Origin of the sequence: Sphingomonas leidyi (genome assembly GCF_011761945.1) — a bacterium.
Lineage (GTDB): Bacteria > Pseudomonadota > Alphaproteobacteria > Sphingomonadales > Sphingomonadaceae > Sphingomonas > Sphingomonas leidyi.
Genome location: NZ_JAASQV010000002.1, coordinates 167,792 through 224,268, shown reverse-complemented (window position 1 = coordinate 224,268; position 56,477 = coordinate 167,792). Strand labels below are relative to the sequence as shown.

The following is a 56,477-nucleotide window of genomic DNA, read 5'->3' as shown; positions in this document are numbered from 1 at the left end:
CCACCTGCAGGCCGAGGCGGAAGTGATAGAAAGTGGTGAGGACCAGCAGGATCAGCGGCACGGCGACCTGGGTCTGGGCGATCCAGTGGCGTGCGGTCTCGAAATCATAGGCCGGCAGCAATGCGATGCTGAGCACGAACCACAGGGTCAGGATCAGGTTGGCGCCGGCGGTGAGCCGTTGATGCCACCAGTGATGCGCGCCTTCATGCGCCGAGCCGAGGCCGCGGACCTTGCCGATGCTGGTGCCGTTACCCATTGGTCTTCCCCCAGATGATATAGGCCCAGAAGGCCGCGGTGAGGAGAACCGCAGCGACATAGGTCAGCGTCGCGGTGGTCTTGTTGGCCTTGAGCTCGAAATTGGCGCCCTGGTCGAGGAACAGGTGGCGGATGCCCGAGCTCATGTGCTGGAAGAAGGACAGGGTCAGGCCGATGCCGAAGACATAGCCGGCGATGTTGAGCGCGCCGGACTTGACCGTGAACAGGTCGAGGAACGCCGCATAGGCCGCCGGGCCCGAGGCGAGGGCGACCAGCCACCAGACGAACAGGATCGTCCCGACGGTCGCCATGCCGCTGCCGGTGACGCGGTGGGTGATGGAGACCGCCATGGAGGGCCCCCACTTCCAGATCGACAGATGCGGCGACAGTGGTCGCGCTTCGTTGCGCACATTGGCCAAGATTATGTCCTTCCTCGGTCGGTGCCGTCTCCTTAATCCCGATGCCGCCGGATGCAAGCTGGCATGCACGGCATCCGGCTTGGCTAACCCCGCCTTAACCACTTCGCCGGCATATCCCGGAGCAAGTGGCCGATCGTCCCGCGGCCGCAAAGGGGACAAGTTTCGTGACCAACGCCGTTTCGCTTGAGGATCTGCCGGCACCGGGCTCCACGGCCGCCCGCATCGACGTGCGCGCCCGGCTTCGCATCTTCGATTTCGAAGGCTCGCTCGCCGCTTCGGGCCGCGCCGCCTGGGAAGCGCTGGAGCCGGAGATTCGCGCGGTCTCGGAGGCCTATTGGCAGCAATGGCTGCGCTGCTTCGCCGACGAGCGCAGCTGGGCGCCCGACGATACCCAGAAGATGATCGATCTCGGCGTCGTCTTCCTCAGGAACCGCTTCCTCGACGCCGAGGGCCGCGCCTGGATCGAGTCGATCGAGCGCTCGGTCGCGGCGGCCTATGCCGCGAACGTGCCGCCGATGGCGCTGCTCTCGATGATCAGCGCGAGCGACCGGGTGGCGCTCGAGATACTGATCCGCCGCGTCGGCACCGAGGACCAGCGACTCGCCGGTCTGATCGATACGCTGATGCGGCTCTCCGCGCTCGAAGGCGACATCACGGTCGAGATCTACAACATGTACCGCGAGCACAGCGCCCAGGCCGCGCGCGACCGGCTTGCCGAGGATTTCCGCGATTCGATCGGCGGCACCGTCCAGCGCGCCTCGCGCGAGGGCGAGCAGCTGCGCGTCCAGGCCAGCCATACTTCGGCTTCCGCGCGCGGGATGCTGGGGAAGGCATCGGAAGTTGCGGCGGCGGCGGAACAGTCCGCGGTTGCGATGCGCGAGGCGGCGCAGACGGCGGCGGGGCTGATCCGGGCGATCGAGGATGCGCGGATGGAAGTGGAAGCTGCGGCGGGGATCGCGACGCGTGCGTCGTCGCAGGCGACCGACGCGGTGGGGATGAGCGAGGCGCTGAGCGATCATGCCAAGTCGATCGAATCGATCCTGGGGCTGATCCGCGACATTGCCGGGCAGACGAACCTGCTGGCGCTGAACGCGACGATCGAGGCGGCGCGGGCGGGCGATGCCGGGCGCGGCTTCGCAGTGGTGGCGCAGGAAGTGAAGAGCCTGGCGAACCAGACGGCGCGGGCGACGGACGACATCGCGGCGAAGATCGCGGCGATCCAGTCGGCGACGCGGAGCACGGTGGAGACCAATGCCTCGATCCGCTCGACGGTGAGCGAGGTGCAGGAAAGCGCCAACCGCATCCGCGTCGCGATGGAAGTCCAGGCGCAGACCGTCACTGCGATTACTGCCGCGGTCGACGAGACGGCGCTTGCCGCAGACTCCATGTCCGCCACCATCGGCGCCATCCGCGAGGATACCAAGTCGGTCACCCATGAGATCGACACGCTCCAGAAGGACGTGGCCGAAGTCGACGATCGTCTCCACAAGCTGCGCGCTGCCGCGGACAGTTTCTCCAGCAGCGTCGCCGCCTGAAGCGCTTCGTCATTCCCGCGAAGGCAGGGCTCCAGGGGCAAGCGGGACAGCACTTGCTGCTCTGGTCCTCCGCCTTCGCGGGGATGGCGGGGACAGGGCGAAGCGGCTAGGCAGGCGCATGGCCACCCACATTCTCCTCACCGGCGCGAGCCGCGGCATCGGCGCCGCGATCGCCGATAGCTTCCGGAACGACGCGGTTCGCCTGATCGGGCAGGGCACCAGGAGCGGCATCCCTGCCGATTTCGCCGATCCGGCGGCGCCCAGGGCCCTGTGGGACCAGGCGCTCGATGCGCTGGACGGGCGGATCGACGTGCTCATCAACAATGCCGGGGTGTTCGAGAGCAATCCGCTCGACATCGAGCATGACGACTGGGTGGCGAACTGGGAGCGGACGATGCGCGTCAACCTCACCGCTTCGGCCGAACTCTGCCGCCTCGCCATCTGCCACTGGCAGGCCGGGGGGCGTCCCGGGCGCATCGTCAACATGGCGAGCCGCGCCGCCTATCGCGGCGACAGCCCGGCGCACTGGCACTATGCCGCGTCCAAGGCGGGCATGGTCGGCATGACCAAGAGCATCGCCCGGGGCTATGCGCGCAGCGGCATCCTCGCCTTCGCGATCTGCCCGGGCTTCACCATGACCGGCATGGCCGACGACTATCTCGCCAGCCGCGGCGGCGAGAAGCTGCTCGCGGACATCCCGCTCGGCCGGGTGGCGGACGCCGACGAAGTGGCCGTGCTCGCCCGTTTCTGCGCACTTGCCGCGCCGCCCTCGATGACCGGGGCAGTGCTCGACATCAACGGGGCGAGCTATGTCCGATAGCCCCGGGCCCCGGCTCCCCCTGGCCGCGCGCCCGCCCTTCGTCGGCGGGCTCCTCGTCGGCGCGCTGGCCGTGGTCGGGGCGGGCATCGTGATCCTGGCGGTGGTCCTGGTCGGCGGCGTGATGCTCACGCGCGGGCGGGGCAATGCCGATGCTCCGGCGCAGGTAGAGGCCAAGGCCGCCAAGGAAGTCTTCGCCGTCGCGGCGGTCAATCCGCTGCACGGCACCAACGCGCAGGAGATCGTGATCGCCACCGATTCCTCGATCCGGCGCGGCGATGCCGGCTCCTATTCGGGCGGGGGCGCCCCGGACGAGCGCAACGTGATCCTGCTCGACAAGGCGAGCGGCGCCAGCCGCAAGCTGCTGCCGGACAATGGCCGCCGGATCGTCTCCCGCGAGTATCTGCCGGCGATGGCCGGTGCGGGGGAGGAAGGCGTGGACACGCAAAAGGCCCCGCTCGCTTATTATGTGTTCCGCGTCCGCGCCGCCGATGGCACGGGTCAGGATGTGCTGGTCGGCAATCTCGCCACCGGGCGCCAGGCCTATCTGCTCGCCGGGGTAGACGGGATCGACAAGGCCTGGATGCAGAGCCCGACCCGCCTCGCGCTGCTGATGCGCCAGGGCCGCAAGCTGCAATATCGCGCGATCGAGATCCCCGATCTCAAGGTGGTCGTCGCGCGTCCCGTGGAGATCGATTGATGTCGAGCTGGAAGCTCATCCTGCCCTGCACCCGCGCCGAAGCGGAGGCGATCGATGCCGATGACGAGGCACTGTTCGGCATCGAGCCGATGCCCGTGCTGCTGACCAGCGAGCGGATCGAGGACGATCCCGACCATTGGCAGCTCGAGGCTTTCTTCGAATCGAAGCCCAACAGCGCCGCGCTCGACGCGGTGCGCGCCCTGGTGCCGAGCGCGAAGGGCGTGAAGGCGGTCGCCGAGAAGATCCGCGACGCCGATTGGGTGACGCTCAGCCAGGCCGGGATCGAGCCGGTCCATGCCGGCCGCTTCTACGTCCATACCGCTACCAACAAGGGCAAGGTGCCCGAAGGTGCCACGGCCTTCCGCATCGATGCCGGCCTCGCCTTCGGCACCGGCACGCACGCGACCACTTCGGGCTGCCTGCTCGCGCTCGACCGGCTGAAGCAGGAGGGCAAGCGCTTCGAGAACGTCCTCGATCTCGGCACCGGCACCGGCCTGCTCGCCTTCGCGGCGCTCCATCTCTGGCCGCGCGCCTATGCCACGGCGTCGGATATCGATGCGCGCGCAGTCGCGGTCACTGCCGAGAATGCCGAGCGCAACGGCATCAGGCTGGGCGGCGGGCAGGGCGCGCTGGCGCTGGCCGCCGCGGCGGGCGTCGAGCATCCGCTGCTGATCGGCCGCGCGCCCTATGACCTGGTCATCGCCAACATCCTTGCCGGCCCGCTGGTCGAGCTGGCGCCGAGCATCGGCGCGGTGCTGGCCGAGGGGGGCACGCTGATCCTGGCGGGGCTGCTGGCGGGGCAGGCCGAGACGGTGGCCCAGGCCTATCGCCGTCAGGGCCTGCGCCTGGTCCACCGCGCCGATCGCGGCGACTGGCCGACGCTGACGCTGACGAAGCGGGTGCGCTATGGGACGGAACGGGTGACCCGGCTGAGCCGCGGCAAGGGCGAGGCGCCGGGGTTCGGGAGCTGGTGACGATCCTTTCCCCGCCCTGCGGAGGGGAGCCGGGATCAAATCTCGATCAAGACCTTGATTTCGTTCGCCATCCCTGCCCGAGCGGGGGTGACGGGGTTCGCCGAACGAGCCTCGACCCTAGGAGGCCTTCGACCGCGCATATTCCTGGGTGCCGCGGGTGACTACGTCGTCCCCCGGCAGGATCTCGGCGATCGGGATGTCCGGCTGGCGGAGAATCTCGTCGTAGAGCGGCGCGAAATCGGTCTCCACCGTGGCGCGCAGCAGTTCGGCATAGCTCGGGATGACGAAATAATTCTGCTGGAAGTCGTCGATCCGATAATCGGTGCGCATCACGCGCTTCAGGTCGAAGCCGATGCGGTTGGGGCTGTCGCTTTCCAGCGCGAACACGCTTTCGGCGAAGGACGAGACGATGCCGGCGCCATAGATGCGCAGGTCGCCGTCCTCGCGGACCAGCCCGAACTCCACCGTGTACCAATAGAGCCGGCCGAGCTGCTTCAGCGCGCCCAGCTCGAGCGCCCGGTTGCCGCCGCGGCCATAGGCCTCGAGATAGTCGGCGAACACGGGATCGGCGAGCATCGGCACATGGCCGAACACGTCGTGGAAGACGTCCGGCTCCTGGATATAGTCGAGCTGGTCGGGCCGGCGGATGAAGTTGCCGGCGACGAAGCGGCGATTGGCCATGTGATCGAAGAACACGTCGTCGGGCACCAGCCCGGGCACCGCGACCACTTGCCAGCCGGTGAGCTTCATCAGCCGCTCGCTCAGCTCCTCGAAGTTCGGAATGCCCGATTCGGAAAGGCGCAGCGCGTCGAGGCCCTTCAGATAGGCATTGCTCGCCCGGCCCGGCAGCAGCTTGGCCTGGCGCGCATAGAGCCTGTCCCAGGTCGCATGCTCTTCGGCCGTATAGGCCTGCCAGTTCTGCGGGATCGTCCAGTCGGCCGATGCACCCTCGGGCGGGCGATCGAGCACATGCGTGTCTTGAGCCATGAAAATAGCATAGCATGCCATGGTGCAGGTGCGAAATGGGGGATGGCCGGTTGCGGGTTCTCGTACGACTGATCGGATCGCTGGTGCTGCCGGTGGTCCTCTATCTCGCCGCCGCGGCGCTGGGCGCCGGGCTCGCCACCAATAGCGGGCGCGCGCCGCCTGCGACGGGCGTGCGCATCTATGTGGCAGACAATGGCGCGCACACCGACCTGATCCTGCCCGCCGCCGCCTTCCGCGACATCGCCCGGCCCGAGCATCTGGCCGACCCCCGCTACGGTGCCGAGCCCTACCTCGCCATCGGCTGGGGCAATCGCGATTTCTACCTCCACACCGCCCGATGGCGCGACATCAACCTGTGGCGCACCGCCAAGGCAATGGCCGGCGCCGGATCGACCGTGCTCCACGTCGAGCATGTGCCCGAGCCGCGCGCGGACGGATCGGTGCGCGCGGTGCTGCTCCGGCCCGAGGAATATCGCCGGCTGGTCGCCTATGTCCGCGGCACCTTTGCCGCCGGGCCGGTGGTGCGCGGCTATGGCACGCGCGACGTCTTCTATTCGGCCAAGGGCGGCTATAGCGCGCTCCGTACCTGCAACGAATGGACGGGCGGGGGCTTGCGCGAGGCGGGCGTGCGGATGGGTATCTGGACGCCGCTGCCCTGGGGCGTGATGCTGTGGCTATGATCCCGCGCACGGCCGCCGAGCCGCCGCCCCGCCTTGCCCTTGCGCTCGAACCGGCCCGTGCCGCGATGACTCTGGCCGAACTCGCCCGTTTCCGCCTCGCCGGGCTCGCCCGGGGCGACGGCCGGCCGGTGCTGGTGTCGCCGGGCCTGTGCAACACCGATCGCTCCAACTTCGTGCTGCGCGCCATGCTGGGCCGGCTCGGCTATCGTCCCTATCCCTGGCGGCTGGGCCGCAATTTCGGCGTGCGCACCGTCGGGCCGGAGTGCGAGAAGCTGATCGCCCGAGTCGAGGAGATCCAGCGCGAGACCGGCGGGAAGGTCACGCTGATCGGCGTCTCGCTCGGCGGCGTGATGAGCCGCATCGTCGCGCATCGCCGCCCCGATCTGGTGCGCGCGGTGCTCACCATCAGCTCGCCCTTTGCCGGACCGCCCAGCGCCACCAATGTCTGGCGCCCTTTCCAACTGCTCACCGGCGAGAAGATCGCCGATCCGGCAGTGGTGGAGCGGCTGGCCGAGGCCGCGCGCCCGCTGCCCATGCCGAGCGCCGCGATCTGGAGCCGCAGCGACGGCTTCGTGAACGGGCTGATCTGCCGCGAAGGCAACGACGCGGCGTGCCGTGCGCTCGAGGTGCGCAGCAGCCATCTGTTCGTCCAGATGAAGCCGCAGGTGCTTCGCGCCGTGGCGGAGATATTGGGAGGCTGGGCCTAGATCGGCCGGCCGGCACCTGCCTCGAACAGCGTCAGGTCGCGCGCGCCGATGCCTAGCCCCGGCCAGGTCGCGCGCCATTCCCGGATGTGCGGGCTCGCTCCATGTGCCGCCAGCGAGGCCTGGTCCGCCCAATGCTCGGTCACATGGATCAGCCCGGGATCGAGCACGTCTTCGCCATAGCTGTAGCGCAGGCAGCCGGGCTCCGCACGGCTCGCCGCGACCATCGCCGCCATCACCGGCCGCGCCTTGTCGAGATTGGCGGGCGGCAGGCGGAAGGTGCCGGTGATGATCAGCATGGAAATCGCTCCGTCGCGGTGCGCGGCCAGGTGAGGATCAGGAGCACCGCCGCGACGAGATGGCTGGCGAGGATCACGGCCGGCACGCCGTTCCACACCGGGTCGGCGGGCAGCAGCGCGCCCATCGCCATGCGCTTGAAGAGCAGGTCCCACAGCAGCGGCAGCACCAGGAGCGCCGCGAAGCCCGCCAGTCGGTGCCGCCGGGGCAAGCGGCCCCAGGCGAGGATCAGCGGCGGCAGCGCGAGCGCCATCGTGATCGCCACCATCGCGGGAAAGGCGAGGGCTTCGCCGAACAGCGCCTTGCCGATGATCCGCTCGTCGCCGCCGCCCGTCGCCACGGTGACGATGCGCGCGAGCGGCAGGTTGGCGAAGATCAGGAACAGGCCCAGCTGCCCGCGCAGCGCGACGCCGGCGTAGATCAGCAGCCAGCTCAGCGCCGGTCCGGCCAGCGCCGCGATCCAGGCGGCCGAATCCGGGCATGTCTCGGGCAAGGTGAAGGTGGCCAGCGTCATGCCGCCCCAGGCGCCGCAGACGATGCGGCCGGTCAGGTGATGCGCCAGCTCGTGCGCGCCCAGACAGAGCCAGGAAAGCGCGGCGATGAACGGCAGCGCGCGCGCGCCGGGCCAGCGGGCCATCGTCCGGTTCAGACGGTTTCGCGGTCGAACAATTCCCGGGCGTCGAGGCCGAGGAGCGCGATATGCTCCTTCACCCGCGGCCAATAGCCGGTGAGGAAGCGCTCGCGCTCGGCGATGCGCAGCTTCTCCACCGCGCCCGGCAGCACGAACATGCCGACGCCGCGCCGGACCTCGACATAGCCGTCGTCCTGGAAGCTCTGATAGGCCTTGGCCACCGTGAGCGGATTGGCGCCGTGCTCGGCCGCCAGCGCGCGCACCGACGGAAGCTGATCCCCTGCCCGGTATTGCCCGCGCAGGATCGCCGCGGCGATGCTGGCGCGCAGCTTGAGGTAGACCGGGCTGTCCTCGTGCTCTAGCGCTGTCATGCTGCCATAATACACCAATCAGGCAGCGGGTCCATACCCCGGATTCCACTTATGTGCGATTTCGGACAGTGACGGCCGGGGGCGCTCCTCCAGCGGCGCGGCAGGGGTGCCGATGAAGACGAATCCCGCGACCTTCTGCGGCGCTTCGCCGAACAGGTCGCGCACGGCATCCGAATAGGCGGCCCAGCCGGTCAGCCAGCCGCCGGCGAAGCCCAGGGCATGCGCGGCATGGAGCAGGTTCATGCAGGCCGCGCCGGCGGAGAGCTCCTGTTCCCATGCCGGAATCTTGTGCGGCACCACGGGCGCGGAGAGCACCACCACCAGCGCCGGCGCCTGAGCGGCGAACTGGATCGCCGCCTCCTCGTCGCGTGCGGTGCAGTCCGCCTTCTCGCTGCGCAATATCGCGACGAGCTTCTCGCCCAGCGCGGCCCGCGCCGTCTCGGGCACGATCACGAAGCGCCAGGGGAAGAGCTTGCCGTGATCGGGCGTGCGGGCGGCGATCTCGATCATCGTGTCGAGCTGCTCCGGGCTGGGCCCGGGCCCGGCCATGTCGCGGGGCTTGCCCGAGCGGCGGGTGCGGAGATGGGCGAGCAGGCTGGAGCTATCGTTCAGGACCATGGCCGGGCATCTAGGGAGTGGAAGGCGCGCGCGCAAACGCCACCGTCGCGGACCAGAAAGGATTCGACTGCGCAACGATGAAGGTGCTCAGATCGCCGCCGGTACGAACCTGTCCGGGAGTCTCGCGGTCATGTCTCAACAAGAAACCTCGAAGGATATGCATGGCGACGGCCATGGGCATCCGGAGGGAGCGCAGGCCCATGCGCTGGGCGCCGTCATGAACATGGTGCGCAGCGTCAGCTGGGGCCAGGGGACGAGCGGGACGCTCAGCATCGCCACCGCGCTGCCCCGTCCCTGTTCGAGCTTCATCGCCTCGGGCATCCTGTTCCAGATACAGACGACGGTCGGCGCCACGTCGTTTCCCTTCACCTATCACGGCCCGAAGACGCGCACCGTGCTTCAGCAGATCCTCCGGCCCGGCACGAACATCTTGCTCCAATGAGCGCGGACCCGAGATCCGCAGGATAGGCGCGGCGGGCGCCGGTGCGGCGATGTCGCGCCCGCCCATGCTTTACAGCGGCTTCATTCCGTCTAGTTTGGCCGCCCATGCGCCGGGCCCCGAGCCCGGAACCGATATCAAAGGGCAATAAACCGCATGGTCGACACTCCAACCGCCGATAGTCCGGCAGAGCCGGACATCACCCACGTCAATCCCGCCGCGGAGAAGACGTGGTTCGGGCATCCCCGCCAGCTGGCGCGCATGTTCACCACCGAGATGTGGGAGCGCTTCGGCTATTACGGCATGCGCGCGCTGCTGACGCTCTATCTCACGCAGCATTTCATGTTCGGCGATCGCGAGGCGACCGGCCTCTATGGCGGCTATACCGCCCTCGTCTATCTCACGCCGCTGATCGGCGGCTATCTGGCCGATCAGTATCTGGGTTCGAAGCGCGCGGTGAAATTCGGCGCGATCGTCATGTCGCTGGGCTATCTGATCCTCTGCTTCGGCGGCCCCACTGCCAAGCCCCATGCGACGATCGACGGCCAGCGCTACGAAGTCTCGATCGGCAAGTCGGCCGAGGGCAAGGAAGTCCGCTACGTCGTCGACGGCGCGAAGAAGCTCGAGATCAAGGGCAATGACGACGGCAGCGTCGACCTGCTCGACGCCGGTGCGGTCGCGCGCAAGGTCGAGAAGGGCAAGTTCGAGTCCGGCGCGGATCGCAATGCCTTCTACGTGATGGTGATGCTGATCGCGCTGTCGATGGTCTCGGTCGGCAACGGCTTCTTCAAGCCGAACATCTCCACCATGGTCGGCGAGCTCTACGAGCAGGGTGACCGACGACGCGACAGCGGCTTCACCATCTTCTACATGGGCATCAACACCGGCTCGCTCTTCTCGCAGATCCTCTGCCCCTGGCTCGCGGTGGCCTATGGCTGGAGCTGGGGCTTCGGCCTCGCCGCGATCGGCATGATGATCTCGTGGTCGCTGATCCAGTTCAACGGCGGCAAGCTCGACGGCTATGGCGAACCGCCGGCCAAGCCCGGCGTGAATTCGCAGCAATGGATCATCTATGCGGTCGCCCTCTGCGTCGTGCCGCTCTTCTATCTGCTCTACGTCAACCTGATGCATTCCACCGCGCCCGCCGCGGGCTCGGGCTTTATCGGCTATGTCGTTTCGCTGCCGCTGATGGGCAAGCTGCTGTTCGGCTCGTTCCTGATCGGCGTGCCGGCGATCCTGATCTGGTCGTTCTTCGCGGGCAGCAGGACCGAGTTCCAGATGATGCTGGCGGCGATGGTGCTGATCGTCTTCAACGTCGTGTTCTGGACGCTGTTCGAGCAGGCGGGCTCGTCGCTTACCCTGTTCGCGGACCGCAACACCGATCTCTCCGTGTTCGGGCTGTTCACCATCACCGCGGGCCAGACCCAGTTCTTCAACGCTGCCTTCATCGTGCTGCTCGCGCCGTTCATGTCGCTGCTGTGGACCGCGCTGGCCAAGCGCGGGCTGGAGCCGTCGATCCCGGTGAAGTTCGGCATCGCGCTGATCGGCGTTGCGGCGGGCTTCCTGCTGCTCGTCTGGGGCGCGCAATATGCCGATGCCAATTTCCAGGTGGGCATCTGGTGGCTCGCCGGCCTCTATTTCATCCACTCCTTCGCCGAGCTGTGCATCTCGCCGGTGGGCCTGTCGATGATCACCAAGCTGTCGATCGCGCGCGTGGTCGGGTTGATGATGGGCGTGTGGTTCCTGTCGATCTCGGTGGCGCAATATGTCGCCGGCGTCGTCGCGCAGTTCGCCAGCGTCGAAACGGTGGGTGGCCAGGTGACCAACCTCAAGACCAGCCTGCTCGTCTATGTCGACGTGTTCACCACCATTTCGATCGCGGCGATCATCCTCGGCGTGCTGCTCCTGCTGCTGAGCTGGCCGCTGAAATACTGGATGCACGGCGTGAAATAGGCGCCGCGCCTTCCGCGCAAACGGAAAGGGGGAGCGGCGACGCTCCCCCTTTTTGCGTCTGCGGTGCCGCCCGTTCAGGCGGCGAGGCGCAGCTCGGCCTGCTCGTCGGCGGCGACGCGCGGCGCCTGAACGGCGACCGGCAGCGTGACTTCGCGACGCGCGGCAAGGAAGAGCGAGATAAGCGAGAACATCGTGAAACCCTCATGCGAGCATTGCTTTGCTGCAATGCAGCATGCTCAGATGGTTCAGGGTTGCGCTTTCCGCAACTGCAATGGGTTGGGGATTGGATTGCGGGATTTGCAATCGTGACGCGGGCGTAGCGAAGCCGCGTGCCTATCGCTTCCGCCCGAACCAGATCACGTGCCGCGGGCCCTTGCCGTTGCTGCGTGCGCGCACCGCGACTTCCTCCACCTGGAAGCCGGTATCCTTCAGCCGCCGGGCAAAGGCGTTGTCGGGCGCGGCGGACCAGACGGCGAGCACGCCGCCCGGCTTGAGCGCCTCCCATTGCTTCTGCAGCCCGCGCGGCGAATAGAGCCGGTCGTTGGCGTCGCGGGTGAGCCCGTCGGGGCCGTTGTCGACATCGAGCAGGATCGCGTCATAGGTCGCGCGCGCCCGGCCGATCACCGCGGCGACATCGTCGAGCACCACGTCGACGCGGGGATCGTCGAGGCAGCCGGCGGCCAGCTCGGCCATCGGCCCCTTCGCCCATGCGATGATCTCCGGTACCAGCTCGGCGACGGTCAGCCTGGCGTCCGGGCCCAGCGCCGCCTGCGCCGCGCGCAGGGTGAAGCCCATGCCATAGCCACCGATCAGCAGATGCGGCGCCGGGTTGTCGAGCCGCTCGCAGCTCATCACCGCCAGCGCTTCCTCCGAACCGCTCATCCGGCTCGACATCAGCTCGTTGCGATCGAGCACGATCATGAAGTCGCGCCCGCGGCGGAACAGCCGCAGCGCCTCGCCCCCGCCGGGGACGATCGCGGTATCGATGAGTTCGCGTGGAGTCATGCGCCCCTTTGCCGCGCCCGGGCATGCGGTTGCAATGCAGGATTTGGCCCGATCGCCGCCGGGCCGGGAAGGCGCGTGCAGGAACGCAAACGGCCCGGCATCGCTGCCGGGCCGCTGCATTGGGCGAAGCCTTGGGGGCTTACCAGATATGCACGCGCTGCTCGGGCGCGAGGTAGAGTTTGTCGCCCGGCTGGATGTTGAACGCCTTGTACCAGGCGTCGACGTTGCGGACGATGCCGTTGACGCGGAACACGGCCGGCGAATGCGGGTCGGTCAGTGCCAGCTGGCGGGCGGTGTCCTCGCGCAGCTTGGTCTGCCAGGCCTGGGCATAGGCCAGGAAGAAGCGCTGGTCGCCGGTCAACCCGCCGATCACCGGCGCCTTGCCATGCTCGGCCTGGTATTTCTGGAAGGCGCCATATGCCGCCTCGACGCCGCCCAGGTCGCCGATATTCTCGCCGAGCGTCAGCTTGCCCTGCACCTTGGTGCCGGGAATGGCCTCATAGCCGTCATACTGAGCCACGAGTGCTGCGGTGCGCTCGCCGAACGCCTTTTTGGCGCCGTCGGTCCACCAGTTCTCGAACTTGCCGGTCGGGCCGAACTGGCTGCCCTGGTCGTCGAAGCCATGGCCCATCTCATGGCCGATGATCGCGCCGATCGCGCCATAATTCACCGCCGGATCGGCATTGGGATCGAAGAAGGGCGGCTGCAGGATCGCGGCCGGGAACGTGATCTGGTTGGAGAGCGGGTTGTAATAGGCGTTCACCGTCTGCGGGGTCATGTCCCACAGGGTGCGGTCGACCGGCTTGCCGAAGCGCGACAGTTCGAGCTCGTGCTGGAACTCGCCCGAACGCATCGCATTGCCGAGCAGGTCGCCGCGGACGACCTTGAACGACGAATAGTCGATATATTTGTCGGGGTGGCCGATGCGCGGTTCGAAGGCGGCAAGCTTGGCGAGCGCCTTCTGCTTGGTGGCCTCGTCCATCCAGGTCGAGGCGGCGATGCGCTCCTTGTAGGAGCCGCGCAGATTCTCGATCAGCTCGGCCATCTGCTTCTCGGCCGCGGGCGGATAATATTTCGAGACGTAGATCGCGCCGACCGCCTCGCCGAGCGCGCCGTTGACCAGCTGCACGCCGCGCTTCCAGCGCTCGCGCTGCACCTTCACGCCCGACAGCGTCTGCGAATAAAAGGCGAAGCGGGTGTCGTCGAAGGCCTTGGGCAGGAACTGCGCATGGTCGCTGACGAAGCGATAGGCGAGATAGTCCTTCCAGGCCTGGAGCGGCGTGGCGACCATCAGCTTGCCGAGCGCGGTGACGGCGGTGTTCTGCGTCATCAGCACCTTGGGCGAGCTCTCGAGACCGGCGGTCTTGAGCATCAGCGCCCAGTTGAAGTCCGGCGCCTTGGCCTTCAGGCCGGCCAGCGTCTGCGGGTCGTTGAGCTTGGCGATGTCGCGGCTTTCGGCCGGCGACCACTGGACCTTGGCCATCGCGGTCTCGAGCGCGACGATCGCATCGGCCTTGGCGGCGGCGCCGGGGATGCCCGCCAGCTCCTGGATCTTCTGGACATAGGCGCGATAGGCCGTGCGGAACGCGTCGTACTTGGCGCCTTCGAGCAGGTAATAGTCGCGCGGCATGCCCAGGCCGCCCTGGCCGGTAACCGCGGTATAATGGGTGGGATCGGCGAGGTCGGGGATGATCCCCAGCTCGACCGGCGAGGCATAGCCGACGGTGGCGAACAGCACCTGCAGCGCGTCGAGATTGTTCACGCCGTTGATCTTGGCGAGATAGGGCTTGAGCGGCGCGGTGCCGAGCTTCTCGATGCCGGCCTCATCCATCCAGCTGGCATAGAAGTCGCCGACCCGCTTGCCCGAGGCGCCATAGGCGGTGGGATTCTTCGCCATGTCGTCGAGGATCGCGCGGACGTTCGCCTCGGCCTCGATCGAGAGCAGCGTGCCGAAGCCGGCCGAGGCGCGGTCGGCGGCGATCTCGACGCGGTCGTTCCAGCCGCCGTTCGCGAAGGCCCAGAAATCGTCGCCCGGCTTCACGCCCGGCTTCTGCGCGGAGAGGTCGACGCCGAAGCTGCCATATTTCGGCTTGGCGGTCTGCGCCATTGCCGGCGAGACGGCGAGCAGTGCCACGCCGGCGGCGAGACGCACCATGTTGCTGATCTTCATTTTGAGGATTCCCCCGAAAGACTGTGTTAGCCGGATGTAACGCCGGGTAGTTACACTCGCAACGGGTTTCAGGCTATAATTCGCGGCGATAGGCGGCAGTGACCTCGGCCCCGAAGGTCGCGAAGATCAGCTGGAGCTCGGGATCCCCGGCCAGCGCCCTGCGCGCCTCGGCCACCGCGATCCCCGTCGCCGCCGCGATCGGATAGCCATAGACGCCGCAGCTGATCGCCGGGAAGGCGAGCGTGCGGAAGCCATGGGCGCGGGCGATCTCGAAGCAGCGGCGATAGCAGCTGGCAAGCAGTTCGGGCTCGCCATGCCCGCCGCCATGCCAGACCGGGCCGACGGTGTGGATCACATGCCCGGCGGGCAGGCGATAGCCTCTGGTGAGCTTGGCATCGCCGGTCGCGCAGCCCCCCAGCGTGCGGCACTCGGCGAGCAGTTCCGGGCCGGCGGCGCGGTGGATCGCGCCGTCCACGCCGCCGCCGCCGAGCAGCGAGTTCTTCGCCGCGTTGACGATCGCATCCACGTCGAGGCGGGTGATGTCCCCCTCGACGATCCGGATGCGGTCCTCGCTCATCCCACCCGGTTCTTCACCAGGTCGTCGACCACCGACGGGTCGGCGAGCGTCGAAGTGTCGCCCAGCGACGAGACGTCGCCCTCGGCGATCTTGCGCAGGATGCGGCGCATGATCTTGCCGGAGCGCGTCTTGGGCAGGCCGGGGGCGAACTGGAGCGCGTCGGGCGTGGCGATCGGGCCGATCTCGGTACGCACCCATCTGGTCAGCTCGGCGCGCAGTGCCTCGTCGGCGGTGCAGTTCGCGTTGAGCGTGACATAGGCATAGATGCCCTGGCCCTTGATGTCGTGCGGCATGCCGACCACCGCGGCCTCCGCCACCTTGGGGTGGAGCACCAGCGCGCTCTCCACTTCGGCGGTGCCCATGCGGTGGCCCGAGACGTTGATCACATCGTCGACGCGGCCGGTGATCCAGTAATAGCCGTCCTCGTCGCGCCGGCAGCCGTCGCCGGTGAAATACTTGCCGCGATAGGTAGTGAAATAGGTCTGGAAGAAGCGGGCATGATCGCCCCAGACGGTGCGCATCTGCCCCGGCCAGCTGCGCGCGATGACGAGGTTCCCCTCGGTCGCGCCGTGGAGAACCTTGCCCTCGCCGTCGACGATCTGCGGGTCGACGCCGGGGAAGGGCCGGGTGGCGGAGCCGGGCTTGAGCGGCGTAGCGCCGGGCAGCGGGGTGATCATGTGGCCGCCGGTCTCGGTCTGCCACCAGGTGTCGACGATCGGGCAGCGGCCCTCGCCGACCACGTCGTAATACCAGCGCCACGCCTCGGGATTGATCGGCTCGCCCACCGTGCCGAGCAGCTTGAGCGACTGGCGCGAGGTGCTGGCGACATATTGGTCGCCTTCGCGCATCAGCGCGCGCAAGGCGGTAGGGGCGGTATAGAGGATCTCGACCTTGTGGCGGTCGACCACCTGCCAGATGCGGCTGGCATCGGGCCAGTTGGGCACGCCTTCGAACATCAGCGTGGTGCCGCCGTTCGCCAGCGGACCATAGACGATATAGCTGTGCCCGGTGACCCAGCCGATGTCCGCCGCGCACCAATAGACCTGGCCGGGGCGATAGTCGAAGACCAGCTCGTGGGTCAGGCTGGCCCAGAGCAGATAGCCGCCCGAGGAGTGGAGCACGCCCTTGGGCTTGCCGGTCGAGCCCGAGGTGTAGAGGATGAACAGCGGGTCCTCGGCGCCCATCGGTTCGGCCGGGCAGTCGGCGGGAACGTCCGCGGCGGCCGCGTGATACCAGATGTCGCGGCCTTCCTGCATCGGCACGTCGCCGCCGGTGGCCTTCACCACGATCACCTTCTCGAGGCAGCGGACGTGCTGGGCGGCCGCGTCGACATTGGTCTTGAGCGGCACCTTCTTGCCGCCGCGCCGGCCCTCGTCGGCGGTGATCACCACCGCGGAATCGCAATCGGTGATGCGGCCCGCCAGCGATTCCGGGGAAAAACCGCCGAACACCACCGAGTGGATCGCGCCGATCCGCGCGCAGGCCAGCAGCGCGAAGGCCGCTTCGGGAATCATCGGCATGTAGATGGTGACGCGGTCGCCCTTGCGGACGCCCTGCGCCTTCAGCACGTTGGCGAAGCGGCAAACCTCGGCATGGAGCTGGCGATAGGTGTAGCGCCGGGGCGCCTCGTCCGGCGCGTCCGGCTCCCAGAGGATCGCGACCGCGTCGCCCCGCTTCGCGAGATGCCGGTCGACGCAGTTGGTCGAAACGTTCAGCTTGCCGTCCGCGAACCAGTTGATCCGAAAGTCCGCCTCTTCGAACGACCAGTCCCCCGCGATCTCCGGGCGCTTCACCCAATCCAGCCGGCGCGACTGCTCGAGCCAGAAGCTGCCCGGATCGGCCAGGCTCATGCCGTAGAGCTTCTCATAGCCTTCAGCATCCACCCGGGCGCTGCGCGCCCAGCTTTCCGGTACGGGGTGGACGCTGATGGTATCGCTCATCGCTACGGGCTCCTCGCTTCGTTGGGGCCTCTCTGCCCAAGCCCGCGCGCCACGCCAAGCGCAGAATATGTTTCCGCGCATGATCCGGCATGGCCGGCGACAGACTGCGACAATATTCTTCTGGAACCGAAACGGCTTTGGAAACATCTAGAGTGCCATGGCCAATCGTCCGCTGACCCCGAGCATCCTGCTCGCCTTGTCGCTATCCGCCTGCGCGGTGGGCCCGGACTATCATCCGCGCCCCGCATCCGAGCTGGGCGTGCCGGACGGCTGGTCCGTCTCCGCCGGGCAGAAGGCCCGGGAAGACCTGAGCCAATGGTGGACCCGGTTCGACGATCCGATGCTGGCCAGCCTGGTACAGCGTGCCCAGGCGGCGAATCTCGACGTGGCCCAGGCCGTGGCCCGGCTCCGCCAGGCGCGGGAGTCGCTGGTGCAGCAGCGCGCGAACCTGGTTCCGAGCCTCAGCGTCTCCGGCGGCGTGTCGCGCAGCGAGCCGCTGCGCGGCGGCTCCAGCACCACGACCCTGCCCGACGGTACGGTGACGAGCTTCTCGCAGGGCGGCGCGACCAGCTTCTCGCTCGGCGCCGATGCGAACTATCAGGTCGATCTGTTCGGCGGGGTGCGCCGCGGCGTGGAAGGCGCGCGGGCATCCTATGCGGCGAGCGGCTATGATCTTGCGACGGTGCTGATCTCCGCTGAGGCCGAAACGGCGCGCAACTATGTGCTTGCGCGGGTGGTGCAGGCGCAGATCGCCAATGCGCGCGACAGCCTGGGGATCGCGGACGAAAATCTCCAGATCGCCGGCTGGCGGTTGCAGGCGGGCCTCGTCTCCTCGCTCGACCAGGAGCAGGCGCGGGCGAGCCGGGCGCAGCTGGCCGCATCGATCCCGACGCTCGAGGCCAGCTATAACGGCTATGTCGCGCGCCTGGGCGTGCTGACCGGCCAGGCGCCGGGTGCGCTCAAGGCCGAGATGGAAGCGGTGAAGCCGATCCCCGCCGGCCCCGCGAGCGTTGCCGCCGGCATTCCCGCCGACACGCTGCGCCAGCGGCCGGACGTGCGGGCCGCCGAGCGCAACCTCGCCGCCGCCACCGCGAACATCGGCGTCGCCGCCGCGCAGCTCTATCCCCAGCTGTCGATCGGCGGCAGCATCGATGCGGGCAGCACCGCGCTCGCCTCGATCTTCGACGTGATCACCGGCCGCCTCTTCGCCAACATCGCGCAGACGCTCTTCGACGGCGGCCGCCGCGCCAGCCAGGTCCGTTCGGCCGAAGCCGCCGCGGACGGTGCGTTCCTCGCCTACAAGTCGACCGTGCTGACCGGCCTCGAGGATGTCGAGAACGCGATCGTCGCGCTGCAGACGGCGCAGCGCCGCCAGCAGGAATTCGCGGTCGCGCTGGAAGCGTCGAGCAACCAGGCGCTGCTGGCGCGCATGCAATATCGCTCGGGCCTCACCGATTTCACTACGCTCAACCAGGCCGAGTCCGCGCTGATCTCGGCGCGCAACGGCGTCGTCTCGGCGCGCTCGGACGCGGCGACGGCGCTGATCCAGCTCTACCAGGCGCTGGGCGGCGGCTGGGATCCGAGCGTCACCCCCACCGTTCCCACCACAGGCGGCACTGCGAATGGCAACTGATCCCAACCAGAATCTCGACGCCTTTCTGGGCACGCCCCCGCGCCCCTGGTGGCGGCGCTGGCTCAAATGGGGCGTGATCGGCATCGGCGTCCTGCTGGCGGCGCTGCTGCTTTGGCACTTCTTCGGCAGCAGCAACGAAGTCAAATACGCCACCGACGATGTCGCGCGGGGCAACCTGACCGTCACCGTCTCCGCCACCGGCAAGCTGGCGCCGACCAACCAGGTGACCGTGGGCTCGCAACTGTCGGGGCAGGTCGTGAAGGTGCTGGCCGACGTCAACGACCGGGTCACCGCCGGCCAGCCGCTGGCGCTGATCGATCCGTCGCAGTTCGACGATCAGGTCAGGCAGGCCGAGGCGACGCTCGCGGCGAACGTCGCCGCAGTAGGCCAGGCGCGGGCGACGCTGGAGCAGAACAACGCCACGCTGGCGCGCTTCCAGGAAGTCAGCCGGCTCTCGGGCGGCAAGGTGCCGGCGAAGACGGAGATGGACGGCGCGCTCGGCGATCGCAATCGCGCGCTGGCCAATCTCAATGCGGCCAACGCCAATGTGACGTCGGCGCGCGCCCAGCTGTCCTCGGCCCAGACGCAGCGCACGCGGGCGATCATCCGCTCGCCGGTGACCGGCGTCATCCTGGCGCGCCAGGTCGACCCCGGCCAGACCGTCGCCGCCTCGTTCAACACGCCGACGCTGTTCGTGATCGCGCAGGACCTGTCGCAGATGAAGCTGGAAGTGGCGATCGACGAGGCCGATGTAGGCCAGGTGCGCGAGGGGCAGGACGCGACCTTCACCGTCGACGCCTTCCCGGGCAAGACCTTCCCGGCGAAGATCACCCGCGTCGAGGTCGGTTCCAACCTGTCGGTGCAGGATGCGAGCTCCTCGACCTCGTCCACGAGCACGACCGCCAACCAGGTCGTGTCCTATGCCGCCGATCTCTCGGTCTCGAATGCGAACGAGCAGCTGCGCCCAGGCATGACCGCGACGGCCGACATCGTGACGATGTCGCGCCAGAACGTGCTGCTCGTGCCCAATGCGGCGCTGCGCTTCACGCCGGCCGCCACTGCCCAGGGCGCGAGTGGCGGCAGCGCGAAGGGCGGCATCGCCGGCGCGCTGGTCCCCAGCCGCCCGCGGCGCGGCGGCGGCGGGCAGCAGCAGAAGACGGCGACCGGCGACCGTGCCGGCGAGCGGAACGTCTATATCCTCGGCGCCGACGGCAAGCCGCAGGAGGTGCCGGTCACGACCGGCAGCACCGACGGCACCGTGACCGAGATCACCGGCGGCAATCTGAAACCGGGCGACAAGGTCATCACCGGCCAGCTCGCCGATGGCAGCTCGGGCCAGCGCCGCTCCGGCGGGCAGCGGCGCCAGGGCGGCGGCGGTGCCGGAGGCCAGCGTGGCGGACAGTGAGGCACCGCTGATCCGCCTGCGCGGCGTCACCAAGAGCTATGGCGAGGGGGCGACGCAGTTCCAGGCGCTGAAAGGCATCGACCTCGACATCCAGGCCGGCGACTTCGTCGCGGTGATGGGGCCATCGGGCTCGGGCAAGTCGACGACGATGAACATCCTGGGCTGCCTCGACGTGCCTTCCAGCGGCGAGTTCCTGTTCAAGGGCGTGCATGTCGAGAAGCTGGAACGGGACCAGCGCGCGTTGCTGCGGCGCAAATATCTCGGCTTCGTCTTCCAGGGCTTCAACCTGCTCGCCCGCACCAGCGCGCTCGAGAATGTCGAGCTGCCGCTGCTCTATCGCGGCGATTCAAAGCAGCTGCGTCGCGAAACGGCGATGGCGGCGCTCGACAAGGTCGGGCTCAAGCAGTGGTGGGATCATACCCCCGCCGAGCTATCGGGCGGCCAGCAGCAGCGCGTCGCCATCGCCAGGGCGATCGTCACCAGTCCCGACGTGCTGCTCGCCGACGAGCCTACCGGCAACCTCGATTCGGAGCGTTCGGTGGAGATCATGGAACTGCTCACCGATCTCAACAAGACGAGCGGCATCACCGTGCTGATGGTCACGCACGAGCCCGACATGGCAGCGTTCGCGCATACCATCGTGCATTTCAAGGACGGGCTGGTCGAGCGGATCGAGGACAAGCATCGCCAGGGCGAGGCGGTGGGGCACTGATGTTCGGCACCACCTTCATCCTCGCGATCCGGTCGATCCTGCGCCACAAGCTGCGCTCGTTCCTGACCACGCTCGGCATCATCATCGGCGTCGCCGCGGTCGTCACCATGGTGACGCTCGGCAAGGCGACCACGGCGGCGGTGCAGCAGCAGATCTCGGCGCTCGGCACCAACATCCTCCAGATCCGTCCGGGCCAGGGCTTCGGCCGCGGCGGCGGCGGCCCGCGCCCGCCCGATTTCAAGGCGGACGACGTCACCGCGATCCGCGACCAGGTCGCCGGCGTCACCGCGGTCGCGCCCCAGGCACAGACCACCGCGACGGTGATCTACAACGGCGCCAACTGGTCGACGACGGTCAACGGCACCACCAACGCCTATTTCCAGGTCCAGCCCTGGCCGCTGGTCGAGGGCCGCTACTGGACATGGCCGGAGGAGCAGGCGGGCAAGGCGGTGTGCATCATCGGCACGACGATCCGGACCAACCTGTTCCGCGGCGGCAGCGCGGTGGGCGGCCGGATCCGGGTCAACGGCATCTCGTGCGACGTGATCGGCGTGCTCCAGACCCGCGGCCAGGCCGGGTTCGGCGGCGACCAGGACGATGTGATCATCATGCCGATCAAGCAGGTGCAGCGCCGCTTCACCGGCAATCCCGACGTGCGCCTGATGCTGGTCGGCACCGATCCCGATTACGACAGCGCCCAGGTCCAGTCGTCGATCACCGACCTGCTGCGCGAACGTCGCAACATCACCGGCGGCAAGGATGTCGACTTCAACATCTTCGACACCGCCCAGATCAGCCAGGCATTGACCGGCACCACCACGCTGCTCACCCAGATCGTCGCCGCGGTGGCGATGATCAGCCTCATCGTCGGCGGCATCGGCATCATGAACATCATGCTGGTGTCGGTGACCGAGCGGACGCGCGAGATCGGCATCCGCCTGGCCATCGGCGCAGTGGCGAGCGAAGTGCTGCTGCAGTTCCTGGTCGAGGCGGTGGTGCTGTCGATGCTGGGCGGCGTCATCGGCCTGCTGATCGCGCAGTTCGCCGTCGCGCTGATGTCGTGGCTGGGCTCGCTGCCCTTCCTGTTCGACGTGCAGATCAACGTGATCGCCTTCGCGATCTCGGCGATCATCGGCGTGGTGTTCGGCTATTTCCCGGCGCGCCGCGCGGCCAGCCTCAATCCGATCGACGCGCTTCGTCACGAGTGACGCGCGCGGGCGGCTGCTCAGGCTGGCCGTCGGTACGCAGGCCGTAGCGCTCGCGCAGGGCGCGCAGGTCTTCCTGCGTGTCGATATCGACCAGCTCGGCAGGCGGGGCGATGACGTGGTGACCCCGCCGGATCAGGTCGCGCGCGCCGTGATCGCCCTCCAGCTGCATCAGCATGGGGAACATGTCCTTGCCGAACAGGGCCGGCGGCATGGGCTGCACGCCGTCCGAAGAGGCGACGATGGTCGCCGGGCCGTCGGCGGCATCCATCAGCCGGTGGACATGCGCGGCGGTGACCCGCGGCATGTCGGCCAGCGCGACGAGCACCGCCTCGCAGCCCAGTTCCCGCGCGCGGGCCACGCCGAAGCCGAGCGAGCGCGCCTGGCCGAGCGCGGGATCCGGGTTCTCGACCACGTCATAGCCCAGGGCGGCGAAATCGAGCGTGGTGGCGGACACGACGGCGATCCGCGCCTGGAAGGGAATGCGCTCCAGCGCCGTCACCACATGATAGGCGAGCGGCTTGTCGAGGAACGGCTCGGCAAGCTTGTCGCCGTCGTTGAAGCGGCGGGAGCGGCCGGCGGCCAGCAGGATCAGGGCGGTCTGGTCAGGGGTGATCATGGAAGGTCTTCACCATGGCTGCGGCGATGGAAAGGGCGATCTCGGCGGGGCCGATCGCGCCGATGGCAAGGCCGGCCGGCCCCTGGATGCGATCGAGATCGGCGGGCGCGATCCCGGCGGCGGCCAGCCGTTCCCGGCGCGCGGCATGGCTGCTGCGCGAACCCAGCGCCGCGACATAGCCGGTCGGGAAGCCCAGGGCCGCGACCAGCGCCGCGTCGTCGATCTTGGGATCGTGGCTGAGCGTCACCACCGCTGTGGCCGGATCGGGGCGGAGCGCCGTCACGGCTTCGTCTGGCCAGCGGTCGTCGAGCATCACCCCGGGAAAACGCTCGGGCGTCAAAAATCTCCCGCGCGGATCGATGACATGGGTGCGGATGCCGATCTCGCGCGCCAGGCCGGCCAGCGACTGGGCGATCTGGACGGCGCCCACGATCAGCAGCCGGCGCGGCGGATCGTAGCGGTTGCGGAACCCGCCTGGGCCGGGCGCCGAGCGACCGGTGGCGAGGTCGGTGCCGACATCGAAGGGCTCGCCCCGGCCGCGCGCGGCGTCGATCGCGTCGAACAGGGCCGGGGGGAAGCCCATTTCGGAGGCGGGCTGGACGAGCACCGAAATCTTGCCGCCGCAGGGCAGGCCCACTTCCCAGGCGGCCGGATCGGCCACGCCATAATGTTTCACCATGGCGGGCGTGCCGGCGATCACTTCGGCGGCGGCCTGGAGGATGTCGGCCTCCACGCAGCCGCCCGAGACCGAGCCTTCGAACCGGCCGTCCTCGTGGACCAGCATATGGCTCCCGGCCGGCCGGGGCGCCGATCCCCAGGTCGAGACGACGGTGGCCAGCGCCAGCCGCGCGCCCTGCCAGGCGCGGGCCGCCGCAAGCACGCTGTCGTTATCCGCCATATCGCCTCGCAACCGTCACATCCGGAGCCTAGGCCCGATTTCGTAGCGAAGGGAGAGTTTCGTGACGAGATCACTGATTGCGGCGCTGATGCTGATGGTGCCGGGCGCCGCGTTGGGGCAGGATCATGCCATGCATGGGAAAGCCGACAAGGTCATCGTCATCGCGCATCGCGGCGCCTCGGGCGAGCGCCCCGAGCACACGCTGCTTTCCTATCAGCGCGCGATCGAGCAGGGCGCCGATTTCATCGAGCCCGATCTGGTGCCGACCAAGGACGGCGTGCTCGTCGCCCGGCACGAGAACAATATCGCCGATACGACCGACGTGGCGGACCATCCCGAGTTCGCCGCACGCAGGACGACCAAGACGATCGACGGCGAGAAGCTCACCGGCTGGTTCACCGAGGATTTCACGCTCGCCGAGCTGAAGACGCTGCGGGCCAAGGAGCGACTGCCCAAGCTCCGCCCGGGCAACACCAAATATGACGGCCAGGCCGGGATCCCGACGCTCGACGACGTGATCGCCCTTGCGAAGCGGGCGTCGAAGGAGACGGGGCGGACGATCGGCATCTATCCCGAGACGAAGCACCCGACCTATTTCGCCGCGATCGGCCTGCCGCTCGAGCAGCGGCTGGTCGACAAGCTCAAGGCGGCGGGCTGGGACCGCGCCGACGCGCCGGTCTTTATCCAGTCGTTCGAAGTCGACAATCTCAAGAAGCTAAAGACGATGACACGGGTGCGGCTGATCCAGCTGATGGCGGGGAGCGGCGGCCCGGCGGACGGCGCGCAGCCCAGCTACAAGGCGATGGCCACGCCCGAGGGGCTGAAGGCGGTGGCCGCCTATGCCTATGGCATCGGCCCGGAGCTGACGATGATCCAGCCAGCCTCCGGCCCGGCCACCACGCTGGTCGCCGATGCGCATGCGGCGGGGCTCAGGCTCCATCCCTGGACGTTCCGGGCGGAGAACTTCTTCCTCCTGCCCGACTACCGTTCCGGCGCAAATCCGGTCGACCATGGTCGACTGAAGGACGAGATCCTGTACTTCATCGGGCTGGGCGTGGACGGTTTCTTCACCGATTTCCCGCATGTCGGTGTCGAGGCGCGGGATGCGCCGCGGGCGGGGGGATGAGGATTTCTATGCGCAAGCTTCTGGTTCCGATCTGCGCGATGCTGCCGCTGCTCGGCGGCGGCTGCATCGCCAAGACCGTGGTCGATGTGGCCACCCTGCCGGTGAAGGCGGGCGCGAAGGCGGCCGATTGGGCGACGACCAGCCAGGACGAGGCCGATCGCAACTATGGCCGCAAGATGCGCGAGCAGGAAGCGCGCGAGGGCAAGGAACTGCGCAAGCTCTGCAAGAAGCATCCCGAGGACGCGCGTTGCGCGGGCGGCGACAACGGCTTCCGCGCCGATCCGGGCGGCAGTCGCTATAACTGACCGGTGCGGTCGTGCATGCCATAGCCGCGCACGACCGCTGCGACTCTGATCCGATAGTCGCGGAAGATTGCCGCACGCCCTTCGGCCTGCGCCGCGCGATGCGGGCCGAAGCCGCGCCAGGCGGCGATCGCGGCTTCGTCGCGCCACCAGGAAAGCGACAGGAGCTTGCCCGGTTCGGAAAGGCTCTCGAACCGCTCGATCCCCAGGAAGCCGTCGATCGCCGCCAGTTCCGAACCGAGCGCGGCGGCGATGGCGAGATAGCGATCGCCCTGGCCTTCCGCCGGCCAGGCTTCGAACAGCACTGCGATCATGGCCGCACCAGCGGCGCGTGCGGTGCGGAGACGCGGCGGAGGAAAATCCTGTCCTCGCGCCGGATGAACCTTTCGCGCGCGGCGAAATCATAATTGGCGCGGCCGACCGGATCGTCGCGGAGGCGCGCGCGATAGGTCTCGTAGGCAGCCAGCGAATCGATGTCGTAGACGCCATAGGCCGTCGTCGCGGAGCCTTCGGCGGGGCCGAAATACCCGATCAGGTCGGCGCCGCAGCGCGGGATCGCCTGGCCCCAGGCACGGGCATATTCGGCAAAGGCCTGTGCCCCGAAGGGCTCGATCTCGTAGCGGATGAAGCAGGTCAGCATCGGATTTCTCCTCCACCGCTCCTCTGCCGCCCGAGGGGCGCATGATGCTTCGGCCGGCGCCGTAGCATTGCCCGGCCCGCACGGGCATGATGCAGGCATGCAGCGCATTTCCGCCTTTGCCGAGACCGCGGCGCTGATGGGCGATCCCGCGCGCGCCAACATGCTGTTCGCGCTGATGGATGGTCGCGCGCTTACCGCGGGCGAGCTGGCGCGCTTCGCCGGCGTGACGCCGCAGACCGCGAGCGGCCACCTCGCCCGGCTCGCCGAAGCGGGAATGATCGCGCCCGCCGCGCAGGGCCGCCATCGCTATTTCCGCCTCGCCTCGTCCGGAGTCGCGCAGATGGTCGAGAGCGTGATGAGCGTCGCCGAGGAACTGTCGCGCCGCCCGCTCCCCGTCACCGGGCCGCGCGACGCGGGCCTTCGCCGCGCGCGGACCTGCTACGACCATCTCGCCGGCGAACTCGCCGTCGCGATCGCCGGGCGCATGGCGGAGCGCGGCCAGCTGGTGCTCGGCCATGATGGCGCGGCGCTCACCGGCGCGGGCGTGGCGTTGCTCGGCGAGCTCGGCGTCGCGGAGGCGGCACTCGATGCGCCGTGCCGCGCCTGTCTCGACTGGAGCGAGCGCCGCCCGCATCTCGCCGGCGCGCCCGCCACTGCGCTCTACCGCCATTTCGTCGCGCGCAGCTGGGTGCGGCCCCGCCAGGGCACGCGCGCACTCGAAGTGACGCGCGCCGGCGAGGCGGCATTGGCGCGCTGGTTCGGGATTGCATTGTAAATCCAGCCAATTCGGCGCCAAAATCCGGCGAGTTGTCCGCGGGCTTCCGCTATGCTCCCAGGCTCTAAAGGGGGAAGCTCTACGCGGCGAAGCCCTCGGCATCGATCGCGTAGAGCATTTCCGCCCTGGCCATGGCGGCCGGCTTGAGCCCCATCGCCTCCGGCACGATCTGAGCGACATAGAAGCGTGTCGCGGCCTGCTTCATCTTCAGGAACGCGGGATCGCCCTCGCTGCGCGCGGCGGCGCGGCCGCTCGCTTCCATCAGCCAGCCGCACACTGCCGTCGAGAGCATCGTCAGGAACGGATAGCTGGCAGCCAACCGGTCATCCATCTCGCTGCCCAGCAGGTTGCGGGCGACTTCCTCGCACGCGTCGATCAGGTTGAGCAGGCCGGTATCCTCGGCATCCTCGCGCATCTCGCCAAGCAAGCCGAGCAGCGTCCCGCCATTGTCCATGCCGAGCTTGCGCCCGACCAGGTCGGCGGCCTGGATGCCGTTGGTGCCTTCATAGATCGGCGTGATGCGGGCGTCGCGGAAATGCTGGGCGGCGCCCGTCTCCTCGATATAGCCCATGCCGCCATGGACCTGGACTCCCAGGCTGGCGACTTCGTTGCCGAGATCGGTGCCATGCGCCTTGGCGAGCGGCGTGAGCAGCTCGACGCGCTGGGCCGCCGCCGCATCCCCGCCCCGGGCCCGGTCGAGCTGGCCGAAGGCGTAATAGACCAGCGCCCGCGCCGCCTGGGTCTGCGCCTTCATCCGCAGCAGCATGCGGCGGACATCGGGATGCTCGACGATCGCGACCTGCTCGCCGCCGCGATAGCCCTGCACGCGCTCGCGGGCATAGGCCACGGCGCGCTGGGTGGCGCGCTCGGCCACCTGCACGCCCTGCAGGCCGACGTTGAGCCGGGCATTGTTCATCATCGTGAACATCGCCCGGATGCCGCCCAGCTCGGGGCCGACCAGCTCGCCGATGCAATCGTCATGGTCGCCGAAGCTCAGCACGCAGGTGGGCGAGGCGTGCAGTCCCATCTTGTGCTCGATCGAGACGGTGCGGACATCGTTGAATTCGCCGGGCGCGCCGTCTTCGCGCAGCCGGTATTTCGGCACCAGGAACAGCGAGATGCCCCTGGTGCCGGCCGGCGCGCCCGGCGTGCGGGCGAGGACGAGGTGGACGATGTTCTCGGCCATGTCGTGATCGCCGAACGAGATGAAGATCTTGGTGCCCGTGATCTTCCACTTGCCGTTCCCGGCCGGCTCGGCGCGAGTCTTGAGCGCGCCGACGTCCGAGCCGGCCTGCGGCTCGGTGAGGTTCATCGTGCCGGTCCAGGCGCCGGTCGAGAGGTGGGGCAGGTAGAGTGCCTGTTGCTCGGGCGTGCCATGGTGCATCAGCGCCTCGACCGCGCCGACCGTCAGGATCGGCGCCAGCGCGAAGCCCATGTTCGCGGTGCCCAACGTCTCCAGCACCGCGATCGACAGGCTCACCGGCAGGCCCTGGCCGCCATGCTCGACAGGCGAGCCGATCGTGCCCCAGCCACCCTCGACATAGGCCTTGTACGCATCCGCGAACCCGGCGGGCATCTTCACGCCCTCCGGCGTCCATTTCGGACCGATGGTGTCGCCCTCCCGCTCGAGCGGGGCCCATTCGCCTGCCGCGAACGCACCGGCGCCCTCCAGCACCGCATCGGTCATCTCCCCTGCCTCCTCGCTGATCTCGCCCAGGCGGACGATGGTCTCGAGCACGAAGCGCTGGTCGGCGGTGGCGGGAGTGAACATGGGGCCTCTCTTGTGGTCTGGTTTCGCGCCGTATAGCTCGCGGGGCGTGAGCCCGACAAATCCGCGCACCTTACCCTACGGCATGGCCGCGATCGCCGAGGCGGCGGCGCTGATTCGCGCCGGCGAATGCGTCGCCATACCCACCGAGACCGTCTATGGGCTTGCCGCCGACGCCACCGATTCGCGTGCCGTGGCGGGCATCTATGCCGCCAAGGGGCGGCCCAGCTTCAACCCGCTGATCGTCCATGTGCCGAGCCTTGCCGCCGCCGAGCGGATCGCGGTCTTCGACGATCGCGCGCGCGATCTCGCCATGCGCTTCTGGCCGGGGCCGCTGACCCTGGTGCTGCCCGTGCGCCCGGATGCCGGCATCGCGTCGCTGGTTACCGCCGGGCTCGACACGATTGCGATCCGGGTGCCGCGCCACCGCGCGATGCAGGCCTTGCTGGCGGCAACCGGCAAGCCGCTGGCCGCGCCTTCGGCCAATGCCAGCGGCGGGATCAGCCCGACCCGGGCCGAGCATGTCGTCCGGAGCCTTGCGGGGCGGATCCCGTTGGTGATCGACGACGGCGCGACCCCGGCAGGGGTGGAGTCGACGATCGTGATGGGCGAGCGCATCCTGCGCCCGGGCCCGCTCGGCGCCGAGGATCTCGGGCTCGCGATCGCCGTGCCGGACGGCAGGATCACCGCGCCGGGCCAGCTCGACAGCCATTATGCCCCCTCCAAGCCGGTGCGGCTGAACGCGGCCGAGGCGAAGGACGGCGAGTATCTGATCGGCTTCGGCGCGATCGCCGGCGCCGAAACCCTGTCCGCCGGCGGCGACCTCACCGAAGCCGCCGCCAACCTGTTCGACGCGCTGCACCGTGCCGATGCGAGCGGCGCGCGGGCCATCGCCGTGGCGCCGATCCCCGAATCCGGCATCGGCGTGGCGATCAACGACCGGTTGCGCCGCGCCGCGCACTAGGTCCGGCATCCAGCCGACGGCTCCGAAGGGAGATGGCGGGGAAGCCGGTTTGCATCCACCAGCCTCAGCCAGCCCCGCGCGTCGGTCTGGATGTCGAGGCCCCGATAGTCGGCCCGCATCGGATGCGGGGTGTCGAGCGCGCCGCGATGCGCCTCGGTGATCGCGATCGCCGCGGCACCGGCCGCGTCGGCGGCGGCGAGGCCGGCGAGGCTGTCTTCCCACACCAGGCAATCGCCGATGGCGACGCCGAGCCGCTCGGCGGCGGCGAGGAAGCAATCGGGGGCGGGCTTGCCGTGCACCACGTCCTCGGCGGTGATCACCACTTCCGGCAGCGCCATGCCAGCTGCCGCCAGCCGGCGCAGCGCCAGCGCGCGCGGCGCCGAGGTGACCAATGCCCAGCGATCCGCGGGCAGGAGAGACAGGAATGCCGCGGCCCCGGCGATCTCCGCCAGGCCGTCGACATCGTCGATCTCGGCCTGGGTGAGCGCCTCCGTCTCCGCTTCGGCATCCACCCCGGCAGGGGCGAAGCGGCGGATCGTCTCGATCGCGCGGACACCGTGCAGGGCCGCCATCAGCGGATCGGCCGCGATGCCGTGCCGGGCCGCCCAGGCGCGCCACACCCGGTCGACCACGGCCAGGCTGTTCACGAGCGTTCCGTCCATGTCGAACAGGAAGGCGGCGAAGCTGCGATCGGGAAGCGTCATCGCCCTTCCCTCACCACAGCCGCCGCCGTGCCGCAACTGCGATCCGCCGCGCTTTGCATTCCGGGCGCCGAAGACTTACAAATCTGCGCAGGTCTGGGGGTTTGGGAGAGAGACCGGAAACAGCAGGAGGGCAATATCATGAGCAATGTGCAACGCGGGCTCGCCGAACTGATCGGCACGTTCTGGCTCGTCTTCGGCGGATGCGGCAGTGCCGTGCTTGCCGCTGCGTTCCCCGATGTCGGTATCGGGCTGGCGGGCGTCAGCCTCGCCTTCGGCCTCACCGTGCTCACCATGGCCTATTCGATCGGCCATATCTCGGGCTGCCACCTCAATCCGGCCGTTACCTTCGGCCTGTGGGCCGGCGGCCGCTTCCCGGCCAGGGACATCCCGCTCTACGTGATCGCGCAAGTGATCGGCGCGGTGATCGGCGCGGGGCTGCTCTGGTATATCGCCAGCGGCGGGCCGGGCTTTGCCGGCGGCCTGGCTTCCAACGGCTTCGGTGCGCATTCGCCCGGCCATTTCTCGTTCGAATCGGCCATGGCGATCGAAGTCGTGCTGACCTTCATGTTCCTGATGGTGATCATGGGATCGACCGACAGCCGCGCCCCGGCCGGCTTCGCGCCGATCGCGATCGGGCTGGCGCTGACGCTGATCCACCTGATCTCGATTCCCGTCACCAACACGTCGGTCAATCCGGCGCGCTCGACCGGGCCGGCACTGCTCGAGGGCGGCATCGCGCTGCAGCAGCTCGCCTGGTTCTGGATCGCGCCGATCGTCGGCGGCCTGCTCGGCGGCTTCGTCTACAAGGCGCTCGGCGCCGATGCGGGCAAGCGCCCGCCGATCGAAGGCGAAGCGCTGCCCGCGGAATGAGGCGAGGGGAGGCGCGGCGTCAGGCCGTCGCGCCTTCCTTGCTCCGCGCGGCGAAGCTCTTGCGGAGCTTGCGCAGCTTGGGCGGGATCACGGCCAGGCAATAGGGGTTCCGCTGGCCGTCGCCCTGCCAATATTCCTGGTGATAGTCCTCGGCCGGCCACCATTGGCCGAGCGGCTCGATCGCGGTGACGATCGGTTCCGGCCAGTCGGGGCGGGCCCGGTCGATAGCGTCCAGCGCCTCGCGCTCCTGTTCGGCCGAATGCGGGAAGATCGCCGAGCGATACTGGGTGCCGATATCGTTGCCCTGGCGGTTGAGCTGGGTCGGGTCGTGCGTCGCCAGGAAGATGTCGAGGATCTCGCCATAGCTGATCTGGTCGGTGTCGAAGCCTATCCGGATCGCCTCGGCATGGCCGGTCGTGCCCGAGCAGACTTCCTTGTAGGTCGGGTTCTCCCTGGTTCCCCCGATATAGCCGCTTTCGACCGACTGCACGCCGATCACGTCGTTGAACACGGCCTCGGTGCACCAGAAACAGCCTCCGGCCAGCGTTGCGGTCTCGATGGTCATCGTGAACTCCTTGCTATCGGCGCAAAGATAGGATTGAGCGAGGCCCGAGCAAAGGGACGAGGTCGAAGATGCGCGAAGGCACGGTGCTGGTGACGGGTGGGGCAGGCTATATCGGCAGCCATGCCGTGCTGGCGCTGCTCGATGCCGGCTGGAAGGTCGTGGTGGTCGACAACCTCGTCACCGGCTTCGACTGGGCGGTCGACCCGCGTGCCGCGCTGGTGGTCGCCGACATTGCCGATGACGAGAAGGTGCGTGCCGCGATCCGCGCGCATGGCGTGATCGCGATCATGCATTTCGCCGGTTCCGTGGTGGTGCCGGAGAGCGTGACGGATCCGCTCAAATATTATCGCAACAACACTGCGGCCAGCCGCGCGCTGATCGAGAGCGCGGTGGCCGAGGGGGTGAAGCATTTCATCTTCTCCTCCACCGCCGCGACCTATGGCATTCCCGAGGTCGTGCCGGTGCGCGAGGACAGCCCCAAGCGGCCGATCAACCCCTATGGCATGTCCAAGCTGATGACCGAGATCATGCTGGGCGACGTCGCCGCGGCGCATCCGGTCAACTATGCGGCGCTGCGCTATTTCAACGTCGCGGGCGCCGATCCGCAGGGCCGCTCCGGCCAGTCGACCGCGGGGGCGACGCACCTGATCAAGGTCGCGGTCGAGGCGGCTACGGGCAAGCGCGGCCATGTCTCGGTCTTCGGCACCGATTTCGATACGCCCGACGGCACCGGCGTACGCGACTATATCCATGTCAGCGACCTGGCCGCCGCGCATGTCGATGCGCTCGACCTGCTGATCGCGCGACCGGGCGAGAGCCACATCCTCAACGCCGGCTATGGCCGCGGCTTCTCGGTGCTCCAGGTGCTCGATGCGGTCGACCGGGTCACCAATGTAACGATCGAGCGCAGGCTGGAGGGGCGCCGCGCAGGCGATCCCGATGCGCTGATCGCAGACAATGGCGCGATCCTGGCGGCGCTGCCCTGGCGGCCGAAGCACGACGACCTGGAGGGCATCGTCAAGGACGCACTCGCCTGGGAGCGCAAGCTGGCCGAGCGTCAGGGCTGAGGGCCGCGGCGGTCCAGCAGCGCCAGCTCGATCCGCCACCATAGCATCGCCCAGACGCCGCCGAACGCCCAGCCGGCGGCGACGTCGCTCGGCCAGTGCACGCCCAGATAGACGCGGCTGATTCCCACCGACAGGGTGAGGACCAGCGCGACGGCGAGCACGAAGGCGCGGATGCGGCGATCGGGCAGTACCGGGAAGAGCAGGGTGGCGAGCGTGAGGTAGACGATCGCGCTCAGCGCGGCATGGCCGCTGGGGAAGCTCTTGGAGGTCTCCTCCATCAGCCGCCCGACCAGGTCGGGCCGCGAACGGCTGACGAGTGCCTTGATCGTCTCCACGGTGAGCGAGCCGAGCGCAGTGGCGCCGACGAGGAGGAGCGCGGTGCGCAGCCGGCCGGCGAGCCAGAGGAAGATCGCGCCGACCAGCACGAGGAAGCTCAGCACCGTGGTGCTGCCCAGCGCGGTCACGTCGCGCACCGCCGAGGGCAGCCAGGCGGGGCCGATCGGATGCCCGTCCGCCCGCATTGCCAGCATGATCGCACGGTCCACTGCCGCGCCGTCGCCCTCGACCAGTTCGTGCCCGCACCAGAGCAGCGCGAGGAGGAACAGCGCGAAGCCCGAAGCGGCAAGGACCGGCCAGGGCAGGCGGCGGGAAGTGGGCGGGGCTTCGGGGTCGGGGTGCATCGGGTCCGCCATAGCCAATCCTCCCCCGGAGAGGGAGAGGGAGGATTGGGCGCCGTCAGATCTGGATGCGCGCGGTCACGCGGATGTCGCGGCCCGGCAGGGGCGCATAGTCCTTCAGCACGCTCGCGGCCCGGCGGGCCTCGACGTCGAAGATGTTGTTCGCGGAGAGCTGCAGACTGGTGTTCGAGCCAGCGCCCCAGGGCTTCCACGAGATCGAGGCGTTGACGAAGGTGAAGCCGTTGGTGGGCGTCTCGAAGGCGGAGATGCGCGTCTGGTCGAACACATGCTCCACTTCGCCGCGAAGCGTGAAGCGGTCCGAGGTCGCCTCGATCCCGCCATTGATGCGCAGCGGCGGAATGCGCGGTGCCGGGCCGGTGCCGACGATCTCGGCATGGACATAATCGGCCAGCGCGGTGGCGTTGATCGTGAAGTCCTTCACCGTCGCGATGCGGAACGAGCCCTCGGCCTCGAAGCCGTAATAGCGGGCATTTGCCTGATTGTACTGGAACACCGGCAGGTCGTCCCGCGTCGCGCCGGTCGGCGTGTCGTAGATATAGCCGGTGAACCAGTTGTAATAGGCCGCGGTCGAGAAGGCGAAGCCGTCGCCCGAGCCCTTGAAGGTCGCCTCGACGCCCCAGCTCTTCTCGGTGCCGAAATTCGGGTTGCCGATCTCGAACGCCTGCGTCCCGGCGTGCGGGCCGTCGGCGAACAGCTCCTCCGGGGTCGGCGCCCGCTCGGCGCGCGAGACGTTGATGCCGAAGCGCATGCCCTGGGCCACGGCATAGCTGGCGCCGAGCGAGGCGGAGAAGCTGTTGAAAGTGCGGTTATAGGCGGGGTTGCCGATATCGGCATCGGCCTGGGCATCGACGATGTTATGCTCGAAGCGCGCCGCCGCCTCGGCCTTGAACGGGCCCATGTCGAGCGACTGGAGCGTGAACAGGCCGAATTGCTGCGCCGAATTCTTGGGCAGGAACTTCTCGTCGCCGACCACATGCATGTCGCGCAGGCTGAACTGGCCGCCGATCATGCCTTCCCAGCCGCCGCGCGCGGTCTGGACCAGCTCGAGCCGGCCTTCATAGCCCTGATTGTAGAAGGTGGTGCCGATGGCGCCGTCCTCCGCGATCTCCGAATGCTTGTAGTCGGCCGCGGCCAGCCGCGTGCGGATCTGGCGGAAGATGCCGCCGCCGGTATCGACTTCGCCGCGGATGTCGACGCGGGTCTGCTGCGCATGGAGGCGCACCTGCTCGGCCTCGATCGACGGATCGAGCGAGTAGCGGATCGGCACGCCGTAGAAAGTGTCGAAATGGCTCACCGAGAAGCCGAGATTGTTGTTGCCGTCGATGATCGCGGCGCCGCCGGCCACGTCCCAGGTCTTGGCGGCGGTGTTGGGCACCTTGCCCTTGAGGTCGGCCAGGTCCTGGATCGCAGGATCGGCGCTCGCCGCCGCCTGGGCGCGGAGCGCGGGCGACAGGACATAGCCGCCGGTGCGCTGGTCGCCGGTCTGGGTGAAGCTGCCGTCCGCGTGGAGGACGATCTTGCTCGTCACCGGCACGTCCGCCGCGCCCGAGGCCGAGCGCTCGTCGGCGGCGCTGCCATAGCTGGCGATGCCGTCGAAATGGACCGTTTCCTGGGGCATGTGGCGCGGGATGCGGCTGTCGATCACGTTGACCACGCCGCCGATCGCCGAGGGGCCGAAGATCAGCGCGGTCGGTCCGCGCAGCACTTCGATGCGATCGGCGGTGAGCGGGTTGATGATCGGCGCGTGATCGGCCGAGGTGTTCGACACGTCGATGCTGCCGATGCCATCGGTGAGCAGCGGGGCGCGCGCGCCGATGAAGCCGCGCAGCACCGGCCGCGAGGCATTGGGCCCGAACGACGAGGCCGAGACGCCCGGCTGCTGCGCCAGCGTCTCGCCGATCGTCGGTCGCAGGTCGCGCGTCAGCTCCTCCTTGGCGAGGACGGCGGTGCCGCCCAGCACGTCGGCGGTGTTGCGGGCCCGGGTGCCGGTGACGACGATCTGGGCGCCCGGCTGGTCATGATCCTGCGGCGCCGTCGCGGCGCTGCCGGTGTCGCTCGCCGGCGCTGCGGCCACCGTGTCGCCCATATCGCTCTGGGCATGGGCGGGCAGGGCGAGCAGGGCGGCGGAACCGAGCAGCAACGGACGCAACATCGACGAATCTTCCCGAACCATGAAACTTGCCGCGTCGCGGTAGTCGCGATGATATAAGGTATCAAGTTCTTTTGTCCCGCTTACGGACCGACTGGCCGCCGCGGGCGCTTGCGGGCGGCACGGCGTCGCTCCGTCTGGGGATCGTTGCATTTGCGGAAACCTTGCGATGCCGCGCGCGCGACTAATCCGGCGCGTGCACCGCACCTAGATAGCGGCTCGTCGAACAGGAGAATTTGCAATGGCATATCTCGATAGCCGGGCCGCGCTGCTGGAAGGCATGGCCGGGGCCGTGCCGGCCGAGGCCGTGCTGAGCCCGCTCGAATTGCGCACGCTCCAGCTTTCCCAGGCGGACGGCCGTGCCTCGTTGCGCGCGCCGCACCGGATCGAGCGGCTGGGGGCGATGCTGTTCGGCTCGCGCCGGCTATCCGGCCTTGCCAACCCGCGGCTCGAGGCGCTTCGTCGCTTCGCCATCCTGTATCGGCTCGAAGGCGCGGCGATCGATGCCGGCGAGGCCATGCGTGCCGAGGCTGCGGGCTTCTCCGCCGCGACGCTGGATCGGGTTCGCCGGATCGTCGACGGCTGGCCGCGCCGTGCCGGCCCGCTGCTGCGCGCGGCATCGTTGCTGGCGGGGTTGGCCCTTGCCGCCGCGGCGGGGGCTGCGGCCTATTTCTGGCTCGCCGACGAACTGGAGCCGGCGGTGGCCGCGATCCTGCTCGGCGCCGGTGCAGTGACGCTCGCGCCGCTCTTCGCCGGCCGCCTTCGCGGCTGACCGTCATGGTATAGAACCATTATGCCAATTTTGGTCCAGTAAATTGGTATTTAAACTGGCTTGCACATAGCGAGCCAGACTGGTAGCCCACCCACATCGGCCATCAGAGCCGGTTGGGAGGATCCGTTGAGACCCTGGGCGCTGTCGATGATCATGATTGCGGTTTCCGCCCTTCCGGCGGGCGCGCGGGACATGCTTGTCCATGATCAGCAGGAATATGCCGCCGCGGCGAAGCTGCTGGCGCCGGGTGACCGCATCGTGCTCGCCAATGGCGAGTGGCGCGATTTCGCGGTGCGCCTATCGGCCACGGGCCAGGCGGACAAGCCGATCACGCTGACGGCGGAGACGCCGGGCAAGGTGATCCTCACCGGTCGGTCGAGCTTGCGCATGGCGGGCAACTGGCTGGTCGTGTCCGATCTCGTCTTCAGGGACGGCCATGGCGGCGACGAGGAGCTGATCGCCTTTCGCGACGGGGCGAAGCGCTGGGCGGAGAATTCGCGGCTGACCGGCGTGGTGGTCGACGGCTATGGCCCGCCCGACGCTGCCAGGACCGATCACTGGGTGTCGCTCTATGGGCGGAACAACCGAGTCGACCATTCGCATTTCGCCGGCAAGGCGCATGGCGGGGCGATGCTCGTCGTGGTGCGCGCGGCGAACCTGCCGCTCGAGAACCATCACCGCATCGATCACAATTATTTCGGCCCCCGTCCGCCACTCGGCGAGAATGGGGGCGAGACCATCCGTATCGGCACCAGCCAGGAATCGCAGAGCGACTCATTCACGGTGGTCGAGGACAATTTCTTCGAGCGCTGCGATGGCGAAGCCGAGATCGTCTCCATCAAGTCGGGCGCGAACATCCTGCGTCGCAACACCGTGGTCGAGAGCCAGGGCGCATTCGTGATGCGCCATGGGCACGGCAACCGGATCGAGGACAATGTCTTCTTCGGCAATGGGGTGAAGCGCACCGGCGGCATCCGCGTGATCAACCGCCGCCAGATCGTGCGGAACAACTATCTGGAGGGGTTGGCCGGCGAAGGGCCGTACAGCGCGATCTCGCTGATGAACGGCGTGCCCAATTCGCCGCTCAACCGCTATGCCCAGGTCGAGGATGCGCTGATCGCGCGCAACAGCGTGATCGACGCGGCGGCGGTGACGCTGGGCAACGGCGCGAACGAGGAGCTGTCGCTGCCGCCGATCTCGACCCGGTTCGTAGACAATCTCTTCGTCAACGCGAAGCGCGGCGATCCCTTCGTTGCCAAGGCGGACATCGCCGGAATCGCATTCGCCGGCAACGTGATGTCCGTGCCCGGCCCCGCCGCCTTGCCCGTGGCGATGGCTCGCCGGACGGTGACGCTCGCGCGCGCGGCCAATGGCCTGCTCTATCCGACCGATCCGGCACTGGCGAAACTCGGTGTCGATCGCACGCTCAAGCCCATCGCGCGCGAGGAGACGGGTGTCTCCTGGTACGCCAAGCCTGCGGCCTCGCCGCTTCCGGGAAGCCATTGATGACTCGTTTCGCGTTTCTCCTCGCCGGCACCTGTCTGCTCGGCGCGCCCGCCATTGCGCAGCCCGCGCCGGGTGCGCAGCCCACGCTGTTTCGCGCTTCCGAGATGGCGGCGACCGCGACGGAGGCCACAGCCTATCCGCTGTTCGCCGCCGAGCTGAAGCGCGTCCGCCGCGAAGTCGACAAGGCGATCAAGGCCGGCGTGGTGGTGCCCCAGCCCAGGGATCCCGGCGGCGGCTACACGCACGAGCAGCACAAGCGGAACTATACCGCCATCTATGGCGCGGGGCTCCTGTTCCGCATCACCGGCGAGCAGCGCTATGCCGATTTCGCCAAGGCCGAACTGCTCGAATATGCCAGGCTCTACCCGACGCTCGGCAACCATCCGGCGGCGAGCGACCAGCGGCCGGGTCGGCTCTTCTGGCAGAGCCTCAACGACGCGGTATGGGCGGTCTATGCGGTGCAGGGCTATGACGCGATCCGCGATACGCTGAGCGCCGACGACCGCGCGACGATCGACGACAAGGTGTTCCGCCCGATGGCGACCTTCCTCTCGGCCGGCCAGGCCGAGGAGTTCGACCAGATCCACAACCATGCCACCTGGGCCTGCGCCGCGGTGGGCATGATCGGCTACACGCTGCGCGACGCGGGTTTCGTCGAGGTGGCGCTGAAGGGGCTGAAGCGCGACGGCAAGTTCGGCTTCCTGGCGCAGATCGACCAGCTCTTCTCGCCCGACGGCTATTATGTCGAAGGGCCCTATTACCAGCGCTATGCGATGCTGCCCTTCGTGCTGTTCGCGCGCTTCATCGCGGCGAACCAGCCCGAACTGAAGATCTTCCAGCACCGCGACGGCGTGCTGCTGAAGGCGATCCGGACTTCGATCCAGACGACCTATGACGGGTATTTCTTCCCGTTCAACGACGCGATGCCGGACAAGAGCCTGAAGACCGACGAGCTCTATCAATCGGTGGCGATCGGCTATGAGGCGACCAGGGATCCGGCGCTGCTCTCGATCGCCAAATGGCAGGGGCGCACCGTGCTGACGCCCGACGGCCTGATGGTGGCGCGCGACCTGGCGGCGGGCAAGGCCCAGTCCTTCCCCTTCGCCTCGCAGTTCCTGCGCGATGGGCCCAGGGGCGACATGGGCGGCCTCGCCATCATGCGTTCGGGGCCCGCCGACACCGACCAGGTGCTCGTCGCCAAGAACAGCGCGATGGGCATGGGGCATGGCCATTTCGACAAGCTGCACTGGATTCTCTACGACAATGGCCATGCCATCGTGACCGATTACGGCGCGGCACGCTTCCTCAATGTCGAGAGCAAGGACGGCGGGCGCTACCTCAAGGAAAATGAGAGCTGGGCGAAGCAGACCGTCGCGCACAACACGCTCGTCGTGAACGAGGCCAGCAATTTCGGCGGCAAGTGGAAGGTTGGCGACAAGCTCGCGCCGAAGCAGCTGTTCTGGGCAAGCACGCCGCAGGCGACGGTGAGCACCGCCGAGATGACCGATGCCTATCCCGGGGTGCGCTATCGCCGTACGCTGGTCCAGCTGCCGGTGGACGGCATCGAGAGCCCGATGATCGTCGACCTGCTCGACGTGACCGGCGACAAGCCAGCCACCTATGACCTGCCGCTCCACTATGCCGGCCAGATCACCGCGATCGGCTTCCCGCTCCAGTCGAACGCCGCGGAGCGGCCGGTGCTCGGCAAGGCGAACGGCTATCAGCACATCTGGGTCGACGCGACCGGCGCGCCGGGGCCGGACAATGGCGCGGTTACCTGGATCAACGACAACCGCTTCTATACCTACCGCATGATCGCGCCGGCCGGCGCCAGCGTCATCCTGGGCGAGAGCGGGGCGAACGATCCCAGGTTCAACCTGCGCCGCGAGCCGCTGTTGATCGAGCGGGTGAGCGGGGCGGCCAGCGCCCGGTTCGTCAACCTGCTCGAGCCGCACGGCAACTACGACGCGGGAGAGGAGAAGACGACCGCGAGCAACAGCCGCGTGAAGGGTTTCACCCATGTCCGTACCGGGGATGCGGACGTGATCACGATCAAGCTCGCCGACGGCCGCGGCGTCACGCTCGCCATCGCCTTCTCGGCCGATGCCGGCGCCGTCCACTCGGCGACGGTCGACGGCAGGAAGCTCGACTGGAAGGGCCATTTCTCCCGGTTCGACACGGGCAAGGGGAACTGAGCCGTGGCCAAGGTCAAGGGCCTGCGCTGGCTCGTCATCGGCCTGATCGGGCTGGTCACGGTGATCAACTATATCGACCGCAACGCGCTTGCCGTGATGTGGCCGGCAGTTTCTAGGGACATCGGCGCGGGCAAGGCGGACTATGCGCTGCTCGTGACCATGTTCATGATCGCCTATGCCGCGGGTCAGTCGCTGTTCGGCAAGCTGCTCGACCGGATCGGGACGCGGATCGGCTTCGTCATCGCGATCGCCGTCTGGTCGGTGTCGATCGGCGCACATGCCCTGGTCCGCTCGCTGGGAGCGCTGCTCTGCCTGCGCGTCACGCTCGGCGTGTCGGAGGCGGGCAATTGGCCGGGCGCGGTCAAGGCCAATGCCTTGTGGTTCCCGCCGCAGGAGCGCGCCTTCGCCCAAGGCATCTTCAATGCAGGTGCCGCGATCGGCGCGATCATCGCCGCACCGGCGGTGGCCGCGCTCTACGGTGCGTTCGGCTGGCGGGCGACCTTCGTGCTGGTCGGCGTGCTCGGCCTTGTCTGGCTGGTCCCCTGGCTGTTCGTCTATCGCGCCGATCCCGATCGCCATCCCTGGCTGAGCGATGAAGAGCGCGCCCATATCGCTGCGCGTCCCGCAACGGCGGAGGCCCCGGAAGGCGCGGCGCCGGCGCCCGGGATGCTGGCGTTGCTGCGCTATCGCCAGAGCTGGGCGATCCTGCTCGGGCGCTTCTTCCTCGATCCGGTCTGGTGGCTGTTCGTCTCCTGGCTGCCGATCTACCTGGCCGAGACCTTCGGTTTCGACGTGAAGCAGATCGGCATGTTCGGCTGGGTGCCGTTCGTCGGCGCGATGCTGGGCAGTCTCCTCGGCGGCTGGTTCTCCGGCGTGCTGATCGCCCGGGGCTGGAGCGCGCTGGCGGCGCGCAAGCTCGCCATCGCCATCGGCTGCGCGATCATGCTGCCGGCGCTGCTGCTCACTGCCCAGGCCTCCACCCCGCTGGCGGCGGTGCTGCTGATCGCGGTGATCCTGTTCGGCTTCCAGGTGGCGATCAACAACATCCAGACCATGCCGGGCGACTATTTCGCCGGCGGCGCGGTCGGCAGTCTTGCCGGCATCAGCGGCACCGCCGCCGTGGCCGGCACGCTGATCACGACCTGGCTGGTGCCGGTGATGACTGCCCAGGGCTATGCGCCGATCTTCGCGCTGGCCGCGGCGATCGTGCCGCTCGCGCTTCTCGCCATTCTGATCCTCGGGCGCGGCGTGCCGCGCATCGCGGACGCAACTCTCCAGACCAAGCAGGACCCAGCATGAAATTGAAGGACAAGGTCGCCATCGTAACCGGCGGCGGGCGTGATATCGGCAAGTCGGTTTCGCTGCAGCTGGCGGCGGAAGGCGCCAGGGTCGCGGTCAACTATCGCAGCGACGCCGAGGCCGCGCAGGCGACCGTGGCGGAGATCGAGGCGGCCGGTGGCACCGCGATCCTGGTACAGGCCGATGTGACCAGGCCCGAAGACGTGTCGAGGCTGGTCGCGGAGACCGTTGCGGCATTCGGCCAGCGTGTCGACGTGCTGGTGAACGTCGCCGGCGGCATGGTCGCCCGCAAGACGCTGGCCGACATGGACGAGGCGTTCTTCGACCAGGTCATGGAGCTGAACCTGAAGTCGGCCTTCCTCGTCACCAAGGCCGTGCTGCCGCACCTGGGCGAGGGCAGTGCGATCGTGAATCTCTCCTCGCTCGCCGGCCGCGACGGCGGCGGGCCGGGCGCTGCGATCTACGCGACTGCCAAGGGCGCGCTGATGACCTTCACGCGCAGCCTGGCCAAGGAACTGGGCCCGCAGGGCATCCGCGTCAATGCGCTGTGCCCGGGGCTGATCGGCACCAGTTTCCACGACATCTTCTCCAGGCCCGAGGGCCGCAGGGCGGTGGCCGGCAACACGCCGCTGCGCCGCGAAGGGCATCCGGACGAAGTGGCCTCGGCCGTGGTCTTCCTCGCCTCGAACGACGCGTCGTTCCTGACCGGAGTGAACATGGACATCAATGGCGGGCTCGGCTTCTCCTGATCGGGGGAGGAAGCGCCGCAACCGGGAGGATGGGGAATGTTGAAGACGGCAATCATGCTGGCCGCGCTGGCGGCGCTGCCGGGGGCGGCCTTCGCCCAGGCTGCGGAGGCCCAGCCTCCGCTCGAGAAGCGGGAGAAGCGCGTCGATGCGCCGCCGATCTCCGCCTACAAGATCATCCTGGTCGGCGATTCCACCATGGCGCCCGGCAGCGGCTGGGCGTCCGCGTTCTGCGCCTATCACGTCAAGTCGAACCTCGCGTGCCTCAACCTGGGCCGTGGCGGCCGCTCGACCCGCAGCTACCGCGCCGAAGGCTCATGGGAGATCGCGATGAGCGAGGCGCGGGCGGCGGGCTATGCGCGGAAATATGTCCTCATCCAGTTCGCGCATAACGACCAGTCGACCAAGGCCGAGCGCTGGACCGACCTCGCCGACGAATTCCCGTCGAACCTCAAGCAGATGGTGCTCGACGTGCGTGCCGCGGGCGCGGTGCCGGTACTGGTTACGCCGCTGTCGCGCCGCGAATTCCGGGGCGGCCGGCTCGACAACACGCTGGCTGGCTGGGCCGAGGCCGTCCGCAAGGTCGCGCTAGAGAACAAGGTGCCGCTCGTCGATCTCAACCGCGACAGCGCCAGGGCCGTCGAGCAGCTCGGCGCGGTCGAATCGATGAAGCTGGCGATGGCCGATCCGCTTGCCGAGGAAGTGGCCGCGGCCAGGGCCGGCACCACGCTGCGCCCGCGCCCGGCGCCCGAGGCGCCGCCGTCCTCGACACTGCCCAAGACCGGCCCGCGCGGCCGGATCGCCGCCAAGTTCGACTATACCCATGTCGGCGAGGCAGGCGCCAAGGTGTTCGCCAGGATCGTCGCGTACGACCTCGCCGTCGCCATTCCCGAATTGAGCAGCCAGCTGCTCCCCTGAGCTCCGTCCCTGGGGCGCGGTTCGACTCCCTCGGCCGCGCCCCTCTTTTTCCCCGGACGCGCCTGTCCTATCGGGCTGGCCATGCACCTCACCCCCGACATCCTCGCCTTCCTCGTCACCATGGCGCTGCTCGCCGGCACGATCGACGCGATGGCGGGCGGCGGCGGGCTGATCTCGCTGCCGGCGCTGATGGCGGCGGGCATCCCGCCCGTCTCGGCGATCGCGACCAACAAGCTGGCCAGCGCCTGCGGCACCGGATCGGCGCTGTTCACCTATGCCCGTGCCGGCCATGTCGATTTCCGCCGCTTCGCCTTGCCCGCCTGCGGCGCCTTTGCCGGCGCGGCGGCGGGGGCGACGACGCTGCAGTTCATGAACCCGTCGTTCCTCACTGCCTTCGTCCCGATCCTGCTGATCCTGATGGGGCTCTATTTCCTGCTCGCCCCGAAGATGAGCGAGGCCGATCGCCATGCCCGGATCGGGCCGGCGGGGCTCACGCTGATCGTCACCGGCATCGGTTTCTATGACGGGTTCTTCGGGCCGGGCACGGGCTCGTTCTTCACCACCGTACTGGTCGCGCTGGCCGGGCTGGGGCTGGTCCGCGCGATCGGCAACACCAAGTTCCTCAACCTCTCGACCAATCTTGCCGGGCTGCTCGCGATGATCGCGGGCGGCAAGCTGCTCTGGGGGCTCGGCATCGCGATGGCATTGGCGAACATGGCCGGCAACCAGATCGGCGCGCGGCTGGCGATCCGCTATGGCGGGCGCGGGGTGCGGCCGCTGCTCGTGCTGCTTTCGGCGGCGCTGACCGTGAAGCTGCTGGCCGATCCGGCGAACCCGATCTGGCGGTGGTTCTAGCTTCCGAAGCGCGGTCAGCGCCTCACGTCCGCGCCTTCGCCCGAGAAGCCTGACACCTCTGCGCGCGAGAACAGCGCCATGTCGCCCGGCAGGCTGTGCTTGAGGCAGGCCAGCGCCAGCCCCAGCTCGGCGGCCCGCGGTGCCGAAACGCCTTCGAGCAGCCCATGCAGCACCCCCGCGGCGAAGGCGTCGCCGCCGCCGATGCGGTCGACGATGCCGGGTATCGTCACTTCGCGCGTCTGGAAGCCGGCATCGGCCGTGTCGATGCGGGCGGCGAGGCGGTGGCAGTCGCCGGTCTCGACCTGGCGGGCAGTGGAGGCGATCCATTCGAGATTCGGGAAGGCCGCGAACCCGGCCAGCGCAGCCTCGCGCCGGCGCGTCGCGCCATCGCCCGAAAAGGGCCGGTCGAGCAGCAGCGTCATGTCGCGGTGATTGGCGAAGAACAGGTCGGCCCGGCGGACCAGGCCGGTGAGGATGGCGCGTGGCTCGCCGTCCCAATTCTCCCACAGGCGTGCGCGATAATTGCCGTCGAACGACACGCGCATGCCGGCGGCCCGGGCGGCGGCCATTGCCGCGCCGGTGGCCGCGGCGAGAGCGGGGCCGAGCGCGGGCGTGATGCCCGAGACGTGGAGCCATTCGGCGCCCGCGAACGCCGCGGACCAGTCGAATGCCGACCAGTCATGCGCCGCAAACGCGCTGCCGGCGCGGTCGTAGAAGATCTCGGAGGGGCGCAGCGATCCGCCGGGGCTGAGGAAGTACAGGCCCTGGCGGCCGGGCGCGCGGAAGCTGGGAGCCAGATCCACCCCCGCGGCCGCGAGCGCACGCCAGGCGCCGTCGCCAAGACCGCCATGGGGGATCGCCGAGACCAGCGCCGTGCGGTGCCCGAGCGCGGCCAGCGCGGCGACGACATTGGCCTCCGCCCCGCCGACATGAAGGTCGAGGCCGTGCGCCTGGGGCAGCTGGACCCGGCCCCGTGTCGCAAGCCGGGTGAGCACTTCGCCGAAGCCGATGACTCGCGCTGGTCCGTCCCTGGTCGATCCGGTTGCCATCCAATCCTCCTATCCCGTTCCGCGATGCCGCACTAAGCGGATTGGATAATTGGTATCAAGATAACATTGACATCATTCGCACCACAGGTTCATAGAATTGGTATAAGAATACAATCGGGGAGGATTCGAATGGCTATGGTCTCGATCCGGGCGTGCGTGCGCGCGCGCGCGCTGTTGCTGGCGGGCGTATCGATCGCCACGGCACTGGCGGCGGTGCCGGCGCGGGCCCAGGACGGCGCGCCCGCCCCGGCGGGCACGCCCGAGACGGAGCAGAGCCGGGAGGATCGGATCGTCGTCACCGGCATCCGGGAGACGATCCAGACTTCGATCCAGTCCAAGCGCGATTCGGACGCGATCGTCGATGCGGTGTCGTCGAAGGAGATCGGCGAGCTGCCCGGCCAGTCGGTCGGCGAAGTGATCGCGACGATTACCGGCGCCTCGATCGACCGTGCCAATTACGGTCCCACCGAAGTCTCGATCCGCGGCCTCGGCTCGGGCCTGAGCATGACGACGCTGAACCGGCGCGAGGCGACCAACGGCTCGGGCGACCGGGCAGTGAATTTCGGCCAGTTCCCGTCCGAGCTGTTCAACGCGATCAAGATCTACAAGACGCAGCAGGCGGACCTGATCGAGGGCGGCGTGGCCGGCCTGATCGAGCTCGAGACGCGCAAGCCGCTCGACCACAGGCGCCGCCAGATCCAGGCCGAGATCAAGGGCAACCTCAATCCCTATCAGGACCGGATCGCCGGCCGGAGCCCCTATGGCTACCGTGCGACGGCAAGCTATATCGACCAGTTCGATATCGGCGCGCTGGGCAGGCTCGGCATCTCGATCGGCTATCAGCGCAACGACGTGAACGATCCGGTCGAGCGCTTCTATACCAGTACGACCTGGTTCACCTGCAACGCCGCCCTGGTCTCTACCACCAACTGCACCGAAGTGACGCGCCAGCAGGGCAATGCAGGCACGCCCTATTATCATGCCTCCAACTCGTATCTCTATCGTCAGATGATCACGTCGGACCTGCGCAACGCAGTGTTCGGTGCGGTACAATGGCAGCCGAGCCCGACGATCGACGTCAATCTCGACCTGCAATATTCGCGGCGCCAATATAGCGAGCAGCGCAACGATTTCGGCACCGCCGAGGGGCGCTACAACCTTCGCAACGTCGTGATCGGCGACAACCACCAGATGCTTTCGGCCGACGGTTCGGCGACGATGCAGACGGTGTCGGGCCTGTTCCGGCGCGACGAGAAATATCTGGGCCTGGGCGGCAATGTGGAATGGAAGCCGGCGGATCGGCTCACCGTGACCGCCGATTTCGGCTATTCGCACACGACGCGGCTCGACATCACCCGCCAGGTCCGCCTGCGCACCGATCCGTTCGACATCTATGGCGTGCGCACGCCGATCAACAACCAGCGCATCCCCTATCATGTCGACTTCACGCAGAGTTTCCTGCCGGCCTTCACTTATGATCCGCGCTTCGATCCGACCGACCATGACGTGTTCAGCGACGATGCCCGGCTGACCCGCTCGCAGGATGGCCGCGACGACGAGATCCATTCGGCCCGGCTCGATGCGAGCTACAAGCTCGACGGCTTCCTCGAGCGGATCGATATCGGCGGGCGCTGGGCCAAGCGGAAATTCTTCGGCTACAGCAACGACGTGAACATCGACCAGAACGACCTGGCGGTGGATCGTCGAGTGAACCTGGCCTGCCGCACGCCCTTTCCCGAGCGCAACTTCTTCGCCGACGCGCCGAGCCGGGGGATCGCCGGCTACGCCACCTTCGACGTGCTCTGCCAGTTCCGCAACTATCTGGGCACCGAGGATCCGGGCAACAGCGGCGACCTGCGCGCCGTGGAGAATTCGGACGTCACCGAAGAGACCTGGGCCGGCTATGCGATGGCGACCTATTCGGGGCGGTTCGCGGGCATTCCGGTGCGCGGCAATTTCGGCGTGCGCGGCGTGCACACGCAAGTGACCGCCCGGGGCCTGCGCTCGGGGCTCGACGTGATCAACAACAGCGACGGCACCATCTCGCTGCGCGCCAATGGCAGCTTCACCGATACCAGGATCGCCGCGGGCACGATGCGCTGGCTGCCCAGCGTCAACGCGATCTTCGACGTGGCGCCCCGGATGCGGGTGCGCGCGGGCGTCTATCGCGCCATGTCGCGCCCCGCGCCGAGCGCACTGGGCGCCGGCCGCACCATCACGCTCGAGGTGGGCAACGGCTTCACTTCGGTCACCGACGCGATCAACTCGATCATCGCCACCGGCAGTCCGCGGCTGAAGCCGACCATGTCGTGGAACGGCGACCTGGCGTTCGAATATTATGCCAACAAGGACACGCTGTTCGCCGCGACCGCCTATTACAAGCGCTTCAGCGGCGGGAAGATCCCGATCACCACCGACGAGAATTTCACGATCGGGGGCCAGGACTATGCCGTGCCGGTCACCCAGACGGCAAACAGCAACGACAAGGCCGATCTCTACGGGCTGGAGATCACTGCCTCGAACCGGTTCAGCTGGCTGCCGCATCCGCTCGACGGGCTGGGCGTGAAGCTGAGCTACAATTACGCCTGGTCGAACTACAAGACCCAGGACATCCGCTACGGCGACGTGGTGGACAGCGGGACGGGCAATCTGATCCCCGGACTGATCCCGCCGGCGGGGCTGAGCGGCTATTCGAAGCACGTCTTCTCGGCCCAGGCCTTTTACGAGATCGGGCCGATCTCGCTCCAGGGCATCTATCGCTATCGCTCGCGCTATTATCAGGCGTTCACCAGCGACAATACCCAGCTGCGCTATGTCGAGGGCAACAACACCTTCGATGCCAATCTGAGCTACAGGATCAGCAAGATCGCCGATATCCGTTTCCAGGCGCTCAACCTCTTCAACGCGCCGCGCGTCGAGTACATGCCGGTGGTCGGCAGCACCCGGAACGTCGAATATTACGGGCCGCAATATTTCCTGAGCTTCCGCGTCCGCCTGCGCTGATCTGGGCGAGTGCGGCGGTGCGGACCAATTGCCTATTCCAAATGCTGCCGGTCTGGGGCATTGCTGGGAGATAGACCAAGCTGATCGAGGATCCACATGGCTGAACGCCGTCTCTTCCAGGATATCGCCGAGCGTATCGCGGCGATGATCGCGGAGGGCACTTTCCCTCCCGGCTCGCGCTTGCCTGGCGAGCGCGAGATGGCGGAGCGGCTGGGGGTGAGCCGCGTCACGATCCGCGAGGCGGAAATCGCGCTGCAGGCCCAGGGGCTGGTGCGGATCAAGACCGGCTCGGGCGTCTATGTCTGCGATCGGGGCGAGCAGGGCATGGGCGCGCTGCCGGCGGTGAGCGCGTTCGAGCTGACCGAGGCGCGCTCGCTGTTCGAATCGGAGGCGGCCGCGCTGGCGGCGCCGACGATCAGCGACGAGCAGATCCAGGTGCTGGAATCGCTGATGGCCGCGATGGACGAGGCGGAGGAGGGCAGCGCCGCCGCGACCGAGGCGGATCGCGCCTTCCACCTCACCATAGCCAGCGCCTCGGGCAACCAGGCGATCATGTTCGTGATCAACAGCCTGTGGCGGATGCGCACCGAGATTCCCGAGATCTGCGCGCTTCACGCCTCGGTCTGCGGCAAGGACGAGGACAGCCGCCACGACGAGCACGCCGCCGTGCTCGAGGCGCTGAAGAAGCGCGATTCGGCGGCGGCGCGCACGGCGATGCGCAAGCATTTCAGCCGCCTGCTCGAAGCGATGCTGAAGGCCTCGGAAGAGCGCGAGATCCTGGAGCTCCGCCGCAAGGCCGAGGCCAGCCGCAACCGCTTCCTGATCAGCGCGCAGCTGAGCTGAGCCGCGCGCCGCGGCGCGTTTCCCGAGCTCCCGGATCGTGTCGCACGGGCCGTGGTGCGATGTCGCGCGCCCTTGTCCCGGAGTTGGCCTGACCAGTCCCTTGACTTCCGTGCAAAACTACGCCCTATTGGTATGACACCGGTAACCAAAACCATCTGACAGACAAGCGCCGGTACGGGGAGAGGTTGGGATGCTGAAACACGCGAAGGACAATCGCCCGGGACCCTAGCGGGCGGCCGCCATATCGGGGCGGCTTCGGGCAAATGCTTCGGACAATCGGAATCGGCTGGGGAGTGACTGGCCTGACCACGCGCGGCCATGTGCTCTGTGGGGTTCGTGCATGCGGCTGCAAGTGCCGTTACGCGTCGCCCATGTACGACCGCGTGGTCGTCAATGCCGGTGCGCACCAATGTCACGTCATGATGTCCGTGCTATAACCGGACCAATATCATTATTCTGGACTAACCATTCTATTGACTCCGGATGGTGGATCGGGCCTTATCGCCCATAATTCCGCAACCGGTCCGCCCAGGCCGGGAAGAGCCGGAAACGAGCAGAGAGGTGCGCGATGGGAGTGCAAGCGACGATGCGGACGCCGGCCTAGCCGACACGCCGCCGCCGGGGGGCGGTGGGGGCAGGCGCCTGCGGCGCAGGGCCCGACGAAATCACCAGCGGCCAGGCGACTGGCGATGACCGATGCGGCCGAAGGCGCCGCGATGGGGAGGAAGACTCATGACCTTTTCGATCCGCGCCCGCAATGTGCGCACCCGCCTGCTCCTGTCGGCCTGCTTCGTGGCGCTGCCCGGCACGGCCTATGCGCAGAACACCACCATCGGCGCGGGGACGACGCGCACGAGCAGCGTGAGCGTCAGCGGCTCCGGCACGGTGACCGTGGCGGCGGGCGGGGCGATCTCGACCCCCGCCGGCACCAGCCAGGCAGTCAACATCAACAACGGGAGCACGGGCGCCGGCGTCGTCGTCACCAACAACGGCACGATCGAATCGACCGACGGCACCGGCGGCGGGCGCGGGATCAACAGCGCGCCCGCGGGACTCTATGATCGCACGGCGACGATCGTGAACACCGGCATCATCCGGGCGAACAACGACGCGATCCGCTTCGCGGAGGGCTCGACCGGCGACACGGGGCCCGACACGGGCCTGGTCACCATCACCAATTCCGGCACGATCGTCAGCCTGTCCCAGGGCACTGCCTTCAGCGGGGCCGCGCCGCAGGGCATCGAGTTCAGCCTGGCATCCGCCAGCCTGGTGCTGAACAATCAGGCCGGCGGATCGATCACCGGCGCGCAAGGCATCCAGAGCAGCGGCACGACCACCATCACCAATGCCGGGACGATCACCGGCACCGGCCTGCTCAACGGCGCGCCCTCCAGCCAGGGCGAAGGCGTGCGCGGCCATAGTGGCGGCACCCTGACCCTCACCAACGAGGCGACCGGCGTGATCACCGGCGCGTTCGGCGTGTTCGGTACCGGCAATACCACGATCGTCAATCGCGGCACGATCAGCGGCAGCGCCAATGGCGGCGTCAGCAGCGGCTCCAGCCCCCTGGGGCGCGAGGCGATCCGCATCAACCTTGGCCTGAGCACGGTCAACAACGTGACGTTGGCGGCGGGCAGCACGACCACCGGCGCCTCCACCAACGCCGTGACCTTCAGCGGCGCGCCTGCCCCCAACACCAATGTCACCAACACGCTGACGGTGGAAACCGGCGCGACGATCAACGGCTATCTGGCGGGCTGGAACGGCGATCCGGTCAGCGGCACCACCGTCACCGACATCCTCAACCTCACCGGCACCGGCTCGCAGGTGCTGGTGAATGCCTCCGGGTTCGAGACGCTGAACGTCCAGGGCGGCGCCTGGGGCATCATCAACAGCCAGACGCTGGCGAACGGCGCGACCATCGCTGCCGGCGCGACGCTGCGCTTCGACGATTACGACGCCACCAGCGGCGGCTCGGTGAACGGCACGATCCTCAACAACGGCACGCTGATCTACAACCGCACGCGCAACCTGCAGACCGCCGGAGCGATCAGCGGCTCCGGCGGTCTGCAGCTGGCCAATAGCGGCAATCTGACGCTGACCACCGCCAACAGCTATGCCGGCGACACGATCATCAGCGGCACCGGCATGCTGCGCACCGGCCTGCTCGCCAACAGCTTCTCGGCCAATTCGGCAGTGGTCCTGAGCAGCGGCGGCACGCTCGACCTGAACGGCGTCGACGGCTCGGGCAGCAGCACCCAGATCGGCTACAACCAGACGATCGGCAATCTTTCGGGCAGCGGCACGGTGGATACCGGCCGCACCGCGGGGGCGACGCTCACCACGGGCGGGCTCGGCGGCGACACGATCTTCTCGGGCGTCGTCCGCGGCCTGAACGGCAGCGTCGCCGGCATCGGCGGCGGCCTCACCAAGGTGGGCAGCGGCATGCTGACTCTCTCGGGCCAGAACACCACCAACGGCGTGCTCGCCATCAACGGCGGCGGCGTGGCGCTTTCCGGCCTCTGGTCGGGCGCGGTGACCATGGCGGCCGGCACCGTCCTTTCCGGCGCGGGGCAGGTGAGCGGCGTGCTCGACGCTTCGGGCGCCACCCTTGCCCCGGGCAATGGCGGCGTCGGCACGCTCACCACCGGCGGGCTGATCCTGTCCGCCGGCTCGGTGCTCAACTATGACCTCGCCGCTCCCGGCACCGGCGATCGCATCCAGGTGAACGGCAACCTCACGCTCGACGGCACGCTCAACGTGCACGACGTCGGCGGCTTCGGCGAGGGCGTCTACCGGCTGATCAACTATAGCGGCGCGCTCACCGACAACGGCCTGGTGATCGGCGGCGTGCCCGCCGGTGCCAATGGCGGCCTGATGACCATCCAGACTTCGGTCGCGACCCAGGTGAACCTGATCTACGGCACCCCGGCGGCGGCCACGATCCAGTTCTGGGACGGCACCGACAATTCGGGGGACGGCGTGGCCCAGGGCGGCGGCGGCAGCTGGACCAACAGCTTCCCCAACTGGACCGATGCGGCCGGGACCGGCAATAGCGGCTGGGCGGGCGCGTTCGGCGTGTTCGGCGGCGCGGCGGGCACGGTGACGGTGGACGACACGATCCTGTTCACCGGCGCGCAGTTCATGGCCGACGGCTATGCGATCGCCGCCGGCAGCGGCACATTGACCACCAACACCGCGCTGACCAACATCCGCGTGGACCCGGGCCTGACCGCCACGATCGGCGCGGCGATCGGGGGCACCGGCGGCCTGATCAAGAACGATGCCGGCACGCTGATCCTCGCGGGCGCGAACGGCTATGCCGGGGCGACCAACGTGCAGGGCGGTACGCTGGTGGCGCTGAGCGGCGGCGCGCTGCCGGCGACGAGCAACGTCTCGGTCGCCACCGGCGCGACGCTCGACATCCGCGCGAACCAGACCGTGGGCGGCCTGAACGGCGCGGGCAGCGTGCTGCTCGGCGCGAGCCTGACCACTGGCGGGCTCGATGCGAATGACAGCTTCACCGGCGTCGCCAGCGGCAATGGCGGATTGACCAAGACCGGCAGCGGCACGCTGACGCTCGGCGGCGCCAATGCCTATCTCGGCGCGACCCAGGTGAATGCCGGCACGCTCCAGCTCGACGGCAGCGTTGCCGGCGCGGTCTCCGTCGCCGGCGGCGCGACGCTTTCCGGCTCGGGCAGCGCGGCGGGCGTGGTGACGATCGCCGACGGCGCGCATCTCGCGGCCGGCGGCGCGGGGGCGGGAACGCTCACCACCGGCGGACTGGTCCTGTCCGCCGGCTCGGTGCTCGACATGGGGCTCGGCACGCCGAACCTGGCGGGCGCGAGCGACCGCATCCAGGTCAACGGCGACCTGACGCTCGGCGGCAGGCTGAACGTCACCGACCTGGGCGGCTTCGGCGTCGGCGTCTACCGCCTGATCGACTATAGCGGCAGGCTCATCGACAACGGCCTGACGATCGGCTCGTTGCCGGCCGGCGCGAACGCACCGCACATCAACCTGCAGACCTCGGTCGGGCAGCAGGTCAATCTGGTCTATGACAATATCGTTCCCGAGATTCAGTTCTGGGACGGTGCCGGCACCATCGCGAACGGCGCGGTCGGCGGCGGTTCGGGCAGCTGGACCGGCACGCGCACCAACTGGACCAACGCGAACGGCACGGCGAACGACAGCTGGGGCAGCCGCTTCGCCGTGTTCCAGGGCGCGGCGGGCACCGTCACCGTCGACGGCGCGATCGGCGTGACCGGCATGCAGTTCATGACCGATGGCTATGCGATCGTCGCGGGCACGGGCAGCCTGAGCCTGGCCGATGCGCAGACCAGTATCCGTGTCGATCCGGGCGTGCGCGCGACCATCGGCGCGGGGATCGGCGGCGCCGGCGGGATCAGCAAGCTGGACGGCGGCACGCTGATCCTGGGCGGCGCCAACAGCTATGCGGGTGCCACCGGCATCGCCGGCGGCACGTTGCGCGCGGGCGTGGACGGCGCGCTGCCCAGCGGCACCAATGTGACGATCACGGCGGGCGCGACGCTCGATCTCGCCGCCTCGCAGACGGTGGCCAGCCTGGCGGGCGATGGCCGCGTGACGCTATCGGGCGGCAGCCTGACCACCGGCGGCGGCAATGCCGACACGCGCTATGCCGGCACGATCAGCGGCAGCGGCGGGCTCACCAAGACGGGCGGCGGCACCTTCACCCTGGCCGGCGCGAACAGCTATGCCGGGGCGACGACGGTTTCGGCCGGCACGCTGCGGCTCGACGGCGGCACGATCGGCGGCGGCGCACTCAGCGTCGCGAGCGGGGCGACCCTGGACGTCAACGGCGCGGCCGCATCGGTCTCGGGCCTGAGCGGCGCGGGCCGCATCCTGCTCGGCAGCGGTTCGCTCGCCGCCGGCATAGGCGCGACCAGCAGCTTCACCGGCGTGATCGGCGGTACCGGCAGCTTCGTGAAATCGGGCAGCGGCACGCTCACGCTGGGCGGCGCCAACACCTATTCGGGCGGTACGACAGTGACCGGCGGCACGCTGACGGCGGGCGTTGCCAATGCCTTCGGCACCGGCACGCTCACCGTGACGGCGCCGGGCGCGGTCAATCTGGCGAACTTCGCGACCACCGTGGGCGGCTTGGCCGGCGACGGCGGCATCGCGCTCGGCAGCGCCGTGCTGACCGTGAACGCCGCCGGGGCCTCCGCCTATTCGGGCGTGCTCTCGGGCACCGGCCGCCTGGTCAAGTCGGGCAGCGGCACGCTCACGCTGAACGGCGCCAACACCTATACCGGCTCGACGACGATCAACGACGGCCTGCTGGTGGTGAACGGCTCGCTCGCGGGAGCGGTGACGATCGGCGCGACCGGCCGCATCGGCGGCTCGGGCAGGGTGGGCGCGCTCACCGTCTCCGGCATCGTGGCGCCGGGCAATTCGATCGGCACGCTCAACGTGAATGGCAGCCTGACCTTTGCAGCGGGCTCGACCTATCAGGTCGAAGTCTCGCCCACCGGGCTCTCGGACCAGATCGTCGCCACCGGGGCGGTGACGATCAACGGCGGTGCCGTGTCGGTGTTGACCGGGGGGCAGACCAACTTCCTGCCGCTCACCACCTATACGATCCTTTCCGGATCGAGCGTGACGGGCAGTTTCGGCAGCGTCGTCACCGACCTTGCCTTCCTCACGCCCTCGCTGGTCTACAATGCGGCGAGCGTGCAGCTGCGCCTGCTGCGCAACGATGTCAGCCTGGGCGCGGTGGCGCAGACGCCGAACCAGATGGCGGTCGCCGCCGCGGTCGGCGCGCAGAGCTCGGGCGGGGTGTTCGACGCAGTGATCGGCCTCAACGCCGGCGATGCGCGCGGCGCCTTCGACCAGCTTTCCGGCGAAGTGTTCGCGGCGGGCATGACGGTGGCGGCGCGCGACGGGCATGACGCGGCGCGCGAGCTGATCGGCCGGATCGACGGGCCGCGCGAGCAGAAGCGGACGCTGTGGATGGCGGGGGATGTCGGCCAGCTCAAGGCCGGCGCGCGCGACGGCCTGGCCGGGATCGAATCGAACCGCCGGGTGCTCGCGGGCGGCATCGAGATGACCAGCGACAATCTGCGCTACGGCTTCTCCTATCGCTATGCCAGCAACGATGTCCGCCTGGATGCGCGCGCCAGCGACGGCAAGCTGGTGAGCAATTCGGCCTTCGCCTATTTCGGCTATACGCTGCACGGCCTGCGCATCGCCGGCGGCCTCGGCTATTCGGCGAACACTTTCTCGACCGATCGCCGGGTGGCCTTTGGCGGCTTGGCCAACCAGCTGAGCGGGGCGGGCGACGGTCATGGCTATACCGCTTTCGGCGAGCTGGCCTATCTCGCGCCGCTGGGGAAGGGCGTACGGGTCGGGCCCTATCTGGGGGCAAGCGTCAATGCGACGACGTTCGATCGGGCGCAGGAATGGGGCGGCGCGGCGGCGCTGATCGCCGGCAAGGCGCGGACGACCACCAGCCTGGCCGGCTATGGCCTGCGCGGCACCGCGGCGATGGGCGGCGTGACGCTGACCGGCGACATTGGCGGGCGCTCCTATATCGACGATCCGGAGACCCGGCGGATGTTCCGGTTCATCGACACCGGCAACGGCTTCGTGGCGCGCGGCGCGCAGTTCGGCAGGACCACGCTGACCGGGCGGCTCGACGCCGCGACCAATGTCGGCCGCTTCGTGCTCGGCCTGGGCGTGCGCGGCGAGACCGGCGGCGGCGGCTCGAGCGTCGGCGCCCGGGCCAGCGCCGGCTTCCGGTTCTGATCACGATATGAGCATGCAAGGAGAGTGGACATCATGAAGAATGTGAAGATCGCCGTGACCGTCGCGGCGCTGCTGGTCTCCGGCCAGGCGCTTGCCCAGAAGGCCGGCCAGACCCGCGCGGAGGCCCAGGCGGCCTCGGCCAAGAAGTTCAGGAGCCTCGACACCAATGGCGACGGCAAGGGTAGCCCGGCCGAACTGCTCGCCTTCATGACCAAGTCGGCCGAGAAGCGCGGCGAGACGATGGACCAGGCCAAGGTCGATCGCCGCCTGAAGCGGCTCGACACCGATGGCGACGGCTATGTCAGCGCCGCGGAGCTGGCGGCGGAGGATCTCGCCAAGTTCGACAAGGCCGATGCCAACCACAATGGCGTGATCGACGCCGACGAAGCGCCGTGATCCCGCGCCTTCCCCCGGCGACATGGGCCGGGGGAAGGTACCGGCCTATCCGGCCTGAAGGCGGAGCGCCGCTTCGGCGACTTCGTCCATCGTCTTCTGCGAATAGCCGGTGTTGTTGAGCACCACCACCGTGCCCTTGCCGTCGAGCCGGTGGCCGAGCACCGAGCGATAGCCCGCGCGATTGCCGGTATCCCAGGCGCAGCGCACGGCCTTCCCCGCGATCGTCACCTCGCGGACGCGGCCGCCGAGCGCATAATGATCGGACGCCACTTCGATTGTCGTCAGCGCGCGGCGCGAATCGGCGGTGAGGAAGGACGTGCCATAGACCCGATGGGCGAACCGCATCAGGTCGCGCCCCGTGCCGCAGAAGCCGCCGCCGGCCGCAAGATAATCGGCCGTGGGGGAGGCCCAGACGGTGGGCGGATCGAGCGTGCGGTAGGACATGGAATCGCCGAGATGCTCGAGGCGCGTGGCGCCCAGGCGGAGCGGCGCGGTGACCAGGTTGCGGACGAGATCCGGGAATCGTGTGCCGGACACCGTTTCGAGGATCGCCAGCACGAGGATCCAGTTGGTCAGCGCATAGTCGAAGCGCGTACCGGGCGCGAACACGAGATCGCCGGAGGCGAAGAGGGAAACCGCCTCGCCGGCGGGCATGTCCTTGCCGAAGAGCTCGGGCCGGGCGCGCACCACGGCGCCGAACTGGTTGGGGATGCCGCTGCTGTTCGAGAGCAGGTGGCGCAGCGTCACCTGCGCGCCGATATCCTTGCGATAGGCGGGAAGATAGCGGGCGATCGGGGTGTCGAGCGCCAACTGGCCGCGCTCGACGAGCCGCATCACCGCGACCGCCGTGATCCGCTTGGAGATCGAGGCGATGGCCATCGGCACGTCGAGATCGAACGGCAGGCGCATCTCGACATTGGCGAAGCCCTGGGCG

General features: G+C 68.6%; 51 protein-coding genes (2 of these 51 running past the window's edge). 29 read left to right on the top strand and 22 right to left on the bottom strand.

The annotated features are described in order from the left end of the window. Positions 1-256, bottom strand: partial view of a succinate dehydrogenase, hydrophobic membrane anchor protein gene (gene sdhD / locus FHR20_RS10725; RefSeq protein ID WP_167299647.1) — the 5' portion only. It extends 134 nt beyond the left edge of the window; only the first 256 of its 390 coding nucleotides appear in the window; the start codon lies at positions 254-256; its stop codon lies off the left edge, out of view. Continuing rightward, positions 249-674, bottom strand: coding sequence for a succinate dehydrogenase, cytochrome b556 subunit (sdhC, locus tag FHR20_RS10720; protein WP_167299646.1), 426 nt, complete (start codon positions 672-674; stop codon positions 249-251). Before sdhC ends, sdhD begins: the two co-directional genes overlap by 8 nt. Before the next feature lie 191 nt (positions 675-865). Between sdhC and FHR20_RS10715 the strand changes: the two genes are divergently transcribed. The 4 genes from FHR20_RS10715 to FHR20_RS10700 all read left to right on the top strand — a co-directional run bounded on the left by FHR20_RS10715 (position 866) and on the right by FHR20_RS10700 (position 4,700). Continuing rightward, the gene (locus FHR20_RS10715) at positions 866-2,209 is read left to right on the top strand and encodes a methyl-accepting chemotaxis protein (RefSeq protein ID WP_167300470.1); all 1,344 of its coding nucleotides are present in this window, start codon (positions 866-868) and stop codon (positions 2,207-2,209) included. A 118-nt stretch (positions 2,210-2,327) separates the two neighbouring features. After that, complete coding sequence (locus FHR20_RS10710) at positions 2,328-3,029, top strand: SDR family NAD(P)-dependent oxidoreductase (protein WP_167299645.1); 702 nt, start codon at positions 2,328-2,330, stop codon at positions 3,027-3,029. Then, complete coding sequence (locus FHR20_RS10705; protein WP_167299644.1) at positions 3,019-3,726, top strand: hypothetical protein; 708 nt, start codon at positions 3,019-3,021, stop codon at positions 3,724-3,726. Before FHR20_RS10710 ends, FHR20_RS10705 begins: the two co-directional genes overlap by 11 nt. Next, positions 3,726-4,700 carry a 50S ribosomal protein L11 methyltransferase gene (locus FHR20_RS10700; RefSeq protein WP_167299643.1) on the top strand — a complete coding sequence of 325 codons (975 nt, stop codon included), beginning with the start codon at positions 3,726-3,728 and terminating at the stop codon, positions 4,698-4,700. The genes FHR20_RS10705 and FHR20_RS10700 overlap by 1 nt, the downstream gene beginning before the upstream one ends. A 117-nt stretch (positions 4,701-4,817) precedes the next feature. Here the strand turns inward: FHR20_RS10700 and phhA are convergent, their stop codons facing one another. Further along, on the bottom strand, positions 4,818-5,687 hold the full coding sequence (gene phhA, locus FHR20_RS10695) for a phenylalanine 4-monooxygenase (RefSeq protein WP_167299642.1): 870 nt from the start codon (positions 5,685-5,687) through the stop codon (positions 4,818-4,820). 50 nt (positions 5,688-5,737) lie between these two features. Here phhA and FHR20_RS10690 point away from each other — a divergent pair, with 50 nt between their 5' ends. Then, the gene (locus FHR20_RS10690) at positions 5,738-6,367 is read left to right on the top strand and encodes a TIGR02117 family protein (RefSeq protein WP_243857283.1); all 630 of its coding nucleotides are present in this window, start codon (positions 5,738-5,740) and stop codon (positions 6,365-6,367) included. Continuing rightward, the gene (locus FHR20_RS10685; RefSeq protein ID WP_167299640.1) at positions 6,364-7,074 is read left to right on the top strand and encodes an alpha/beta hydrolase; all 711 of its coding nucleotides are present in this window, start codon (positions 6,364-6,366) and stop codon (positions 7,072-7,074) included. Before FHR20_RS10690 ends, FHR20_RS10685 begins: the two co-directional genes overlap by 4 nt. On the opposite strand, the gene FHR20_RS10680 is transcribed toward FHR20_RS10685, so the two are convergent. From FHR20_RS10680 to FHR20_RS10665, 4 genes are read right to left on the bottom strand one after another with little or no spacing between them, the layout of a single operon-like run. After that, complete coding sequence (locus FHR20_RS10680; RefSeq protein ID WP_167299639.1) at positions 7,071-7,370, bottom strand: putative quinol monooxygenase; 300 nt, start codon at positions 7,368-7,370, stop codon at positions 7,071-7,073. The genes FHR20_RS10685 and FHR20_RS10680 overlap by 4 nt on opposite strands. Continuing rightward, a complete protein-coding gene (locus FHR20_RS10675) occupies positions 7,364-8,005 on the bottom strand; it encodes a hypothetical protein (RefSeq protein WP_167299638.1) in 642 nt (213 codons plus the stop codon). The genes FHR20_RS10680 and FHR20_RS10675 overlap by 7 nt, the downstream gene beginning before the upstream one ends. Before the next feature lie 8 nt (positions 8,006-8,013). Beyond that, the gene (locus FHR20_RS10670) at positions 8,014-8,370 is read right to left on the bottom strand and encodes a GntR family transcriptional regulator (RefSeq protein ID WP_086128472.1); all 357 of its coding nucleotides are present in this window, start codon (positions 8,368-8,370) and stop codon (positions 8,014-8,016) included. 18 nt (positions 8,371-8,388) lie between these two features. Beyond that, the gene (locus FHR20_RS10665; RefSeq protein WP_167299637.1) at positions 8,389-8,988 is read right to left on the bottom strand and encodes a nitroreductase family protein; all 600 of its coding nucleotides are present in this window, start codon (positions 8,986-8,988) and stop codon (positions 8,389-8,391) included. Positions 8,989-9,118: 130 nt separating this feature from the next. Between FHR20_RS10665 and FHR20_RS10660 the strand changes: the two genes are divergently transcribed. After that, positions 9,119-9,430, top strand: a complete 312-nt coding sequence (locus tag FHR20_RS10660; protein ID WP_167299636.1) for a hypothetical protein — start codon at positions 9,119-9,121, stop codon at positions 9,428-9,430. A 153-nt stretch (positions 9,431-9,583) separates the two neighbouring features. Further along, complete coding sequence (locus FHR20_RS10655; RefSeq protein ID WP_167299635.1) at positions 9,584-11,380, top strand: peptide MFS transporter; 1,797 nt, start codon at positions 9,584-9,586, stop codon at positions 11,378-11,380. Positions 11,381-11,713: 333 nt separating this feature from the next. Here FHR20_RS10655 and FHR20_RS10650 read toward each other — a convergent pair whose 3' ends face one another. The 4 genes from FHR20_RS10650 to acs form a co-directional block, all read right to left on the bottom strand. Further along, positions 11,714-12,385, bottom strand: coding sequence for a spermidine synthase (locus tag FHR20_RS10650; RefSeq protein WP_167299634.1), 672 nt, complete (start codon positions 12,383-12,385; stop codon positions 11,714-11,716). A gap of 139 nt (positions 12,386-12,524) precedes the next feature. After that, positions 12,525-14,555 (bottom strand): M13 family metallopeptidase, encoded by a 2,031-nt coding sequence (locus FHR20_RS10645; RefSeq protein ID WP_167299633.1) that lies wholly within the window; start codon positions 14,553-14,555, stop codon positions 12,525-12,527. A 73-nt stretch (positions 14,556-14,628) separates the two neighbouring features. After that, entirely contained in the window at positions 14,629-15,132 is a 504-nt protein-coding gene (locus FHR20_RS10640) for an O-acetyl-ADP-ribose deacetylase (RefSeq protein ID WP_167299632.1), read from the bottom strand. After that, complete coding sequence (gene acs, locus FHR20_RS10635; protein WP_167299631.1) at positions 15,129-17,072, bottom strand: acetate--CoA ligase; 1,944 nt, start codon at positions 17,070-17,072, stop codon at positions 15,129-15,131. The genes FHR20_RS10640 and acs overlap by 4 nt, the downstream gene beginning before the upstream one ends. A gap of 157 nt (positions 17,073-17,229) precedes the next feature. On the opposite strand from acs, the gene FHR20_RS10630 reads away from it, so the two are divergent. Genes FHR20_RS10630 through FHR20_RS10615 form a run of 4 tightly spaced genes read left to right on the top strand, consistent with a single transcriptional unit; the run spans position 17,230 to position 22,030 of the window. Then, on the top strand, positions 17,230-18,705 hold the full coding sequence (locus FHR20_RS10630; RefSeq protein WP_167299630.1) for an efflux transporter outer membrane subunit: 1,476 nt from the start codon (positions 17,230-17,232) through the stop codon (positions 18,703-18,705). Next, positions 18,695-20,110, top strand: coding sequence for an efflux RND transporter periplasmic adaptor subunit (locus tag FHR20_RS10625; protein WP_167299629.1), 1,416 nt, complete (start codon positions 18,695-18,697; stop codon positions 20,108-20,110). Before FHR20_RS10630 ends, FHR20_RS10625 begins: the two co-directional genes overlap by 11 nt. Further along, positions 20,028-20,822: an ABC transporter ATP-binding protein gene (locus tag FHR20_RS10620; RefSeq protein ID WP_167299628.1), complete on the top strand. Its 795-nt coding sequence runs from the start codon at positions 20,028-20,030 to the stop codon at positions 20,820-20,822. The genes FHR20_RS10625 and FHR20_RS10620 overlap by 83 nt, the downstream gene beginning before the upstream one ends. Further along, positions 20,822-22,030 carry an ABC transporter permease gene (locus FHR20_RS10615; protein WP_167299627.1) on the top strand — a complete coding sequence of 403 codons (1,209 nt, stop codon included), beginning with the start codon at positions 20,822-20,824 and terminating at the stop codon, positions 22,028-22,030. The genes FHR20_RS10620 and FHR20_RS10615 overlap by 1 nt, the downstream gene beginning before the upstream one ends. On the opposite strand, the gene FHR20_RS10610 is transcribed toward FHR20_RS10615, so the two are convergent. Continuing rightward, a complete protein-coding gene (locus FHR20_RS10610; RefSeq protein WP_167299626.1) occupies positions 21,999-22,646 on the bottom strand; it encodes a nucleotidyltransferase family protein in 648 nt (215 codons plus the stop codon). The two genes, FHR20_RS10615 and FHR20_RS10610, sit on opposite strands and share 32 nt — an antisense overlap. Beyond that, positions 22,633-23,544, bottom strand: coding sequence for an XdhC family protein (locus FHR20_RS10605; RefSeq protein ID WP_167299625.1), 912 nt, complete (start codon positions 23,542-23,544; stop codon positions 22,633-22,635). Before FHR20_RS10605 ends, FHR20_RS10610 begins: the two co-directional genes overlap by 14 nt. Before the next feature lie 94 nt (positions 23,545-23,638). On the opposite strand from FHR20_RS10605, the gene FHR20_RS10600 reads away from it, so the two are divergent. Both FHR20_RS10600 and FHR20_RS10595 read left to right on the top strand, forming a co-directional pair. After that, positions 23,639-24,670 carry a glycerophosphodiester phosphodiesterase gene (locus FHR20_RS10600; RefSeq protein ID WP_243857358.1) on the top strand — a complete coding sequence of 344 codons (1,032 nt, stop codon included), beginning with the start codon at positions 23,639-23,641 and terminating at the stop codon, positions 24,668-24,670. A gap of 8 nt (positions 24,671-24,678) precedes the next feature. After that, positions 24,679-24,975 (top strand): hypothetical protein, encoded by a 297-nt coding sequence (locus tag FHR20_RS10595; RefSeq protein WP_167299624.1) that lies wholly within the window; start codon positions 24,679-24,681, stop codon positions 24,973-24,975. Here the strand turns inward: FHR20_RS10595 and FHR20_RS10590 are convergent. Both FHR20_RS10590 and FHR20_RS10585 read right to left on the bottom strand, forming a co-directional pair. Beyond that, a complete protein-coding gene (locus FHR20_RS10590) occupies positions 24,966-25,286 on the bottom strand; it encodes an antibiotic biosynthesis monooxygenase family protein (protein ID WP_167299623.1) in 321 nt (106 codons plus the stop codon). The genes FHR20_RS10595 and FHR20_RS10590 overlap by 10 nt on opposite strands. Beyond that, positions 25,283-25,612 (bottom strand): NIPSNAP family protein, encoded by a 330-nt coding sequence (locus tag FHR20_RS10585; protein ID WP_167299622.1) that lies wholly within the window; start codon positions 25,610-25,612, stop codon positions 25,283-25,285. The genes FHR20_RS10590 and FHR20_RS10585 overlap by 4 nt, the downstream gene beginning before the upstream one ends. Positions 25,613-25,709: 97 nt before the next feature. Here FHR20_RS10585 and FHR20_RS10580 point away from each other — a divergent pair, with 97 nt between their 5' ends. Continuing rightward, the gene (locus FHR20_RS10580) at positions 25,710-26,387 is read left to right on the top strand and encodes an ArsR/SmtB family transcription factor (RefSeq protein ID WP_086130533.1); all 678 of its coding nucleotides are present in this window, start codon (positions 25,710-25,712) and stop codon (positions 26,385-26,387) included. A gap of 79 nt (positions 26,388-26,466) precedes the next feature. Here FHR20_RS10580 and FHR20_RS10575 read toward each other — a convergent pair whose 3' ends face one another. After that, positions 26,467-28,158, bottom strand: coding sequence for an acyl-CoA dehydrogenase family protein (locus FHR20_RS10575; RefSeq protein WP_167299621.1), 1,692 nt, complete (start codon positions 28,156-28,158; stop codon positions 26,467-26,469). Between FHR20_RS10575 and FHR20_RS10570 the strand changes: the two genes are divergently transcribed. Further along, on the top strand, positions 28,157-29,119 hold the full coding sequence (locus FHR20_RS10570; RefSeq protein WP_425057380.1) for an L-threonylcarbamoyladenylate synthase: 963 nt from the start codon (positions 28,157-28,159) through the stop codon (positions 29,117-29,119). The two genes, FHR20_RS10575 and FHR20_RS10570, sit on opposite strands and share 2 nt — an antisense overlap. Here FHR20_RS10570 and FHR20_RS10565 read toward each other — a convergent pair. Continuing rightward, the gene (locus tag FHR20_RS10565; RefSeq protein WP_167299620.1) at positions 29,116-29,823 is read right to left on the bottom strand and encodes an HAD-IA family hydrolase; all 708 of its coding nucleotides are present in this window, start codon (positions 29,821-29,823) and stop codon (positions 29,116-29,118) included. The two genes, FHR20_RS10570 and FHR20_RS10565, sit on opposite strands and share 4 nt — an antisense overlap. A gap of 138 nt (positions 29,824-29,961) precedes the next feature. On the opposite strand from FHR20_RS10565, the gene aqpZ reads away from it, so the two are divergent. Next, entirely contained in the window at positions 29,962-30,693 is a 732-nt protein-coding gene (aqpZ, locus tag FHR20_RS10560) for an aquaporin Z (RefSeq protein WP_167299619.1), read from the top strand. 19 nt (positions 30,694-30,712) lie between these two features. On the opposite strand, the gene msrA is transcribed toward aqpZ, so the two are convergent. Further along, a complete protein-coding gene (gene msrA / locus FHR20_RS10555) occupies positions 30,713-31,258 on the bottom strand; it encodes a peptide-methionine (S)-S-oxide reductase MsrA (protein WP_167299618.1) in 546 nt (181 codons plus the stop codon). A gap of 68 nt (positions 31,259-31,326) precedes the next feature. Here msrA and galE point away from each other — a divergent pair, with 68 nt between their 5' ends. Continuing rightward, positions 31,327-32,325: a UDP-glucose 4-epimerase GalE gene (gene galE, locus FHR20_RS10550; RefSeq protein ID WP_167299617.1), complete on the top strand. Its 999-nt coding sequence runs from the start codon at positions 31,327-31,329 to the stop codon at positions 32,323-32,325. On the opposite strand, the gene FHR20_RS10545 is transcribed toward galE, so the two are convergent. Both FHR20_RS10545 and FHR20_RS10540 read right to left on the bottom strand, forming a co-directional pair. Then, on the bottom strand, positions 32,316-33,017 hold the full coding sequence (locus tag FHR20_RS10545) for a phosphatase PAP2 family protein (protein WP_167299616.1): 702 nt from the start codon (positions 33,015-33,017) through the stop codon (positions 32,316-32,318). The two genes, galE and FHR20_RS10545, sit on opposite strands and share 10 nt — an antisense overlap. Before the next feature lie 43 nt (positions 33,018-33,060). Continuing rightward, complete coding sequence (locus tag FHR20_RS10540; protein ID WP_167299615.1) at positions 33,061-35,175, bottom strand: TonB-dependent receptor; 2,115 nt, start codon at positions 35,173-35,175, stop codon at positions 33,061-33,063. Between the two features lie 238 nt (positions 35,176-35,413). Here FHR20_RS10540 and FHR20_RS10535 point away from each other — a divergent pair, with 238 nt between their 5' ends. From FHR20_RS10535 to FHR20_RS10505, 7 genes are all read left to right on the top strand, one after another. Next, complete coding sequence (locus FHR20_RS10535; protein ID WP_167299614.1) at positions 35,414-35,944, top strand: hypothetical protein; 531 nt, start codon at positions 35,414-35,416, stop codon at positions 35,942-35,944. A gap of 147 nt (positions 35,945-36,091) precedes the next feature. Beyond that, positions 36,092-37,450 (top strand): polysaccharide lyase 6 family protein, encoded by a 1,359-nt coding sequence (locus FHR20_RS10530; protein ID WP_167299613.1) that lies wholly within the window; start codon positions 36,092-36,094, stop codon positions 37,448-37,450. Next, positions 37,450-39,645 carry an alginate lyase family protein gene (locus tag FHR20_RS10525; protein WP_167299612.1) on the top strand — a complete coding sequence of 732 codons (2,196 nt, stop codon included), beginning with the start codon at positions 37,450-37,452 and terminating at the stop codon, positions 39,643-39,645. The genes FHR20_RS10530 and FHR20_RS10525 overlap by 1 nt, the downstream gene beginning before the upstream one ends. Positions 39,646-39,648: 3 nt before the next feature. Beyond that, positions 39,649-40,944, top strand: a complete 1,296-nt coding sequence (locus tag FHR20_RS10520; protein WP_167299611.1) for an MFS transporter — start codon at positions 39,649-39,651, stop codon at positions 40,942-40,944. Beyond that, the gene (locus FHR20_RS10515) at positions 40,941-41,693 is read left to right on the top strand and encodes an SDR family NAD(P)-dependent oxidoreductase (RefSeq protein WP_167299610.1); all 753 of its coding nucleotides are present in this window, start codon (positions 40,941-40,943) and stop codon (positions 41,691-41,693) included. Before FHR20_RS10520 ends, FHR20_RS10515 begins: the two co-directional genes overlap by 4 nt. Before the next feature lie 36 nt (positions 41,694-41,729). Continuing rightward, on the top strand, positions 41,730-42,608 hold the full coding sequence (locus FHR20_RS10510) for a rhamnogalacturonan acetylesterase (protein ID WP_167299609.1): 879 nt from the start codon (positions 41,730-41,732) through the stop codon (positions 42,606-42,608). Positions 42,609-42,689: 81 nt separating this feature from the next. Further along, complete coding sequence (locus FHR20_RS10505) at positions 42,690-43,463, top strand: TSUP family transporter (RefSeq protein WP_167299608.1); 774 nt, start codon at positions 42,690-42,692, stop codon at positions 43,461-43,463. 14 nt (positions 43,464-43,477) lie between these two features. Here the strand turns inward: FHR20_RS10505 and FHR20_RS10500 are convergent, their stop codons facing one another. Further along, positions 43,478-44,512, bottom strand: coding sequence for a sugar kinase (locus FHR20_RS10500; protein ID WP_167299607.1), 1,035 nt, complete (start codon positions 44,510-44,512; stop codon positions 43,478-43,480). Between the two features lie 129 nt (positions 44,513-44,641). Here FHR20_RS10500 and FHR20_RS10495 point away from each other — a divergent pair, with 129 nt between their 5' ends. The 4 genes from FHR20_RS10495 (at position 44,642) to FHR20_RS10480 (ending at position 55,543) form a co-directional block, all read left to right on the top strand. Then, a complete protein-coding gene (locus FHR20_RS10495; protein WP_167299606.1) occupies positions 44,642-47,515 on the top strand; it encodes a TonB-dependent receptor in 2,874 nt (957 codons plus the stop codon). Between the two features lie 96 nt (positions 47,516-47,611). After that, positions 47,612-48,358, top strand: a complete 747-nt coding sequence (locus FHR20_RS10490) for a FadR/GntR family transcriptional regulator (protein ID WP_167299605.1) — start codon at positions 47,612-47,614, stop codon at positions 48,356-48,358. 732 nt (positions 48,359-49,090) lie between these two features. Continuing rightward, positions 49,091-55,147, top strand: coding sequence for an autotransporter-associated beta strand repeat-containing protein (locus tag FHR20_RS10485; protein ID WP_167299604.1), 6,057 nt, complete (start codon positions 49,091-49,093; stop codon positions 55,145-55,147). A gap of 33 nt (positions 55,148-55,180) precedes the next feature. Further along, positions 55,181-55,543 (top strand): EF-hand domain-containing protein, encoded by a 363-nt coding sequence (locus FHR20_RS10480; RefSeq protein WP_167300467.1) that lies wholly within the window; start codon positions 55,181-55,183, stop codon positions 55,541-55,543. Positions 55,544-55,588: 45 nt separating this feature from the next. Here the strand turns inward: FHR20_RS10480 and FHR20_RS10475 are convergent, their stop codons facing one another. Further along, a protein-coding gene (locus FHR20_RS10475) for a serine hydrolase (RefSeq protein ID WP_167299603.1) crosses the window boundary here: on the bottom strand, positions 55,589-56,477 show its 3' portion. It continues 188 nt past the right edge of the window; 889 of the gene's 1,077 nt are visible here — the last part of the coding sequence; its start codon lies off the right edge, out of view; the stop codon is at positions 55,589-55,591.

Coding starts and splice junctions, on each gene's coding strand:
- FHR20_RS10515 (WP_167299610.1), top strand. CDS start 40,941: ATGAAATTGAAGGACAAGGTCGCCATCGTAACCGGCGGCGGGCGTGAT.
- FHR20_RS10570 (WP_425057380.1), top strand. CDS start 28,157: ATGGGGCCTCTCTTGTGGTCTGGTTTCGCGCCGTATAGCTCGCGGGGC.
- FHR20_RS10600 (WP_243857358.1), top strand. CDS start 23,639: ATGGTGCCGGGCGCCGCGTTGGGGCAGGATCATGCCATGCATGGGAAA.
- FHR20_RS10710 (WP_167299645.1), top strand. CDS start 2,328: ATGGCCACCCACATTCTCCTCACCGGCGCGAGCCGCGGCATCGGCGCC.
- FHR20_RS10575 (WP_167299621.1), bottom strand. CDS start 28,158: ATGTTCACTCCCGCCACCGCCGACCAGCGCTTCGTGCTCGAGACCATC.
- FHR20_RS10530 (WP_167299613.1), top strand. CDS start 36,092: ATGATCATGATTGCGGTTTCCGCCCTTCCGGCGGGCGCGCGGGACATG.
- phhA (WP_167299642.1), bottom strand. CDS start 5,687: ATGGCTCAAGACACGCATGTGCTCGATCGCCCGCCCGAGGGTGCATCG.
- FHR20_RS10595 (WP_167299624.1), top strand. CDS start 24,679: ATGCGCAAGCTTCTGGTTCCGATCTGCGCGATGCTGCCGCTGCTCGGC.
- FHR20_RS10700 (WP_167299643.1), top strand. CDS start 3,726: ATGTCGAGCTGGAAGCTCATCCTGCCCTGCACCCGCGCCGAAGCGGAG.
- FHR20_RS10670 (WP_086128472.1), bottom strand. CDS start 8,370: ATGACAGCGCTAGAGCACGAGGACAGCCCGGTCTACCTCAAGCTGCGC.
- FHR20_RS10480 (WP_167300467.1), top strand. CDS start 55,181: ATGAAGAATGTGAAGATCGCCGTGACCGTCGCGGCGCTGCTGGTCTCC.
- aqpZ (WP_167299619.1), top strand. CDS start 29,962: ATGAGCAATGTGCAACGCGGGCTCGCCGAACTGATCGGCACGTTCTGG.
- FHR20_RS10610 (WP_167299626.1), bottom strand. CDS start 22,646: ATGATCACCCCTGACCAGACCGCCCTGATCCTGCTGGCCGCCGGCCGC.
- FHR20_RS10615 (WP_167299627.1), top strand. CDS start 20,822: ATGTTCGGCACCACCTTCATCCTCGCGATCCGGTCGATCCTGCGCCAC.
- FHR20_RS10680 (WP_167299639.1), bottom strand. CDS start 7,370: ATGCTGATCATCACCGGCACCTTCCGCCTGCCGCCCGCCAATCTCGAC.
- FHR20_RS10645 (WP_167299633.1), bottom strand. CDS start 14,555: ATGAAGATCAGCAACATGGTGCGTCTCGCCGCCGGCGTGGCACTGCTC.
- FHR20_RS10580 (WP_086130533.1), top strand. CDS start 25,710: ATGCAGCGCATTTCCGCCTTTGCCGAGACCGCGGCGCTGATGGGCGAT.
- FHR20_RS10505 (WP_167299608.1), top strand. CDS start 42,690: ATGCACCTCACCCCCGACATCCTCGCCTTCCTCGTCACCATGGCGCTG.
- FHR20_RS10675 (WP_167299638.1), bottom strand. CDS start 8,005: ATGGCCCGCTGGCCCGGCGCGCGCGCGCTGCCGTTCATCGCCGCGCTT.
- FHR20_RS10525 (WP_167299612.1), top strand. CDS start 37,450: ATGACTCGTTTCGCGTTTCTCCTCGCCGGCACCTGTCTGCTCGGCGCG.
- FHR20_RS10640 (WP_167299632.1), bottom strand. CDS start 15,132: ATGAGCGAGGACCGCATCCGGATCGTCGAGGGGGACATCACCCGCCTC.
- acs (WP_167299631.1), bottom strand. CDS start 17,072: ATGAGCGATACCATCAGCGTCCACCCCGTACCGGAAAGCTGGGCGCGC.
- FHR20_RS10625 (WP_167299629.1), top strand. CDS start 18,695: ATGGCAACTGATCCCAACCAGAATCTCGACGCCTTTCTGGGCACGCCC.
- FHR20_RS10665 (WP_167299637.1), bottom strand. CDS start 8,988: ATGGTCCTGAACGATAGCTCCAGCCTGCTCGCCCATCTCCGCACCCGC.
- FHR20_RS10495 (WP_167299606.1), top strand. CDS start 44,642: ATGGCTATGGTCTCGATCCGGGCGTGCGTGCGCGCGCGCGCGCTGTTG.
- msrA (WP_167299618.1), bottom strand. CDS start 31,258: ATGACCATCGAGACCGCAACGCTGGCCGGAGGCTGTTTCTGGTGCACC.
- FHR20_RS10605 (WP_167299625.1), bottom strand. CDS start 23,544: ATGGCGGATAACGACAGCGTGCTTGCGGCGGCCCGCGCCTGGCAGGGC.
- galE (WP_167299617.1), top strand. CDS start 31,327: ATGCGCGAAGGCACGGTGCTGGTGACGGGTGGGGCAGGCTATATCGGC.
- FHR20_RS10655 (WP_167299635.1), top strand. CDS start 9,584: ATGGTCGACACTCCAACCGCCGATAGTCCGGCAGAGCCGGACATCACC.
- FHR20_RS10510 (WP_167299609.1), top strand. CDS start 41,730: ATGTTGAAGACGGCAATCATGCTGGCCGCGCTGGCGGCGCTGCCGGGG.
- FHR20_RS10620 (WP_167299628.1), top strand. CDS start 20,028: ATGGCAGCTCGGGCCAGCGCCGCTCCGGCGGGCAGCGGCGCCAGGGCG.
- FHR20_RS10705 (WP_167299644.1), top strand. CDS start 3,019: ATGTCCGATAGCCCCGGGCCCCGGCTCCCCCTGGCCGCGCGCCCGCCC.
- FHR20_RS10500 (WP_167299607.1), bottom strand. CDS start 44,512: ATGGCAACCGGATCGACCAGGGACGGACCAGCGCGAGTCATCGGCTTC.
- FHR20_RS10585 (WP_167299622.1), bottom strand. CDS start 25,612: ATGCTGACCTGCTTCATCCGCTACGAGATCGAGCCCTTCGGGGCACAG.
- FHR20_RS10590 (WP_167299623.1), bottom strand. CDS start 25,286: ATGATCGCAGTGCTGTTCGAAGCCTGGCCGGCGGAAGGCCAGGGCGAT.
- FHR20_RS10485 (WP_167299604.1), top strand. CDS start 49,091: ATGACCTTTTCGATCCGCGCCCGCAATGTGCGCACCCGCCTGCTCCTG.
- FHR20_RS10490 (WP_167299605.1), top strand. CDS start 47,612: ATGGCTGAACGCCGTCTCTTCCAGGATATCGCCGAGCGTATCGCGGCG.
- FHR20_RS10535 (WP_167299614.1), top strand. CDS start 35,414: ATGGCATATCTCGATAGCCGGGCCGCGCTGCTGGAAGGCATGGCCGGG.
- FHR20_RS10660 (WP_167299636.1), top strand. CDS start 9,119: ATGTCTCAACAAGAAACCTCGAAGGATATGCATGGCGACGGCCATGGG.
- FHR20_RS10565 (WP_167299620.1), bottom strand. CDS start 29,823: ATGACGCTTCCCGATCGCAGCTTCGCCGCCTTCCTGTTCGACATGGAC.
- FHR20_RS10650 (WP_167299634.1), bottom strand. CDS start 12,385: ATGACTCCACGCGAACTCATCGATACCGCGATCGTCCCCGGCGGGGGC.
- FHR20_RS10685 (WP_167299640.1), top strand. CDS start 6,364: ATGATCCCGCGCACGGCCGCCGAGCCGCCGCCCCGCCTTGCCCTTGCG.
- FHR20_RS10545 (WP_167299616.1), bottom strand. CDS start 33,017: ATGGCGGACCCGATGCACCCCGACCCCGAAGCCCCGCCCACTTCCCGC.
- FHR20_RS10540 (WP_167299615.1), bottom strand. CDS start 35,175: ATGTTGCGTCCGTTGCTGCTCGGTTCCGCCGCCCTGCTCGCCCTGCCC.
- FHR20_RS10630 (WP_167299630.1), top strand. CDS start 17,230: ATGGCCAATCGTCCGCTGACCCCGAGCATCCTGCTCGCCTTGTCGCTA.